Source organism: Lacticaseibacillus chiayiensis, assembly GCF_004123795.1.
In the GTDB taxonomy this organism is placed as follows: domain Bacteria; phylum Bacillota; class Bacilli; order Lactobacillales; family Lactobacillaceae; genus Lacticaseibacillus; species Lacticaseibacillus chiayiensis.
Genome location: NZ_MSSM01000035.1, coordinates 1 through 57,671 on the forward strand (window position 1 = coordinate 1; position 57,671 = coordinate 57,671).

Sequence of the window (57,671 nt, forward strand, 5' to 3'; positions counted from 1 at the left end):
TGGAAAGTTTCTGGAGTCAATTTAAGACTGAGGAGTTGGCGTTCAAACACCCACTATCTGAGATTGAACTTATCGCCATCATCAAGAAGTACATCAATTGGCATAATAAGGAAAGACGCCAATTAGCATTAAACGGCATGACCCCGGAAGAATATCGGAATCATGCCGTTCAAGAAAGTGCATAAGCCTTTAATTATTTGACTGTCTACTTGACGCGGAGCCGCGCCAACCACCCTCTTTTTGAACATACTATTTATTAGATTTGCCCTGCTGATCTTCATCTCCAGCGGTATTTCCCGCTGAGTCTGGTTTGTTGGCAACTGAATTGCCCGATGTTTTCGAACCGGTTTGTTTCTTTTGCTTCGGCGCCGTCTCTTCATCAGGGAAGATCAAGGTAAACGTGGTGCCTGATCCTAATTCAGAATCAACATCAATAGTGCCACCATGCAATCCCATCAGTTGATGGACAATAGCCATTCCCAGACCGGATTCGCCATATTTCGTATTTTTCCGTGACGGATCAGCTTTATAATAGCGTTCCCAGATGTTCTTCATCTGATCCTTGGACATACCAATACCTGTATCGCTCACCCTAAACTCGGTTTGGTGATAGCCTAATTTCCCGTTAATGGTAATCTGACCATTTTGTGTAAACTGCACGGCATTTTGAACAATGTTGAACAGGATCTGGACAAATCGATCGTGGTCAGCATAAGTTGGCAGTTTTTCCGGCGCTTCAATCGTGATCTTGTCACCGGCTTCTTCTGCCTTTTGTGCCAGTTGTTCAGTAATATTATCGAGATCTTTCCGGGCATTGAAAGTGTGTTTGCTCAAAAGAATCTGATTTGTTCGGATTTTTTCATAGTCAAGATTTTCGTTAACCAGCCGGATCAAACGATTGGTCTCATTGCGCATGAGTTCAATACTCTTCCCTTTACTCTCTTCGGGAATCGCATCATAAGCCAAACCCTCCAACAAGCCATTAATGGTTGTCAACGGTGTTCGCATTTCGTGAGCCGCATCCGCCATAAACTGGCGACGCCGATCTTCTTGACGCTGAATTTCCTGCTGACTGGCTTTTAAAGACGTCACCATGTCACGAAAATCATCAGCTAGTTCTGCCACTTCATCATGGCTGCGGCTCTTCATCTTAACGGTCACATCATAGTTACCTTCCGCCACCTGATGCGTTGCTTGGCGCAGTTGATTGATACGCCGCACCTGATAAGACGCAATAAAGTAGCTAATAATAAACGCTGCTAACGTTGATAAAACAAAAGCAATCAACAAGTTGTGCTCGGTCTTGCTGATAGAGCTTTGAATTTGCTCGACCGGTGCAAAAGCCGCAATGACAAATAGTAGCTTTTCACTCAAAAAAACTGGCTGGTAATAAATCGTCATATTTTGGGATCGGCCGCTCACAGGATTTGTCATCAGCTCCGGTACCGCAACGGCCGACCCTTGGTTTAGCTTCTTCCAATAGCTTGATTTAATCGGTGCCATCTGGCTTTTTTGCGATACCGGATATTTGGCCACATTATTCGCATCATAAATCACAAAATGGACGTGTTGATCGCTGAGAATCTCTTCGGAATTCTGAATAAAACGCGCATTGATCACATAAGTATTCTCGTCAACAGCGTTGTTCTTTAAAACATCAGTGTACTGCTCAAGCTGCTTAAACCCATTTTCCCAAACCGTATTGGTTGTCGAACGAATGAACAGAATCGATACAATTACCAAAGTCACCATGATAACTGCGAAAAAACCGAGTAACTGTTGATAGAGCATCTTCATTGATCAAGCCCCGAATCATCAAACTTATACCCGACGCCCCAAACGGTTTGAATGATTTGCGGACCGACTTTTTCGATCTTTTGACGCAGCTTTTTAATATGCGCATCAACTGTACGTTCGTCACCATAATATTCATAATCCCACACCAGCTGAAGCAACTGTTCACGGGAAAAGACCTGCTTGGGGCTCTTGGATAACGTATGCAGCAAGTCAAACTCTTTGGGTGTCAAACCCTCAATTTGTTTACCATTCAAATAAGCTTCACGCGTCTTGGTACTAAGTTTGAAATGGTCGGTCTCGACGTCAAAGCCATCTTTTTTTTCTTCCGGTGCTGCCTGCTCGGCACTGACTTCGGCGCCGACTTCAGCGCGGCGATGCAATGCCTTGATGCGCGCAATAAGCGTAATCGGCGAAAATGGTTTGGTGACATAGTCATCTGCCCCAAGCTCAAGCCCCAGCACTTGATCACTTTCAGTATCGCGGGCCGTCAACATAATCAACGGGACAGTTTCACTGATCTGGCGGATTTCCTTAGCCACTTGCATGCCATCCATTTTAGGAAGATTCAAATCAAGCGTGATGATGTCAAAGCTGTCGGGTGCTTCCTTAAACTTGGCAAGTCCTTCTTCGCCATCGTAGGCATTAACGACTTCCCACTTTTCTTTTTGAAAAAACATCGCCATCATTTCTGCTACGCTTGTATTATCTTCAATCATTAATAGTTTCACTGATAAACCCCTCATTTCACAAATCTTTAAAACCTTTACGGCGTTTAGGTTTCGGAACGTCATCCGGTTCGACATAATCGTAAGGAAGCTGGTGATGGGCTTCAAGGTACCGTTTTAGCCGACTTTCCGTATAAACAAATCCCGGTAAGAATAACAGTACGGCCACAAAAAGCCAAATGATGAAAAAATTATCCCATGAAAGCCGATGAATCAACCAACCGGCAGCGGCTTCGAGGCCACCGGTAACAATCAACGCTTGGCAAAACCACCGTTGCGCTAGGCGAAAACTGTCAGCATTGACGCTGGCAAGATAGGATGTGTAACCCCAGAAATTGGTTTGATGTCGCGGTCGAAAAAGTGCAAGAAGGATGCCCATTAGTAATTGCATGCATCCAGCAACAAGTAAGATCATAGACACGCCTCCATAAAATTAGCTTAAAACTTAAGTTTGCGTCAGTATAGTGCTAAGTGCAAACATTTTGACAACTTTAATTATACCGTGGTAAGATATCGTTTGCACCTTGTCGGGGGTGTAATGGTCTCGACATTGCTTTTCGCGCATGCGGTGCACCTCGGAGGCTCGGCTCCGTCATCAACGGAACAGTTAATATAACTGCAAAGAACGAAAATTCTTACGCTTTAGCTGCTTAATAACCAGCTAGCGTGATCCTTCCGACTTCGCTCAAGGGTCGGGTCTGGGTCTCAAATCATTGAGCTACGGTTGATGTTGCCACCTGAGGCATCAACAAGAGACTAGTAGGTTAGCTGCCTTGTGTTAGCCTTGCTGACTGGCGCGACATCGCGGCGAAATTTAAATCAATCAGCTATGGGTGTAGAGCTGCATGTAGCAGGAGTGATGGACAGGAGTTCGATTCTCCTCACCTCCATTATTAAGCTTTTAGTTACTTTTGGTTAGTCCAGAAATGCCGTTAAATCAGCATTTCGGGACTTTTTGTTTGCGGGTATTTGGGGTTGTTTTAAAAAAATGTGTCCGTTTGGTATCTCCTTACCTCACATTCCGAGTTAAAAGTCAGCTCCGGTTAACAGTGTTTTGGTGAAATAATAAAGCCAATTCAAAAGTTATCAAGCATCCACATTAACGTGTTCGCCATCAGTCTTGGTGTTGTTGCCAGTGGTATGAGCCTTGTCTCCGGCATTCTGCTTTTGGCCAAGCGTCACCAATCCTAGGTCAGTCGAAAAAGAAAAACAAAACGTCCACCGTTGCGACTTGTCCCCTTAATTAAGGAAACAAGTCACGACTGCAAGCGTTTTTAATGTTCAATTGTCTCCACGCACCAATATTATTCAGACATGGCTGACTTTTTCCTTGCCTTCTTCTTCACGCCGGCGGTTAATCGCCTTTATATCGGTGACCCCATCAAACGTTAACAAGGCAGACTGGTAATCACCAATAAGTTGGGCTTGTTCGCGGTTGGCACCATTAAACTGAATTGGCAGGCGCACGCCGACCCGCTGAAGCACATCACCGGAAATTGGCCCAGTATGACCATTCACCCAGTATCGCCGATTGGGCTGCGTTAACGGTATTTTCATATATTGCACCGCTCGACTATCAGCATCGGCAAGGACACGGAAGAAGCCCAGTACCAACCGCTTGCGAGCGTGATCACTCAGCAACCACGCTACTTGATTTTGGCCATTGGATTGACGCGGCAACAATAAGCTGAAGTCGCCATTTAGAACAAGCGGCTGCAAATTGTGATAATAGGAAATCTGCTCTTTGATCGTTGCCAATTCTTTTGGTGACAGCTTGGTTAAGTCGAGTTCATAACCTAAAATGCCAAACGCTGCAACGCAAAAACGGGTTGCCAACGGTGTCGTCCGTCCAACCTGTTCGTTCGGTACAGCCGTCACATGATTACTCATGCAGCTTAATGGATAGGCAAGCGCCGTTCCTGACTGGATGGCCAGCCGTTCAATGGCATCGGAATCGTCACTTGTCCAGATTTGCGGACTGTAAAAGAGAATGCCCAAGTCAAACCGGCCACCGCCACCAGCACAACCTTCAATCAACAATTGCGGAAATGCCGCCAACAATTTCTGGTAAAGCGTATAGACGCCTTGTACATACCGATGGAAAAATTCGCCTTGCGGATGGCCGATTTTAGCCAAATAGGGCGAGTATGCCTCTGTGATACTACGGTTCAAATCCCACTTAACGTAATTCAGATGCGTTTCGGTAATGACTTTTTGCATCTGATTGAAAATATTATTCACGACGGCTGGATTACTGAAATCGAGCACATACTGATTGCGAGTGATCGAGAAACGCCCGCGCTTTGGCCGAACAACCCAATTCGGATGTTTCTGGAAGAACTGCGATCGCGGTGATACCATTTCCGGCTCAAACCACAGTCCAAATTGAAGCCCCAGGTCGTGAATCTCCTGGGCAAAGTGACCAAGGCCGTCTGGAAATTTGTGTTTGTTGGTAAACCAGTCACCAAGCGAACTCAGATCATTATCACGCGTTCCAAACCAGCCATCATCAAGGACAAAACAATCCACCCCGACTTGGCGCCCGAGTTTGGCTAAGCGCAACAACTTTTGTTCATTTAAGTCAAAATAAGTTGCTTCCCAGCTGTTTAATACCACCGGACGCGGTTTTTGGCGCCATTGTGGATCAATAATATGCCGCGCTACAAAACGCTGATTGACCTGTGCCAGTCCGGCAAGCCCGCCGGAACTGAAGCTGAAAACTGCCTCAGGCGTGGTAAAACTCGTCTTCGGATCCAACCGCCAATTAAAAGATGCCGGATGAATACCGATTAGTAGCCGCGTCTGATCCCACTCGTTGACCTCGATGCTATCCAAAAAATTGCTGGAATAAATCAAGTTGGCACCATAAGTATCACCACTGGTAAACGACCGATTGGCAGCATGTAAGGCCACAAAGGGATTCTGCTCATGACTAGAAGCCCCGCGTAACGACTCGACCGAGAACGTGCCTTGTGTTAACGGTTGGGTCTGAATATGCCGCTCTTTTGCCCAATTACCAGACAAGTGCACAACATCAAATCGCCCCTGCGGCAGATTCAAGACCCCACTAAGCATTCGCTGAATCATCACCGGTTCAGATCCTTGATTGGTCAAGGTAGCAGCCCGAACCACCGCCGCACTGTCAGAAAAAATAGTATACTGCAACGTCAGTAACAATTGTGCCGTTTCGTCTTCCAGGTGAATCGTCAGAACATCAGTCAAAGCCGGGTTACCAAAACTATTCGGGTGATGCAGATCACGCACTTTCGTATGAGTGATTCGATAATCTTTGAATACAAAATTTGGATACACTGGTGCATCATCCTGCACCACGCTTAAGCTGCCTTGGCGAAAATCACCGGTGCCGTAGACCGGATATTCCTGCTGGGCATCGCCTAAAGTAAATGACTGATCGTTAGAAAAATTAGCCATCCAGGCATACGGACTGGAACCTTGCGACAAATAATCCAAGTCCTTGTCTGTGAGTGAAAGTCGCGGTCCAAAATAAAGATGCCCGAGCTGCCCATTTGGTAACAACGAACATAGGTAACTAATTTTCTGATTATACAAATGAAAGGCGTGATCGTGAATAACGTCGATCAATTGAGATCCCCCTTTGATTTTGTCCATCATCTTCGTTATAGCATAGAATTTGTGCAGATGCTGTTTCCTGAAAAACGACGATTGTGAATTTTTCGGACGAAGCCCATTCACTTACCTGCGATTGCCTTTCGCTAAATGGAAACACGTTCCCAATCACAGAACGATTCAGTCCGCATTCATCACAAAAGCCGGGAACTGTTTTCAGAATTCTGAAAATGGCTCCCGGCTTCTTTTTATTTTTGCGGATCCCAGCCCGCGATGTCTTGTGTTGAAAAAGTATACGTCAATTTTCGATGATAAGCAGTTTCATAGGCACGGCATTTTTGCTGGTAATCGCGTTGCATCATCTGAAAACTGTTGTCGCGAACCGATAGTTTGGGATCGGGATCAATCGGATCGAGGACGTGGAGAATATAGCGAACTTCCCGCAGTTGTTGATTTTCTCGGGCTGGTAGATCGCGAATTTCCGTGAAACAGGAAATGATCGGTACATTGGCAGCCGCCGCGTAAAAATAAGCGCCGCGCTTTGGTGGTCGTGGTTTGCGATAATTAAACCACATTTCCTGTTCCGGATAAATCAGAACCCAGTGATGTCCTTTGAAAACCGCCGTCAACATTTGCATAAACGGCCCATTCAGAAAACTCGGCCGACCGGATAGCGGAATCGTATCATCGTAGTTCATGATAAAACCCAGCAGCCCCTTCATGGCCAGGTTCGTATCCTGACTGACGATGTACATACGATGACGGCCAGCCAAACGAACCGCCTTGCGTACAGCCATATTTTCAAAAGGGCTGAAATGGTTGCTGGTAATCACGCCGCCGCTTTTAATGGATCGAATCTTGTCGCTGCCAACAACCTCAACATCTTTTGTGACCCGCAGTGCATAAGCATTCACCATAAGGCGGCAAATCAAGGTTTTGAGACGAAACGACCACGCCTGCCGCTGATGCAGGTAACGGTTAATAATCGCCGTTTCCTCAGCTTCGGAAAAAGTCGGATCGTGTTGTTCGACTTTGACGTTGAACGTTTTGGCAACCACTGCTCGCCGAATGTTGTCAATCACCGCCGCGCGATCCGGTCCCACAAACTTCCCGGATTTCATAGTGCCACCTGTTCACCATGTTTAACAGCGTTCAAGATGGTGTTACTGGTATGACATACTTGGACGGCTGTCTTCAGCATACCTGCCATACTGGCACGATCGGCTTGTTGATCAGCTGGGGTAAACGCCGCTAACTGATGCTTCAAATCGTTTTCAAATCCTGAAGCCGGCGCGTAATGCCAGAACCGGTCGCCTAATTTGGCATTTCGATAGTGCCACGGCTTACCAAAAAGATTATAGTGAATCAGCTTGCCACCAGGTTCTGCAGCGGTCGGCACGCCGGTTTGCATGTTCCAGATTTTCGGTAAGTACTTAATGCGATGCTGCGCAATGACATTAATGTAATCCTGATCCGCCGCAATCATCGTGAAATGGTACGTTTTCAACAAATGCAGGAATCGGCTTGAGAAGTGTTCTTTCCGCAACTGAGCCAAATTCATCAATAACACGCCTGAATTAATGTATTCGCCTGGTTGAACGCCAAAATCACGTTGGATGTATTCGATTGTCTCCGGATAAGTCATCATCACCGGATCGGCCACGCCAGCAAATAAATGATCACCCATGTCCGTGGTAAATAAGGTGGTTAGATCCCCATCCGCTACCGTATCCGCATCAATATAAATAGCCTTATCATATTGGGGAAACATATCGGCAATGAATAACCGAAAATAAATTGTCAATGTTACATAATCGCCGCGTAACTTATTTGTATCGCCACTAATTTGCTTTGTCACCGCATCCATCGCAATAAACCGAATCTTAAAGTGCGGTGCTGCCAATGCTGCTAGTCGCTTTTGGTTATCCGCCAATAAGCCGCTATTAAGAATATTGATCTCAAAATCGACTTGAGGATTTTTATTGGCTCGAATCGAGGTCAGCGCAACGGCCAGACAAGGGACATACCCATCATCGACCGAGAAAAAGATTGGAACCGTGGTTACGTTTGGCATTTAAGACACTTCTTTCAATTTAGGAGCTAGCTGCCGATAATCTTTCAACAAATCATCATATTCATGCAATCCTAACTGCTGATGCACCGCCTGAATCTGCCAAGGTTTGACGGTGACAATCCGAAAATATGGCCAGAAACGAAAAAAAGTCGTGAAATGTTGAAAGACGGTATCCGGTTTAAGCTGATGTTGTTCGTTATATTTTCGCGGCAGAATTCGTTTGAATTTAGCCTTTATGTTCAAAGCACTTTGATCCGGCATGAACAGCCAGCGATGGCGAACCAACTGCCGACACCGAACCAACAAACCATCTTCACGAATATGGGCAAGATTCATCAAGAGCACCCCGGAATTAAGATAATCAAACCACGCAAGCCGATGGTGAAACCACCATTTGCCATAATGATCCAAGACGCCGGCAATATCAACGCCTGCCATGGACTGATTGTAGAACGTATCAAACGGGCGTCGGCAAACCACATCCGTATCCAGATACAACACACGGTCAGGTAATTCCGGCACTAAATCGGAAAATAACCGTAACATGCAGTATGGCGTAAACATCGTCTTCATGTTGGCCCGCGGTAGATCAGCCACAAAAAGATCGGTGATATCAATTCGCGTCAATTGGTGTGCCGAATTCTGTGTCTGCATCAACTTGGTCATCCGCTCAGCTGTCCCGGCAGCGAACGGTCGATAATGATGGCCGTTGACAGTTAACGTCGCCGTCAAAATAAAAATATGTAATGGGTGGCGGGTCTGCTTCATTAGCGACAAAGTGGCAATCAAAACGCCATCTGTCATGCTTGCGTCACCGCAAAACAGAATATTGGTGGTCATGGCCGCGCCCTCTCTTCCTGTTGGTATCGAATATACTCGGTATTGCTTAAAGTGGCACGGTTCGTCATGACTTTTTTTACCTGCTGGGCTAACTTTTGTTGCCGCAACTTAATTGGAAGTTGACGATCAGGAAAAAATGGACCGTCAACATACAAAATCCGCCGCGGTTTGCGCCGCCAGTGGCGTTTTTGATACGTCATGGTGGTCACAAAAACCGGCGCATCAAGTTCAGCAGGGTAATGAAACGCACCGGCCTCAAATGGGCGGATGCCGGTATAATACGGCCAGACATGGGCTTCAGGATAAATCATGACCACATGCTTGCCCAGAATAAGCTGACGAATTTCTGCATTGAAATCACGCAACTGATGTAAGCGCCGCGGAACCAAGACACCTCCTCCATAAGGTACCAGACGGCCAAGAACCGGGACACTCAAGTTAGCAGCAGACGCCAATGTAAACACTCGGCGTGATTGATTCACCCGCATCGGCGTGAAAACATCCCCAAACGGCTGAGTATGATTCCCATAAACAAAATAACCGCGACCAGCTGCCTGACGAAAAGCCTGCCGATTGCGAACATGCAGCTTTATGCGACAGTAACCTTGGGCAAACAGCCATGATCCGCCATAAACAAGATCTGCTTTCAGTCGAAATCCACGCGTTGGCTGCCACCGATAATTAGCCGGGATGGCGGAATTTTGATTAGGCGCTGCAACAACATCATCGGTCAACCGCCGATATGTCAAAACTTTTGCCATCAGGATCCCCTTCCTCGTTGTGGTGCTGAGCGTGAATAGATGCGCTTATAGGCCGTCATGTAAGTGGCCTTGAACGACGATGGCTGGTTTTGGCCATTTCTTTACAAGTAGGCTTGTGCGACTGCAAATGCGTTATGGGACCATACGTACATAAGCCATCCCTTATCAAGTCAAGAACCGCATCTGCGCTATTAATAACAGTAATCATTATAATTTCACATTCTCTAAGCCACTAACAGCATAACGCGTTAACAAGGTTAATCAAGCCCAAACGCAAAATATTAAGTGCTTACTCAGACTATAAAAATCAATTTTTAACAACATTCTAGAAGCCTTGAATGGTCGAAAACTAAGTGTGTGCTCAATCGATTCCTGCCATTCTCCAATGTCATTTGCTAAGCTTTTGCAGCCCGCCGTAACCATCGTAAGATAAAGAGTGTTGCAATCCAAACAACCGCAAAAATCAGTGCCGATAACATCGCCCGATTGAACAGCATAATAATAGCGGTCAGAAGAAGAAAACCTAAGACGAGGTAATCTGAAACTGGATAGAACGGCATCCGAAAACCTTCTTTGTGTGGATTTAACTTTTTATACCGCAAATGCGCCAACATGATCATGGCCCAAACGAACAAAAAGCTGATCGTGGCCATACTTGAAACCAACGTGAAAACGGCGCCAGGAAGGAAAAGATTCAAAACAACTGCCACGGCAATCACAGCCGTCGAGATTAAAATCGCGCGGGCGGGTACCTGCCGCCGCGATAATTTAGCCGCCCACTGCGCTGATTGACTTTTACCAGTGACCGTCAATGAGAACAGTAGCCGACCAGTACTGAAAATAGACGAATTGCATGCCGAAGCCGCGGCAGTTAGCACCACAAAATTGATGATGTCCGCAGCAAATGGAATGCCGACATTATTGAAAACCTCAACAAAGGGACTATTAACCGGCGACACATGCCGCCATGGATAAATACACATGATGACAAATAGTGCACCTACGTAAAACAACAAAATACGCATCGGAATTTCGTTAATAGCCTCGGGAATCACTTTATGCGGATTCTTTGTCTCGCTTGCCGTCAATCCGACCATTTCAATTCCGACAAAACTAAACACGACCATTTGCAGTGACATTAAGAAGCCGCCAAAACCTTTTGGAAAAAGTCCACCATCATTGACAAGATTGGCCAAGCTTGCATGGCCGAGCGGTGTTTTGAACCGAACGATCATCATGAAAATGCCCAGAACGATTAAGCCGATAATCGCGACAATCTTAATCAAGGCAAACCAAAACTCTGCTTCGCCGAAGAGTCCGACGCTAACCAAATTCAGTAACAACAGGACGGCTAGCGCGATTAACCCCGGCAGCCACTGCGGAACATCAGGCAACCAAAAACGAATGTATAAGCCGATGGCAGTCACTTCGGCCATTGCCAGCGCGACCCAGCAAATCCAATAAGTCCAGCCAGTTACCCAACCGGCATCTTTGCCCAAATACTTAGTGATAAAGTCAATAAACGTGTGTGTATCCACGTCAGACATCAATAACTCGCCCAGCGCTCGCATTAATAAAAAACAAATTCCACCAGTTAGCAAATAAGCAAACAAAATCGAGGGCCCAGCCAAGTGGATGGATTGTCCGGAGCCCAGAAACAAACCGGTTCCAATGGTGCCACCAATCGCAATCAGTTGAACATGGCGACTTTTCAAATTTCGCGCAAGTTCAGGTTGATCATCTTTTTCGGTTTGCATACGCTTCCCCCTTAATATAAATGACCCGTGTCAGCTAAGGAGACAGTAAAAAAAACCTGACTTCTTCGCCGAATGTTTTCAATTCGACAAATTTAAAAGTTTGGATGTTAAATTCGAATATGACAATACGACCGCTGTTATGCCATCATACACGACCACAAATACTGACATGTACTTTCAACCAGTTCATCACAGCAATATCATGTCATTATCAGGAATGGTACATATCGTTTAACGAATATCCGTATTAGAAAAATTATACACCATTTTCAGAAAACCCCAAACCAATCACTGATCGACAATCTTGATTTGCTCAGGCGCCACTTTATCTGCCAGGAAGCTTTGAAGGGTTTGCGGCGCTTGTCGGAAGTGCAATTTTAAGACCGTCACCTGCCCCATTTGTGCTAATAAAAGTGTCCCAGTGCCTTGCGACTGTAAAATAAGCCCACTCAGATTTTGGTACATGCGAATACTGCCCAGACCGCCAATAATAGCTGGATCCGCCAAGCCTTTTTGCCAACTTGCAAAGCAAAGAAACATGACCACGATAAACCCACCGCTGATTAAATCGTCAAAATGGCGACTTTGCTGCAACGTTAGAACCAGACTAAAAGCGGCAATCGCCAGATAAAGAATGATTCGCCAGACTTTTGGCGTTGCACGGATCCGCACATGTACAATATCAAAAATGGTGACACCGACCGAAACAATAGCAATTAAAACATACGCAATACTTAATAACGACATAAAGACCCTCCTGTTGGTGATAACTCATTCTAACCGATTGCGCGCTAAAAAGCAGGAAACTAATGGCAGATCGTGAACTGGCGCGGTAAGAAGTCGGAGTATAAGTGGCCATGAGCGTGATGGCCCGGGCTTAGGCCATCATGACCATGGTCCTTATACGTAGACTTCTGCGCCAGTGAACGCATTTATGCAGAGCGTGAACTGGCGCGATTAGAAGTCGGAGTATAAGTGGCCATGGGCGTGATGGCCCGGGCTTAGGCCATCATGACCATGGTCCTTATACGTAGACTTCTGCGCCAGCGAACGCGTTTATGCAGAGCGTGAACTGGGCCGGTTAGAAACCGGAGTGTAAGTGGCCTCAGGTGTGATGGTCCGGGCTTGGCCATTGCGCCTGAGGTCCTTACACGCAGGTTTCTGGCCCAGCGAACGCGTTTATGCAGAGCGTGAACTGGGCCGGTTAGAAACCGGAGTGTAAGTGGCCTCAGGTGTGATGGCCCGGGCTTGGCCATTGCGCCTGAGGTCCTTACACTCCGGTTTCTGGCCCAGCGAACGCGTTTATGAGAGCAGCAAAAAACCAAACAGGCACTGGGGACGCGTTGCTGAGTCCCCAGTGCCTATTTGGTTTAATGAAATACTGCGGTGCTCCTTTGTAGCAGCACACGAGCGAAGCAAAAACCGCTGACACTAACACTTCTGATGCAACGTTATTTACAACACAATATTGGCTGCCGCCCAGTCCTTGACCTTAGCAATAAAGGCTGCAAAAGCATCACGATCATTGAGATCCGGAAACTGTCCAAGTAAGACCTGCTTTGCGCGTTTGACGTCAGGACTGGGTTTTTGCAAAATTAATAGGCTCTTTTCCGCCTTCTTATCGGCAAAAAAATCATCCGGTAAGTTTAACAGTCCTTGAAAATACATGGCCTTTGCCAGCCATTTGGTCAAGTCTTCTGCTTCTTTGGAACGAAATACTTGACTAGGCACATAAAACAAGCCTAATCCGCCTGGCTTCAGGACATTCATACTTTGCTCAATTAACAGGTGATGCGCATAAGAATGACCTTTTTTAGTAGCGGTTGCAAACTTTTTTGCGCGTTCATCAACTGGGTAATAACCCACCGGCAGATCTGAAACAACTACGTCAGCATCTTTAAACAAAAGATTGTCCAAAGCATCTTGATGAAATAAATCAACATCTAGGTGTTGAAGACTACTGCTCATCCCTGCTACTGCCAGCAACGCCTCATCATTATCAACGCCAAAGCCTTTGACTTCGACACGCCAAGCCTTGTGAAGCTGATTCATGACCGCAAACAACAAATTTCCGGTGCCAACAGCCAAATCAGCAACCCGCAGTTGATCGGGCTGTTGTTGAATGAAAATGGTGACCATAAACGTTGCAAGACTAGCCATCGCGTCCGGCGTTATTTGCTTGTTCGGCTCAATTCCATCGACTTTAATGGCCTTCACCAAAACCAACTGTAATGCCTGACGAATTTCCTCCGGATCGTAGGTTGCCAGCTTAATTTGATCAAACAACGCCGTTAGCTTCTTTTTTGCCTCATCGTTGGGCAAACCATCTTCCTGTATCACCTCACCTGAAGCAAGATCTTCTCCAGCCTCGGTAATCGCCGCAATAAAAGACGTCTTCAACTGTTGATTCAAGATCGTCGTGCTGTCATCTAAAACATGGTAAAGCTTTTCAAGATGTTCGTTTGCCAAACCAGTGCCTCCTCGTTACTCTGTCAGCCAAGACGCGTACCTACAGAAAATGTTCCACGACCTCTTAGTTGACATCTTGTCTTTTAGTGTACTGATTGGCAAAAACTTATTCAAGCATCTCTGCCTTGGAAGTCTTGATTTCTGAAGGTTGTGACGCTTCGTTTGTTGATGTATTTGATTCGGTGATGTCACTTGACGACACAGTTTTATCGGTGGGCACTTCTTCTGTCGCCTGGCTCGTGGCTTCGGCTTGTTGCCGCCAACGTAAATACGCCGCTTCAAACTGAGCTTTTTCGACTTTTGCGATCACCTGATATCGCTGCTGCCATAGCTTGAAGTGTTCAAACAAGCCAACAGTCAGGGTGAGAAAAAAGCCAAATAAAATTAACGTGTTGACAAACACACTTCCACGCAGCTTCATGGCTCCAAAAACACCCCACCTTCGAATGTTTGCGCTGACTTTAGTCGTAAGGTATACAAGAAGCCCTGTGGAGCAGCTTGAAACTTTGCTGACTTAATCTGCATAAATAAGGGGACGTGACCATCAAAATTTGATCTAGTACGAATCATGCCTTCGCTTCCACGTTTAGCATAAAATTCGAAGGTATATGTCTTGGTTTCGGCACCACTTTGTCCTTGGAGTAACACGCTGCTTTCTTTCACTTTTACGTCTTTCATTTTATGAGAGCGTATGTCCGCTTGTAGATCCTGTTCTGCTCGTAAAGCGTGAATCAAGTATTGATCTTGACGAGTAAACCGTTGAATACCAGTTAAGAGTGGTTGCCAAAGCAACAGGATCACCATCATCAACCCCAATCCGACAACGACTTCAATCAAACTGAAAGCTTTAAGGCGTAAATGAGAAAGTCTTGTTTTTATTGTCAGCATGAACAACGACCTCCTTGGCGTGCACCTCAACTTGCCAAACATCGGGACCCACCTTAACTTCTGTTTTCCCGCCTGGTGATGGCAGTCGGACTAACGCAACCCGAGCCGCATAATAGGCCGTTGTTTCTTGTCGGGCGGGAATGACCATTTTTTGATAGGTTCGGATTAATAATGTAAGCCAACTAGCTGCAATTAAAACCACCCCTAAGGAAGCGAGGTGTTCAACTAGCAAAACGGCACTCAATTTATTTTGACGAATGTTGCTCGCCCCCATCCCAGTTGAAAACTTATCCTCCAACGTTCATTCTTTTTCTCATCCTCAGGATATTTAAACGTTAGCGACCCTGCTTTAGTCATTTTCCCTTTTTCGTTTACAGTCAACGTCGCAGAACCTTCAAATATTAAAGAGGGCGGCAACTTCAACACTTGAATAGTGCCGTTCATTGTTGAAAATCTAACCTGTCTTTCAGAGTCAGTGACGGATATATAACCATAGGCATTTTCACTCCTTGCCTTCATCTTCAACATCTCCCACTCCTCAACGATCCTTTCCATAAACTCTCGCTCCTGCCGATGCGTCAGGGCCCCTCGCCCAACCGGCACCGCCACCAGAGCCAAAGCTGTCAAAAGAAACATCACCGCAACGATCTCAATCATGGTAAAGCCGCTTAACCGTTTCATTTAGTAAATTTTGGCGGTGAACCGGATGTTAGTTTATAACCGCCTTTTTTAAGCGCGTCGGCCTGACTTTGGGAAATCACGTCTTTTTTGACCAATTGATCAGGTGAGCTAAAATCAACGCCACCTTGATCTGGTTCATTGTAAGTCACTTCCAACTGAGTATTGACGGTCGCAACTGTCGCCTTCAGGTTTTGCGTGTCGACTCGTTTCATCTGCCCTTGAATTGTCAGGACCAATGCCAACGTCAACAAAATAATCACCCCTAAGGCCGCTACAACCTCGATGAGCGTGAACGCTCGTAACTTTTTGCGTTGCATCTTCAAACGCCTCCTAATGATTGGTAGAGTGGTAATAAGATCTGCAAATAGACTAGTAAAATCTCGCCGCCGATTAACAAAAACAAAAGCGGTTGGATCAAATTAACTAATTTCTCCAATTGGCGCTGCAAATTAAAAAATAGTTGCTCTCCAAATAGTTTGAGTCCCTCCGCAACCAGATGCTGTGACTGTCCCATCGTTAATAAACGCGCTACTTCAGCCGGGACAAAGGGTTCCTGGAGCGCCTCGGTCAATTCCTGTCCTCGTTGAACTTTTTCTTGAATCCGATTGCCTAAATTTCCCAGTGGTCCTTCCATAGTCGCTAAGTGCCGACAAAAATCAGAAATGTCAGCTCCTGCCAACAAAAATTGAGCCGCTCCGGAGGTAAATTGAAACTGATAATACATTCGCAGAACCTGCCGCATCCCTGGCATTTTTTGTAGAACCAATAGACGCTTAAGCGGTGTTAAGTGACGCCAGACCAAGTAAATCACCGCACCAAGCCCGATCAGCACCGCGACACCGCCTAACTGAACCGCCACCAATTCCGATCTCGGCAAAGACAAAGCTGGCAGCACGCCAAAAACCACCACAACTTGCAAAACCATCAACATCACCAATAACAGACACGGATAAACAAGTAATTGGGCCATTTTCTGTCGATTGCGCACACGTAAGCCAAGATAATCACCGGCTACTGTCAGCGCTTTAGCTAGATCACCATGAATTTGGGCCAACTGTAACTGCTGAAAAAGGATCGGTGCCAGATCTTGATGCGCAATCGCTTCTGAAAATGCAATTCCATTCGCCAGCTCCGCTTCAATGCGTTCCCAAACAATCCGGTATTTCGGCGTACTGACGCGCAAGTAAGCAAAAACGTCCGGCAAACTGAAACCGGCAGTAATTAACGCAGCACTTTGGCGGCAAAAACGCTCCTGCGCAATTAACGGCACCTTCATGAAACCACCTCTTGTGATTGCGCTTGGCTTTGGGATGAGCGTTCAAAAACAACCAGTTCTGCCACCGGGTGAATCACCGGATGATAGCGCAACGTAATTGCTGCGCTTGCGGTCAACGCAGCAGCAACCAGTGCCTCAGACAAGCCGAAACTCGTCAACCTCAGCGGCGTGTCACCGGCCGAGCGTGCATGAACCGTCGCCAAAACAATATGACCACTAATGGCTGCTTCACAGGCACTTTGCGCAGTTTGCCGATCGCGAATTTCTCCAATTAGTAAAACATCCGGACGATGACGCAAAGCTGCCTTTAGCAACTGAGGATAACTCATTTCTGCCTCCGGATTCACCTGAAGTTGAAGAAATTGAGGTTGATTGATTTCAACGGGATCTTCTATCGACAACACCATTCGCGACTCAGCCAACCGCGTGGCTAATTGATAAAGCAAGGTGGTTTTACCCGATCCGGTTGGCCCGGCCAGCGTTAACATCCCGCGTCGCTGCAACAAAACGCCCATCAACCGATCCAATAGTTGCCGAGCACCATCCGCATCTGGAATACCGCTGATTAACCGCACGACCAACGATTCACGGCCGCGATAGTCTGCCACCGAACTCAGTCGTAGAAAGACAGACGGCTCTTTTTGATAGAACGCTCCCAATTGAACACGCCGATGTTCCGCCACGTTCATACCCGCCATGAATTTCAGGTAATTAATTTCCTGCTGCCCCAAGCGCGCCTCTTTCTTTGCCAAGGTCATCAGCCCTGTAGGTAGTCTAAGTCGAACAAGATATCCCTGCGTACTCGGCAAATAATAGATATCACTGGCGCCTTTTGCTAACGCATTCGTCAATAATGCATTCACTGATTGCATGCCTTTTCCCCCCTACACTAAAAGAGTTCGCAATTTATGGAGGGATTCCTTCCGTGCCCAACTTTTGGGCAAAACAAAAAGACAATGCATCTGCATTGCCTTTAAACGTGTTCTAGCAATTTACTTAGTCGTCTGGCCAGTCGCCAGCTGTATAGACTTCCTGAACATCGTCATCGTCTTCCAGCTGGTCAATCATGGCCTGAAACTGTTCAACCTTGTCTTTAGGAATCGGTGTCAGGTTTTGCGGCACCATGGTTAATTCATTTTGAACGAATTTATAACCCTTTTCTTCTAACGCATCGCGAACTTGGGCGAATTCTTTAGGGTCGGTGTAAATTTCATAGGCTTCATCCGACGTCTGCATATCTTCGGCGCCGGCTTCAAGTGCATCTTCCAGCATCTGGTCTTCGTCAACGTCAAAATCTTCGCGGGAAATAACCAGATAACCCTTGCGATCGAACATGTAAGAAACCGCACCGGCCGCTGCCATATTACCGCCGTGACGGGTAATCGCGACCCGCACAGAACTCGACGTCCGGTTACGGTTATCGGTTAAAGCTTCAACTAAAATCGCAACGCCACCCGGACCATAGCCTTCATAAGTCACTTCATCATAATTAGCTGCATCGCGATCGCTCGCTTTATCTAATGCCCGTTTGATGTTGTCTTTGGGCATGTTGGCAGCTTTGGCTTTGTCCATGACCAAACGGAGGGATGGGTTACCACTGGGGTCAGGGCCACCTTGCTTTGCTGCCATATATAATTCACGTGATAATTTCTGGAAAATCTTACCACGCTTAGCATCCTGAGCGTTCTTACGGCCTTGGATGTTATGCCATTTGGAATGTCCTGACATGATAAACCCTCTTTTCATAAGTATAGATGCATACAGATCGTTAAGATTATAGCAAAAAATGAACCGTTATTCAACGTCGCTTCCGCCACAGACATCCCCACATCACGGTCACGGCAATGGCTGCTGCAACGGTATCCAGCATCACATCCTGAAACAAAGGCGTGCGGCCGCCTGTCAACATCTGGTGGAATTCATCAAACGCGGCAATTCCAGTACAACTCAGTGTCACAAGCGGCCAGTGAAGCCACCGATTCTTTTGATACATAAATGTTCCTTGAGTCAAACCCAGTCCCATTAGGAAAAAGATCGTAACGTGTGCGCCTTTGCGAATGAAGAACTCGACAAATTTAAAGTAGCCCACCTTTGCTACTGATTGGGTTTCACCGGCATAATCAAAATGAATCGTGCTCAAAAATGGTTTAAACGGTTCGCTTTGCAATAGCCGTTCCAAGAGCGGCACTGTTGTCTGCTCTTTATAAGTCATACTTGAGCTCACAAATAAAATAAATAAAAGTGCGGCGGTTAACCAGAGTCCCCAATGACGTTTAAAAGAATTCACAAATTTGACCTGCTTTCACTCATAATTTTCTCATCTACTGTATAATGAACGTATTTCGAAAGGAAGTGCTCAAATGTCTTACCCCATTAACTGGAATCTAGATTCAATCTTCCCCGGTGGCATCGACTCACCGCAACTTGCCACCCGAATCCAGCAGGTAGCAGACGAACTGACGCAACTGGAAAACAAAGTGGCTGCTTGGTCGCCTAGCGATGACGCTCCTGAGTTTACCGATTTCAAAACTTTTTGGCAACTGTTTGAAGATATTAGCAAAGGTCTTGGTACCACTGGCAGCTTTGTTGAAATGATCGCCAGTGCCGATACGGCCAATTTAAAAACCGGCCCATTACAAGGTCGGCTCACCACGCTTGAAACGCGTTTTCAAAATATCAATAATCCGCTTGCCAAGAAATTAGCTGTCATGCCGCAAGCCGCGTTCGATCAACTGACGGCGACCGGCACCTTAGCGGAAAGTCGCTTTGGCCTCGCTGAAATGCGTGACCAAGCCAAAGACCTCCTTGATGACCAAACCGAAACCATGATCAATGACCTAGCAGTTGATGGATTCACCGGCTGGAGTGACCATTACACGACTTTAAGTGGCAGTCTGAAGTTTCCGGTTGACCAAAACGGGGAAACAACCGAGCTGAGTGCCGGACAGACGCAGAATAAGTTCGAAGGTGCGCCTGATCCTAAAGTGCGTCGGGATGTTTTCAACGTTTGGGAACACGTTTGGGACGATCACGCCAGTTTATTTGCCGAAACGCTCAATCACCTTGCCGGATTCCGGTTAACCGATTATCGGCTGCATCATTATCCCGATTATCTTTACAAACCGCTCCAATATAACCGCATGCAACGGGCGACATTAGATCAAATGTGGCACACCATCAGCGCCAATAAGGCACCATTTGCCGCCTACCTAACCCGCAAGGCACAGCTAACAGGCCAGCCGACCATGACCTGGCATGACCAGTGGGCACCAGTCATCGTTGGCGATTTCAAACCAAAAACCTATACCTTTGATGAGGCTGCCGAATTCATCGTTAGCAACTTTGCCAAGTTCTCACCCAAAATGGCAGCTTTTGCACAACATGCCTTTGAAAACGGCTGGATTGAAGCCGAAGATCGGCCTGGCAAGCGCGCCGGTGGTTATATGACCGGTGTGCCGGATGCGAAAGAAAGTCGAATCTTTATGACTTTTGACGGCTCAGCATCAGGTGTTTCAACCATTGCTCATGAATTAGGCCATGCCTTTCACAGTGATATTTTGAAAGACATGCCGGTTCTTCGGCAAGATTATGCCATGAACGTTGCCGAAACCGCTTCGACGTTTGCGGAATTAATTGTGGCCGATGCAACTGTCAAAGCCGCCACGGATCCGGCTGAAAAGCTCAACTTGCTTGATGCCAAAATGGCCAATCCACTAGCCATGCTGCTGAATATTCACGCCCGCTTCTTGTTTGAAGACAGTTTCTACCAAGAACGGGAACACGGCATTGTCAGCGTACCGCGTCTGAAGGAACTGATGACGGCGGCTCAGCAAAAAGCGTATGCTGGCGGTTTGAGTTCGTTTGATCCGATGTACTGGGCAGACAAACTGCACTTTTATTTTGACAATCCACCGTTCTATAACTTCCCGTATACGTTTGGCTACCTGTTCTCAAGCGGTATTTACGCTAAAGCACAACAAACTGCAAATTTTGAAGATGATTACATCGCACTGTTGCGGGACACTGCTAACATGTCGACTGAAGCATTGGCTAAAAAGCATCTAGGCGTTGACCTGACGCAACCAGCGTTTTGGCAACAAGGCATTGATCTGGCCGCTAAGGATGCGCAACAGTTTATGCAGTTAAGCGAGGATTACCTGAAATAAATGCTGACCGTTTCTTTTTACCGGTAAGATCATAGTTAGACAAAAAGCCTGTTTGCAAAAATTCTAGCAAACAGGCTTTTCCATGAGGTCAAATCATAATTTTTAGATCAGCATTGACTTTTCCGTCAACACGCGATTTTATTCAACTGTGACCGACTTCGCCAAGTTACGTGGGCGATCAACGTCATAGCCGCGATCGGCACTTGTGAAGTAGGCCAGCAATTGAGCCGGAATGATTGTCACAAGTGGAGCCAGCAATGGATTGATGTCATCTACAATAATCTGGTCACCCTTTTGTGCCTGACTGGCCATCGCAATGTGCAAGACCTTAGCACCACGGGCTTGAACTTCATCGGCGTTACTGCGCGTGCGGGCAGCCGTAACTGGATCGGAAATGATGGCGACAACCGGCGTATCCTTTTCAATCAAGGCAATAGTGCCGTGTTTCAACTCACCAGCAGCAAAACCTTCTGCTTGCACGTAGCTAATTTCCTTGAGCTTCAAAGACGCTTCCAGGCTGGCATAATAATCGCCGCCGCGCCCGATATAAAAGGCGTTGCGTGTGGTTTTGAACATATCTGTCGCCAATTCGTGGATGCGATCTTTTTGATCAATCAAGGCTTGCTGACCGGTCGCTGCCAAACCCAGTTGGTGAATGACGTCAAAGTCCTTAGCTGCTTGCAGACCTTTGGCTTCCCCAACTGCTTTGGCAACTAATGCTTCAACGGCAATTTGGGCGGTGTAGGCTTTGGTCGATGCAACCGCAATTTCCGGACCACCATGTAATAACAAGGTGAATGTTGCTTCGCGAGCAAGGGTTGAACTGCCGACATTTGTAATGGTGAGCGTCTGGTAGCCCTGTTTTGTAACTTCAACCAGCACCTGACGTATATCGGCTGTCTCGCCGCTTTGCGTTAGGAAAATAAACAGCGGATGTTTGGACAATAACGGCTGATGGTATGCAAACTCTGAAGCAACATGAACCTCGGATGGAATGCCTGCCAGTTGTTCGAACAACGGAGCACCAACCAACCCGGCATGGTAACTGGTGCCGGCTGCGACAATATACAAACGATCAGCCTGCTGTAAGGCCTTCATCAGGTCTTCAGGAATCACCACATGATGTTGATCATCGGTATATTTGTCAACAAGACGGCGCATTACAATTGGCTGCTCGTCAATTTCTTTGAGCATGAAGAAGGGATACGTGCCTTTAGAAACTTCACCATCATCGACTTTAACAGTAAATGGTTGACGTTCTTCGACTTTGCCATCAATTGTTTCGATGTGAATCGCATCGGCTGTTAAGGTCACGATTTCCTGATCTTTGAGTTCAACAAATTGATCGGTTTCGCTCAGCATAGCCAGCGCGTCGGAAGCCACAACATTGAAGCCCTTGCCGCGACCAATCAAAAGTGGGCTTTTGTTTTTGGCCACATAGAGCACGGTTGGATCCAACCGATCAACCATCGAAAAAGCGTATGAGCCTTGAATCAGTTTCAAGGTTTTGCGCAAGGCTTCTTTTGCAGACAGGCCTTGACGGGCAAACAAGGCAATCAGCTGTACTACAACTTCAGTGTCCGTGTCACTATGCAGTTCAATGTCTTGGAGGTACTGCTGTTTCAGGTCATTGGCGTTGGTCACAACCCCGTTATGCACCAGATAGAAGCGTTCGTCATTAGAAACCTGCGGATGTGCGTTGGCTTCAGTCGGTCCGCCGTTTGTTGCCCAGCGCGTATGACCAATTCCCATCACGCCCTGAACATCCGCTGTCACAGCTTTTTCCAAATTAGAAATATGGCCAACCCGCTTGATCAGATGATCGTGACCGGCTTGATCGTTTACATAAATGCCAGCTGAATCATACCCCCGATATTCCAGCTTTTCGAGCCCCTTAAGCAAGATTTGGGTTGCATTTTTCTTACCGATAACACCAACGATTCCACACATAGTCAACATCCTTTTCCTAATGTCTACAAATTGGTTTAGACAGATTTTTTTATTGGTATCGCTAAAAACAAAGCTAACTATATGTTTTAAGTGGCCGTATGTCAATACTAATTTTTCAATGGTATACTTTTCGCAAGATAATTGGCCTATATCTATTTCTCGAAAACGTGATCAGAGGTTGATTCATAATTCTTGTGGGATATCTTTGAATCACTGGATTCCGAACAATACAAAAGTCTAGGCAATTAGTTGCGTGCCGTGTCAAACTATACAATCTCCGGCCAGATGGGGCTGGCGACGCGAAGTTAGCGCAGAGACGGCTGAATCCTAGGCCTACGATTACTCCGACTTGGCACTCATATCGAAAAACTCCTTACAAATTATCCATGGCAAAACAAAAGACGAACAGAATACACCGATAATTATGGAATGTTCCTCGTTTTCTTATAGTTGCGAATGATGACTCAGCCTCTCAGATTTCCCTTAAAAACATCAGTAAAAAAAACCACCGAGATTTTCCTCAGTAGCTTTTTTGGTCAAACTATCATGTAACTTATATGAATCTTAATCTTTTTGACTGCCCATTTCGCGTTTAACGACTGCGACAATCTGATCGACATAACGCGATACCAAATCTTCAGTTTTGGCTTCTGCCATGACCCGCAGCAGTGGTTCCGTACCGGAAGGCCGCACAAGCACGCGACCATCACCGGCCATTTCTTTTTCAACCGTATCGATGGCTTCTTGAATTTCCGGATAGGCTTGCCAATTATCCTTGTCTGCGACTTTGACGTTCACCAACTTCTGAGGATAATCCTGAACTGGGGCTGCCAGCTCGGATAACTTCTTGCCTGTCTTCTTCATGACGTTTAGCAAGTGGATGCCCGTCAGCATGCCGTCGCCGGTATTGTGATAGTCAAATAAGATGATGTGGCCGGATTGTTCACCACCGATGTTATAGCCATCTTTACGCATGGCTTCAACGACATGGCGATCGCCAACCGCGGTCTTAACAGACTTCATACCGTTAGCTTCCAGTGCCTTATACAAACCGAGGTTGCTCATGACTGTGGTCACAACCGTATCTTGTTTTAGCCGGCCCTGTGACTTCATATAACTGCCTAGGATGAACATAATCTTATCACCGTCGACAATGTTGCCCTCTTCATCGACAGCAATGCAGCGATCACCATCGCCGTCAAAAGCCAGACCGACATCGGCACCTTTTTCGACAACAAACTTAGCTAACGCCTGCGGATGCGTTGAACCAACGTCAGCGTTGATATTTAAGCCGTCCGGACTGGTTGCCATGGTATCAAAGTCAGTGTCGAGATCAGCAAAAATCCGGCTAACTAAGCCGCTGGTGGCACCGTTAGCCCCGTCCAAACAAACGTGAATGCCACTCAAGTCATCCGATAAAGTCTGCTCCAGAAATTGCGTATACTTGAGTGCTCCTTCAGGATAATCGTCAACGGTCCCCAGTCCCTCTGCGGCCGGACGAGGCAGGTTATCTTCCGGAGCATCTAACAAGGCTTCAATTTCTTCTTCCGTTTCGTCAGAAAGCTTGTAACCATCTGCACCAAAGAACTTGATACCATTGTCGGCAACCGGATTATGTGAAGCCGAAATTTGAATTCCGGCATCGGCGCCTTGAATTTTAATTAGGTAAGCAACTGCAGGCGTCGTGATAACGCCAAGATCCAGTACTTCAATGCCAACCGATAGCAATCCGGCAATCAAAGCATCTGCTAGCATCTGACCGGAAATCCGGGTATCGCGTGCAACCAGAACCAATGGCCGATGACTGGCATCCTCTTTGTGCTGAGTCAGCACATACCCACCTGTGCGACCGAGTCGAAACGCCATTTCGGGACTCAGCTCCTTATTAGCAATGCCACGAACACCATCGGTACCAAAATACTTTGTCATCTTAATTTTTCCTCATTTCTTCCAGTGGTTATTTTTCACTTGTTGATGTGTTTTCGCTTGACGAACTTGATTGAGAACTACTGGCACTGGATGCACTCGAAGCAGCGGTCGACGTGCCGGCGTTAACATTGGTGCCGACATCATCATTACCATGACCAGTTCCCGTGTTGCCAACGCTCACCGTCACCTTAATGGTTTTCGGATCAGCTGCAGAAATACTGTCGTTGAGATCTGTCACGTTGAACGTCCGCGTTGTTGTCGAAGTAATGCCACTGACATCAACAGGAATGGTCAATTTGCTCAACTTATCCAGGCTTTGCTGGTCTGCATATACGGTAACCTGTTTTGTGTCTGACGACAAGGCGTACGTGTACCCATTTGCAGCATTTCCGGTTTGCTTCAATTCAACATTTATTTTTTTACTGGGTCGAGAAATCGGCAAGGTCACATGCACGGTTTGCGGTGACAGCACCACATTCATGGTATTGCCATTGTCATCCAAAGCTTGCAACAGCACTTCCTGATCCACGGTTTTACGAGTATTGTGGGGCAACGAGACATTGGCAACGACCTGGGCAATCGAATCAATCACGGAGCGTGCGCCCGTCACTTCAACGGTTCGCGCCGAAAGCTTAGGATCACCTGCCGCATAACCAGAAGCAATGCTAGCCTTATTATAGCGAACCTGAATCGGCATGGTCTTATTCTCCCGCACCTGAATGTCGACAGTCACTGATTTAGGCGAAATCGAGTAGCTTAAATCTTTGTTCAAACCTTCCGCCTTCAAATGGACGCGATGCTTGCCGACACCCAGATTAGTTAAATCAGCAACTACCCGAAAATTCTGAGTATTGGCGGTCATGGTAACTAAAGAGGCCGTTCCTGTCAGTGCAACCGATACTTTTGACGGGTACCCGGTGATGAAATACTTGTCGGTATTGGCGTTAACCTGCAACGGTACTTTCACAGTCTGAGTCTTGTTTGCTACCAAAGTTGTATCATCGTTAGCATTCTGCCGCGTGTTGTTAATACTCTCAACGTTGACATAAGCAAACAACCCGATCGCAAGAAACAAGGCTAACAAGCGATTAACCCATGGATTATCCCATAAGCGATTCATTGCTTGCCCTCCTTCTTTTTGCGTTGATTAAAAAGCCGCGAAAAGAAACTGACAACCGGATTTGGGTTGCGTGTCTCTTCTTTTGGTACCAACTGCGCTGTCAAGAACTTCATGTAATCCTCGCGTGTCAGGTTGCGTATCAAATTATTGTTGTTCGTAATCGTAACTTCGCCGGTTTCCTCAGACACAACAATCGTCAAAGCATCGGTTACTTCACTGATCCCGACAGCGGCCCGATGACGCGTACCCAGTTCCTTGGGAATCAGGTTACTGTCCGACAACGGCAAATAAGCCGCGGCTACCGCAATTCGATTGTTGCGGATGATGACCGCCCCGTCATGCAACGGCGTGTTAGGAATAAAAATGTTGATTAACAACTCGCCACTAATATCCGCATCCAGTGGAATACCAGTCTCGATATAATCTTCAAGACCGGTATTTTTTTGAATGGTAATTAGAGCACCGATGCGGCGTTTGCTCATGTACTGAATTGCCTTGTCCAGCTCCTTGACCATGCGCGTTTCGGCTTCATGTTGGTTATTGTTTGAACGGAAAATCAACGATCCGCGCCCAAGATGCTCTAGGCCGCGGCGGATCTCCGGTTGAAAAATAATGACCAGCGCCGGCACACTCCAGGTAATTACCAAATCCGTCAGATAGCCAACCGTTTTAAGTTGCAAAAACCAGGAAATAATCTTGATGGCCGCAATAACAAAAACACCTTTAAGCAGTTGCACGGCTTTGGTGCCGCGAACCAGCATGATTAACCGATAAATGACGTACCAGACGACGAGGATGTCAACCAGATTGATAAGGGTGGACCAAGTTAATAGATTTGCGAGATAGGTGCGCATCCGCGTTCCTGCTTTCCATTCTGATTTGAAATCAAACTTCTGAATAATTATACCACGAGATGCCCAAGCGGCGGGCACGGAAACAGGTGAAGCCATTCGCTGCGGCGTACCAGACAGGAAAGCGATCACAATAAGGTTGCTTTTTTGATCAAAAGGATGATAATCGTAAGTGAGTGAGTACTCACTATATTTTTAAAAAGAAAGTGATCAAACGATGACAATCCAACCAGTTGTTCAAGTGACAGGCCTCCAGCAAGGCTACGGTCAAAAAATAGTTCTCAGTGACATTGATCTTACATTAAAACGCGGGCAAATCCTCGCTTTAATCGGTCCAAGCGGTGCCGGCAAAACCACCTTGATTCGAACCATTATGGGCATGATGCGGCCGCGTGCCGGTCAGGTTTTGGTGTTTAACCAGGCTGTTCCGGACCGCCTCCTCTTAGCGCGCATCGGATTCATGGCGCAAACTGATGCCCTGTATGAAAGCTTAACCGGAGCCGAAAACCTAACCTTTTTTGCCAAAATGCAAGGCGTTGGCCACGAGGAAATGACGAAGCAATTAACCTATGCCGCCAATGTGGTTAACTTGCAGTCAGCACTTGACCAACCTGTCAAAAACTATTCTGGTGGAATGAAGCGACGGCTATCTCTCGCCATTGCACTGATTAGTAAACCACCTCTTCTGATTCTGGATGAGCCCACCATTGGCATTGATCCTGAGTTGCGCCGAAAAATCTGGGAAGAACTCCATCGCCTAGCGCATGACCAAGGCACAGCGATTATTTTAACGACCCATGTCATGGCTGATGCCGAAGAAGCCGACATACTTATGATGATTCGCAATGGCACAGCAATTGCTCAGGGCACCCCGACCCAGCTAAAAGCGGATTACCAGACAAATTCGATCGAAGCGGTCTTTTTAGCCGCAGGGAGGCAGCAAGATGCGCATTAATGCTATGATCAGTCGTATTTTTAAAGAAATGATTCGAGATAAACGGACGCTGGCATTGATGTTCATTGCCCCGTTGTTTATCATGACGTTAATCTTTTTTCTTTTCCAATCGAATACAAATACAAAAGTTGACTTAGGTGTACGAGGTGTGGCCACACCAATTGTGAAAGCACTGGACACAGATCGAATTCGAATTCACCATGTCGGTCATGAAAAGCCAACCACTTTAATCAAAAATCGCGATTATGCCGGTGTCCTTACCCAAAAAGGCGACAAATTGACACTACTGCTAGCCAATGCCGATCAAAGCCAAAGTGCCATTGTGAAACAAACACTCCAGGCAGCAACCATCAAACTCAAAATGCAGGCGGCGGCCACCGCTATTAAAACCCAAGCAGCGGCTTTACAAAAGCTGGCTTCAGCGTTAAAACAAGCCTCGCATGGTGCTGCACAGGTGTCACCTCCGCAGCCATCTTCTGCAACTGCAAGTTACCAAATTACCACGCATTATCGCTATGGCTCGGCTAACTCAACGTACTTCGATACCTTATTGCCGATTCTGATTGGCTTCATCGTATTCTTCTTTGTTTTCCTCATCTCGGGTATTGCCTTGTTACGTGAGCGTACCACTGGCACACTTTACCGATTATTGGCAACTCCGGTTCGGCGTGGCGAAATCATTGGCGGTTATTTGCTAGGCTATGGCATTTTTGCGTTAGTGCAAACAATCTTGATCGTCGGCTACACGTTGCTTGTTTTTAAAATCGAGATTCTCGGTAATATTGGTGCCATTTTCTTGATCAACTTATTACTGGCACTAACAGCCTTATCGCTGGGACTCCTCATTTCAACGTTTGCCAATACGGAATTTCAAATGTTACAGTTCATTCCGCTTGTCGTCATCCCGCAAATTTTCTTTACCGGTTTAATTCCGGTGAACCAAATGCTTGGCTGGCTCCAGCCGATTGCCCGTCTCATGCCGCTTTATTATGGTGCTAACGCTTTAACCGGCATCATCACAAAAGGTCAGTCATTAAGTGTTTTATATCCCGATATCATAGCCTTACTAGGTTTCTTCTTATTATTTTTAAGCCTGAACCTTATCACCATGCGCCAATATCGGCAGGTTTAACCAACATCCATTCAGGAAAGAAGTGAGGACCGTGCAGTCGCATAATCTGACGGACCTATTCTCATCATCGCTTGCTGACAGTCATTTGTCGGCTAAGCAACAGTCCGTTTTAAAAGCCAGTTTGCAACTATTTTCGGAAAAAGGGTTTGATCGTACCAGCACCAAAGAAATCGCTCAATTGGCCGGCGTTAGTGAAGGCACCGTTTATAAGCAGTTTAAAACCAAAGAAGGCATTCTTCAGGCGTTGCTCGCTCCGATGATTCAACAGGTCATCCCGAGTGCTTTTAGCGAATTTATTCATGAAATCGGCGAACAGCACCTGCCTGATTTGCATACCTTTCTAACCTTCACCGTACACAATCGTATGTCCTTCGTGATTGCCAATCTGGCACAACTGCGCATCCTGGCCACCACACTTTTGCAAGACACCGTTTTAAGCCAGGCACTGGCGGAAAAATTCCAAGAACAGTTCATGAGCCAAGCCACCAAAGTGCTCGGTGTTTATCAACGTGAAGGCGCTTTAGTTAACTGGCCGCTGGGGCGCATTCTTCGTTATATTTTCGGCACCATTTTAAGTTACCTTTTGCCAGTCGTCCTTGGTGTTCAATCTGATTTTGATCTTGAGACTGCGGTTTCCGAGGCGGTCGCGTTTCTGGAACGCGGGTTACATGCCTAATAAAGCCAGATATACCAGCTGCAAATCGCTAAATTAAATCGCTTAAATTCAACGGTTTTAAGTGTTTTACATCACGCAGAACGTTAGAATGGGGTTAAACGTCTTTATAAAGGAGCCGTGTTTGAGTCATGAAAAGTGAAAAGGAGACGCGGCGCAAGTTTGCAACTGAATCGGTCGCGGATTTACTGACAGACTTGCACACAACGTCAACTGGATTAAGTCAAAAAGAAGCCGCTGCACGTCTTGCGAAATATGGTGAAAATACGATCGCCCGCGAGAAGCAAAAATCCCAGTTACTAGTCTTTCTTAAAAACTTTACCAGTGTGATGGCAATTCTTTTATGGGTGAGCGGGTTCGTTGCAATCCTATCCGGTACCCTGGAGCTTGGCATTGCCATCTGGCTGGTCAACGTTATTAATGGTATTTTTAGTTACTGGCAGGAACACGAAGCCCAGAAGGCAACGGATTCACTCATGAAAATGTTGCCGACTTACACCCAAGTTTATCGAGATGGTAAGTTGCAACAGGTTAATGCCACGCAAATTGTCCCTGGTGACGTATTTAACCTGCAAGCCGGCAATGCGGTGCCGGTTGACGCGCGGCTGATCAAAGCGACCTCCGTTCAAGTTGATCAGAGTGCCCTCACTGGTGAGTCGGTCCCTGAATCCAAAAAAGTTGCATACGATGCCGGTCAAGGTGAATTTGCTGAATCCAATTTGGTTTATGCCGGCACCACAGTAGGCGCTGGAACCGCAACCGCGATTGCTTTTGCGACAGGCATGAAAACCGAATTTGGCCGGATTGCCGCGTTGACCCAGCAGCAAAAGCGCAGTTTGAGTCCGTTACAATTGGAACTCAATCGGCTAACCAAACAGATTTCGCTAATTGCCATCAGTTTAGGGGTTATTTTCTTCGTCGCTGCCATTTTCTTTGTTCATTATCCGGTCGCGCAAAGCTTTATTTTTGCTTTGGGCATGATCGTTGCGTTCATCCCTGAAGGCCTGTTGCCAACCGTAACGCTATCGCTTGCTCAAGGTGTTCAGCGCATGGCCAAAAAACATGCTTTGCTCAAAGATTTAAACAGTGTCGAAACGTTAGGCGAAACCACCGTGATCTGCTCGGATAAAACCGGCACTCTGACTCAAAACCAGATGACGGTCGACCACGTTTGGACCCGATCACATGCTTACAAGGTAACTGGCCAAGGCTATGTCAACAACGGTCATATCGAACTCAACGGCAAGCCGATTCAGTACGGAAACGATCCCGACTTGGACCTCCTCATTCGCCTTGTCGCATTCAACAACGACACCGAAGTCGAACCAGCAAAAGGCAAAGCTCGTCCGAAAATTCTCGGCACGCCGACTGAAGCCTCGCTAGTGATTCTAGCCCAAAAGTCCGGAATCGACGTAAACGCTTATACCAAAAAATATCCGCGACTTAAAGAATTGCCTTTTGATTCAGACCGCAAACGAATGACCACTATTCACCAGCACGATGACCGTACACTTTCCATCTGCACCAAAGGCTCACTCAGCGATTTATTGCCCCACTGCGACACCATTCAGGAAAATGGCAAGGTCCGCCCTTTAACCGCAGCAGACAAAGAAGCGATTGATGCTGCCAACCATAAGTATGCTTCTTTAGGCCTCCGTTCAATCGCTACCGCCTATCGAGAGATTCCGCAAGAAGCCGATAAAAAAAGCCAGCTCGATAATCTCACGATTGAAACTGCCGAAACCAAACTTACCTTTGTCGGTTTGGCCATCATGTCCGATCCGCCTCGTCCAGAAATCTATGATGCCATCGAGAAATGCCACCGCGCCAGCATCAAAATCATCATGGTGACCGGGGATTCCTCGCTAACTGCGAAGTCAATTGCCGTTAAAATTGGCCTGACCTCCGATAAAGCACGCGTCGTCACCGGCACTGAACTCGATACCATGAGTCAAGACGATCTCAAGCAGGCACTGGCAGGCGAAATCATTTTTGCACGGGTTGCACCTGAACAAAAATATAAAATCGTTTCAACCTTACAGGCCATGGGCGAAATCGTCGCATCCACTGGTGACGGCGTGAACGATGCGCCTGCGTTGAAAAAAGCGGACATTGGCGTTGCCATGGGCGTCACCGGAACCGATGTGGCCAAGGATGCTGCCGACATGATTCTCACGGACGATAACTTTGCTTCGATTGTGGCTGCCATTGAAGAAGGTCGCACCGTTTACAGTAACATTCAAAAGTTTCTGGTTTACATTCTGAACTCCAACCTGCCAGAAGCCGCGCCATCTGCTCTCTTCCTATTCTCGCGTGGTGCCATCCCGTTACCATTGACAGTTATGCAAATTCTGACTGTCGACCTCGGAACAGACATGATGCCGGCATTGGGATTAGGATCGGAAAAAGCCGAGCCTGGCATCATGGATAAACCGCCACGCGCCCGGAATGCTCACCTCATGAACCGCACCGTTTTATGGAAGGCGTTTGCCTGGTATGGCTTAATTGCATCCATTATTTCCACTGGCGCTTACTTCTTCGTCAACCATCTAAACGGCTGGCCATTACGCGGCTTGGCAACCAGCGGATCAACCTACGTCATGGCCACAACCATGACCCTTGCGGCAATCATCTTCTGCCAGATTGCCGCAGCCATGAACTGCCGAACCGAAAATGCTTCGGTCTTCAAAGTCGGTCTATTTGCCAATCACCTCGTCTGGTTCGGCATTGCTTTTGAAATCTTCCTATTGGCGTTGCTTAGCTACACGCCGTTCCTGCAAAACCTGTTCCACACCGGCCCGCTGGCACTCACCGACTGGCTTTTCCTGGCAAGTATTCCGATCCCGCTCTTCTTAATTGAAGAAGGTCGCAAGTGGCTCAATCGGCGGCGCTTATCACGTGAAAAAGTCGCGACGACTGCTCGTGGATCAAGTGCTAATAATTGAAAGCTTAGCATGTGTTATTAATTAGCTCAAAAAGGTTCAAAAGGCATATCTATCATGTCTTTTGAACCTTTTCTAGTTGGCCTATGTTTATCATTCTTTAACCAATTAATGTGCCTTGATTACTCCGCTCTTAAACGAAACAAACTGGCTGCAACTCACCATTTTTTAAAAACCGTGACCGTCTCACCGAACGCGCAAAGTCCAAAGGCCAGCGTGATGATGATATAAGGTCGGTTTACTTTAATTGCCAAAGCTGCTAATAACAGACAAGCCACTGCCAACCACAGACTCAGACAACAAATGATATCAAGCCATAAGCCTTCGTCGTGACGACTGTGCTTTCTCATTTGGGTCACCTCATATACAACTATCATACCTGATTGAACTGTCTAGGACTACTGTATACTTTCTATCAAGTCTGTCTGATTAAGCCGATTTGACCATTTTTACAAGCGTAAAGTTTGCGGTCTTTGACGGATTATCTTAACTTGTTAAAGGCATTTTTAGATGATCGAACAAGCCACAACAGTTGGAGAGTCATCCCACTGTTGCGGTTTGTTTGATACTATAAAAATCATCGCGACTTCAAAACAAAAAATCCGCATCAATCAGAGACTTTCTCCAGTTGATGCGGATAGTTTTAACCGTGATCTCTCATCGGCGGTACATCTTAAATTCTAAGAATAAGTCATTGTACAGCCCAACCTTCGCCGGCGGTAGGTCTGAGTAGATCTCAAGATGCTTCATAGTCTCGTCATCTGGATAGAACTGCCGATCATTTTGGACGCTTTTTGGCAGCAGCTTTTTGGCTGCAGCATTTGGTGTCGCATAACCGACATATTCGGCATTTTGAGCGGCGTTTTTGGGTTCCATCATGAAGTTAAGAAAGGCGTAAATGGCTTTGAAATGTTTGGCAGTTTTTGGAATCACCAGGTTGTCAAACCAAAGATTGCTGCCTTCTCGCGGAACAACATAATGCAGGTGTTTGTTGTTGGCCAGCATTTCACTGGCTTCACCTGACCAGTCGACAGCAATTTTGGCTTCGTTTTCGGCCATGTACATTTTGATTTCATCGGCGACAACGGCTTTGACGTTGGGCGACAATTGATCGAGTTTGGCTTTGGCAACGGCCAGCGTCTGTGGATTGGTTTCGTTAACAGACTTTCCCATCGAAATCAACGCTGGCGCAAAAACATCGCGCGCTGAGTCGATGAGCATGATTGAATCTTTAAATTTAGGATTCCACAACTGATTCCAGTGCTGGACTTCGCTGGCTTTGACAAACTTGTCATTATAAATGATGCCCAGTGTCCCCCAGAAATAGGGAATGCTGTATTTATTGCCCGGATCAAATTCTTTATTGATCAAACGCGGATCCATATTCTGCATCCCGTGTAGTTTGCTCTGATCAAGCGGCAAAAGCAGATGGGCTTTTTTCATTTTCTCAATCATATAATCTGACGGGACCGTCAAATCATAGCTAGTGCCGCCTTGCTGGATTTTGGTGAACATCGCCTCGTTGGAATCAAATGTTTCCTGATTCACGTGATAGCCGGTTTGCTTTTCAAACTTACTGATCAATGCAGGATCAATATAATCGCCCCAGTTGAAAAGATTCAGCGTGTTGTCGCCGGTATTACCTTGCGATTTTTGCAGATCTTGACTCCAAACCGCTAATCCCAGGCAGACGGCCAGGATGGCGAGTGCAATACTAATGAGTCGTTTCATTGATCAACGCCTCGCTTTCTCGCTTGTGTTTTGCTCGGCGGCTTTGGCCCGCCCGTTGAAGGAAGTAGTAACCGACGACCAGCAATAAGGCAAAGACGAACATGACTCCGGATAATGCATTGATTTCTAAGCTAATGCCTTGGCGGGCGCGGGCATAAATCTCGACAGCCAACGTTTCAAACCCATTACCGGTCACGAAGAAAGTCACCGCAAAGTCATCCAACGAGTAGGTAAATGCCATGAAGAATCCCGAGAAAATACCTGGCGTGATGTACGGCACAATCACACGCGTCAGCACCTGATAGTTGGAAGCGCCCAAATCACGCGCAGCATCCAGCAACGAATGACTCATTTCCTGCAGACGCGGCAAAATCATCAACACCACAATTGGAATGGAAAAAGCGATATGGCTCATCAGCACTGACCAGAATCCCAGCGGAACCTTTAAGGCCGTGTAGAAAATCAGAAAACTGGCACCGATAATAACATCTGGACTCACCATCAGAATATTGTTGAGTGACAAGATCGTATTTTTCATCACGGGACGGCTGGTTCGATCAATGGCCAGCGCGCCCAATGCGCCGATAATCGTCGCAATTAAACTCGACAGCAACGCCACCAACAATGTATCCAGAACAATCTGAATCATCCGCGTGTCCGCAAATAACTCGGCGTAATGTTTCCAGGTGAAGCCGGAGAAGTTGCTCATCCGATCCCCAGTTGAGAATGAATAAATCACGAGATAAAAAATCGGCACATACAGACAGATGAACACGAAAATCAGATAAAGGTAGGACCATTTGAACTTACGCTTCATGACGGCGCACCCCTTTCTTCTTTCGTTCACCGGTCAGGAACATGATGATAAACATAGCGACAATCAAGACCACACCGATCGTTGAGCCCATGCCCCAGTTCATTGTCGTCAAAAAATGCTCTTCAATGGCGGTACCAAGGGTGATGACTCGATTTCCACCAATTAATCGGGTTAACATGAACAGGCTCAAACTTGGAATAAACACCGCCTGAACCCCAGATTTGACTCCGGAAATCGTCAACGGCCAAACCACTTTGGTAAACGTCTGCCAGCCTTTTGCCCCCAGATCCTGCGAAGCATTCACCAGATTCTCCGGCAATTCTTCAATCGCATTGAAGATCGGCAGAATCATGAACGGAATTTCGATGTACGCAGCGACAAAAATAAAGCTGAAATCAGTAAAAAGAAATTGTTGCGGCGCAATCCCAAACATCCCTAAGAAACTGTTAACCCCGCCGTCCTGACTGAAGATGCCGATGAACGCATATGCTTTTAGTAACAAGTTAATCCATGTCGGTAAGATGATCAGTAACAGCCACAGTTGCTTATGCTTGGCGTAATGCAGCAAATAGGCAGTCGGATAACTGATCAATAACGTGGCAAACGTGATCAAAAAAGCATACCAAACCGAATTAATCGTCATCATAATATAAGTGCCGGACTGAAAATAAGTTTGGTAATTTGCCAAGGTAAAATGGCCGCTAATATCAAAAAAGCTTTGATAAACGATCAACACCATTGGCGCGATGACAAATAGTGCGAGCCACATCACATAAGGTGTATAAAATGCAACATTCGTGGTGGATTTTTTCACGATGACCCTCCTCAGATTCAAAATCTAATGGTGCCCGCCAAGTGGTGGCCTTTCCAGACTATAAACACCGACAAACACCCATCCTCCTACTATGGATCAGTCGCCTTCGTAGGTTTCCAGCCGTGCGTCGAACTCTTCTTCGGATTCGTTCAGTCGCATGACGTGAATATCTTCAGGATCAAAGGTTAATCCGACCGTTTCCCCGTCTTTTGCCGGATTCGTCGAGTGAATCAACCATTCATTTTGCAGTTGGTCGTAAGCGACAATTTCGTAATAATCACCGCGGAATAGTTGGGTATCGACTTCAACATTCACTTTACCGGCGTCTGCTGCCGTAATATCCAAATCTTCCGGCCGTAAAACAACTTCAACGGGTTCATTGGGCCGCATACCGGCATCGGCACATTCAAACTGTTTGCCATTGAATTCAACCAAGAAATCCTTAATCATGTGACCGGGGATGATATTGCTTTCACCAATAAAATCAGCAACAAAATGGTTGACTGGTTCATCGTAAATATCCACCGGCGTGCCACTTTGCTGTACCTGGCCATCGTTCATGACAAAAATTTCATCTGATAATGCAAGCGCTTCTTCTTGGTCATGGGTCACAAACAGGAAGGTGATCCCCAACCTTTCCTGCAATTCACGCAGTTCATACTGCATATCTTTACGCAGCTTAGCGTCAAGCGCCGATAATGGTTCGTCCAAAAGTAACACTTGCGGCTCAAGGACAATCGCCCGGGCAATGGCGACGCGCTGTTGCTGGCCACCTGATAGCTCGGAAATTTCCCGGTCAGCATACCCTTGCAGCCGAACCATTTTAAGCGCATCTGTCACCTTAGTTTGAATCGTTTCTTTGCTCATCCGATGCAACCGCAACCCAAACGCAACATTGTCAAAGACGTTAAGGTGCGGAAATAACGCATAATCCTGGAAAACAGTATTCACTTTGCGCTGGTTAGCCGGAACATCATTTATTTTTTTGCCATCAAAAAGAACTTCGCCTTCCGAGACATCCAAAAATCCGGCAATGGCACGCAAAATCGTAGTTTTACCGGAGCCAGACGGACCAAGCAACGTATAGAATTTTCCTTGTTCGATCTCGATATTGATATCTTTTAATACCTGCGTGTCGCCGTACCGTTTGCCGACATGCTTTAATTCAACAATAATGTTGCTCAATGAACCCAACTCCTTATAGATAAGATGCTGTCGCAACTAGCAGGCACCTGCTGCGACCGGTTGCTGCATTCACCAATTGATGTTGCTTCGTCGCGTGAAAATAGATAGTTTCCCCTTTTTTAGCGACATAAGCCTGATCACCTAACAGCAGTTTCACTTTGCCGCTGACAACGTAAACAAATGTCTCTGCCGGAGATGGTTCAAAAGTTTTGAAAAAGCCATTCGGGGCAAAATCGATCATCACTGGCTCCATCTCATTCTCATTGCTCTCCGGCACCAACCACTTCAATTGATAACCTTTATCCTCATCCAGATAAGTGACCTGATCCTCTTCGTGGTAGACCAGCGAATCGACTGGCTCTTCCCGGAAAAAATCAGCCGGGGACTCGCCTAAAACGCTCAGGATATCAAAAAAAGTCTCTAATGACGGTGAACTTTGGTCATGTTCAACCTGCGAAATATACCCTTTCGATAAATCTGTCCGTTCGCCAAGTTCTTCCTGCGTCAGGTTTTTTCGAATGCGCAGATCACGAATTTTACTGCCAATATCCATGGCACACCGCCTTTTTAGGTTTCGTTAAACTAAACTTCAAGTTTACTGACTCTGCCTATTATACAAATGTCATGCACCAACGCAAGCTTTTATGACTGAGATGTGTAAAAATATTTTTCAAGCGGGACTGCCGGTCCGAAAATTCAACGAATATCGGCGCAAATCGTTAGCGCACAAAAATGGCGGCATCACATTTTCCTTTGAGAAAATATGATGTCGCCATTCATTTATTAACCTAGCATCACGCCAGCCTTGTCAGTCTTCAAAAATCAAACTTCCTCCAAAGACGTCAGAGTCGCTGCGTTTTCGGTGAAATTGACATTTTGGTTCAATCGCTGCGCCATCGTCATGGTGATGTAGCCTTTCTCCATCAAATCATGAATCGCCGTACGCTCTGCAGCAAAGGCAATCGCGCGCAATCGACTTAGCTCATGCTCGTATTGGGTGGATTTATGCGTATTCAACGCCTTGACCGAGGCAATACGATTGCGATACTGGACAATCAATGAATAAATCACCTGGCGATTGTAATGGTGGGCCTTGTTTTCTTTTTGCCGGAGAAACTTCGACAAGTACTTCAAACCGCCTTTTGCTGTTTCTTTTTCAATGAACAATTTCTCGTTAAAGAAGCGATGCGAGCGGTTCTGCTCGCTGGCTACCGTGTACCAGAAGTGTGATAGTCGCAGTGCGGAGCGGTCAAAAAGCATGCGTAATGTCGGACGTCCCGAGCGTTTAGCCATCGAGTCCAAATCATCCATTCGGTGTTTCAATTGCTTGCGGGCTTTGGCATAACTTTTCGACATGATTTTATTTTCCCGCCACAAATCATCCAACGCATATAATTCGCCTTGAACGCCGACTTTGCGCAAGTCGAGTTCATCTTGGACCAGTGGCGGAATTGCCGCACCGGTGTCTTCAGCCAGCTCTAGTCGACGAATCAGATTCTGATATTCCGCGATGAGATCCAACGCGGCTTTTTGATTATTCTCGCGGCGCTCGGATTCAACTCGACGCACGGCCATCTGGTACACAAACATCTGTGCTTGGCTCAACGAAATAATCCGTACATCATTGGCGTGATCCTCATCATCTTCAGTATCATCATCGGTTGTTGCAATGGTGGAACCACGCGTTTGTAAAGGTGCGACTGAGCGTGTCACAATCGGCAAGGCTACAATCGCAACGATCAGGCTCACCACCACAACGCCTGCCGCGATAAATAACATCAGGCTGCGTTCTGGAAACGGATCGCCATTAGCCAGTACGGTTGGTACCGCAAATACCCCAACCAACGTGATGGCACCGCGAACTCCTGAAATGCCGCTTAATAATGCCGCACGCCATGAAGGCTGGTTGCCTTTTGACCGCACCGTCAGTAACATGTAGCCATAAATCCATAAGGTTCGTAAAATCAAAATTCCAAGATAGACCAACACGACAAAGCCGAGTGCCTGTAATGTGCTGACTTCATGATCGGCAATCGTATCGCGCATCGCCACCGGCAGTTCGATGCCTAGAATCAGGAAAATAATCCCGTTAAGCGTGTAAACAATTAAATCCCAAGTTCGCTCTGACACGATTCTTAATTCCGGCAATGCAGCCACATACCGATTGTGCTGCGTATTGCTCAGCAGCCCCGCCACAACCACGGCAATGACGCCGGAAGCGTGCATAAATTCGTCAACAATCAAATAAATAAAAAACGGCGTTAACACCTGTAAGATCGTGTGCAGAATGACATCATTAATGCCTTGTTGCAGTAGCCAGTTTCGACTTAAGTTAATGATTCCGATTAAAACAAGTCCAGCCAATGCGCCAACTAATGACACATACAAGAAGTCCTGGACGGCGTGACCAAAAGCAAATGTTCCCGTCAAGGTTGCGGCAATACCGTATTTGAATCCGATCAAGCCGCTGGCATCATTAATCAGACTTTCCCCGCTTACTAAGTGCAACACGCCACTTGGTAAATGTGCCCGCTTAGCTAGGCTTTGAACCGCAATCGGATCAGTCGGACTGAGAATCGCTGCCAAGGCAAAACTCGCAGGTAGTGGCAGTGGTGGGATCAGGAAATGAATCAAATAACCACCAACCAGCATCGTTGCAAAGACCAGGAAAATCGCATTTCCGATGATCGGACCGCGCAACTCCCACAACTCCCGCCGTGGAAAATGACGTCCATCGTAATACAACAACGGCGCAATGAACAAGAGCATAAACCAATCAGTCGCTAAATTAATTGTTAAATGAAAAAACAAAGCCGCGCCGAGTCCCAGCGCGACTTGAATCAAAGATACCGGGACAGCGACAATGTAGTGGCTGAGCACGTTCGACACGATGACCAGCGCCATCAAGAACAAGACGGCTTCGACTAAATGCATTGTTGGGCCCCTTTCTTTTATTTTGAATGTAAGCTATGACTGCAATGGCTCGCCAATAATGCGAACTTCGGTTTCCAAATCGACACCAAATTTGGCTTTGACCGTTTTCTGGATCAGGTGGATCATATTCAGATAGTCAGTGGCAGTTGCGTCGCCTAAATTGATAATAAAACCTGCATGTTTCATTGAAACCTGCGCACCACCAATAATGTGACCTTGCAAACCGGCTTTTTGAATCATCGGACCCACAAAATGATGTGGCGGTCGCTTAAAAACAGACCCGCATGACGGATATTCTAATGGCTGTTTGGCCGCTCGTCTTGCGTTCAATTCGTCCATTTTAGCCCGAATTGCCGGTTTGTCGCCGCGCTTCAGGGAAAAAGTGACACTTAACACAACATCTCCGGTATCTTGAACGATACTGTGGCGATACCAAAACTTTAATTCGCGATGGTTATAAGTCTTGAGTTCACCTGTGCGCGTCAACACATGGGCACTGCTGATGACATTGCAGACTTCACCACCATAAGCACCGGCATTCATGAAAAGTGCGCCGCCGACACTTCCGGGAATTCCGGCCGCAAACTCAAGACCGGTCAGTCCGGCACGATATGCAGCTTCAGTCGTATCGATAAGACGTGCGCCTGCTTGGGCAGTTACAGTGTTTCCGGTCACCATAATTTCGTTCATGGCCGTCAAAATCAAGACCAGCCCACGGATACCGCCATCGCGCACAATTAAATTACTTGCGTTCCCAATGACGGTCAAAGGCAAATGCTGTTGCCGCGCGGATTCAACCAGAGTCCGAACCTCGGCGACGTTTTTAGGAAAAGCCAGTAAATCAGCTGGCCCACCGGTTTTTGTAAACGTATAATGACTTAACGGCTCATCATGCATGATGGTGATCCCTTCAAGCATCCGTGGTGCATCTACCACAACATCAGGTCCTTTCAAAAAGACTACTTAATATATTTTAGCAGAAATTGACGATTGTGAACACTTGGAGAGCGTGAGCAGGCCCGGTTAGAAACCGGAGCATAAGTGGCCTCGGACTTAAATGGCTGATCTTTGGCCATTTAGTCCGAGGTCCTTATGTGTAGGTTTCTGGGCCTGCGAACGCGTTTACGCGACAGTGTCGGACAACTTATGGCCGGTTTTTGGCCATTGCGACCGAGGTCCTGACACTCTGGTTTCTGAGCCAGTGAGCAGGTTCGTGAGCACTTAGCTCCCCGTGCGTTTGGTAGAAAAGTCTAGTAGAATAAAATGGCAATGTAACGATAGGAGTGAAATTCTTTGAAATTGATTTCGTGGAACGTCAATGGCTTGCGAGCCGTCTTAAAAAAAGACTTTATGACAATCTTTAATGCACTGGATGCTGATTGGTTTTGTCTTCAAGAAACCAAAATGCAGGAAGGCCAAGTGACGCTTGACCTTCCTGGCTACTATCAGTATTTTAACTACGCAGAACGCAAAGGTTATTCAGGCACCGCGATTTTTACGAAACACAAACCGCTCAATGTGACTTACGGAATGGGAATTCCCGAGCATGATAAAGAAGGCCGCATCATTACGCTTGAATATCCCAAGTTTTACTTAATGACGGTTTATACGCCCAACTCTGGCGGTGAACTCAAGCGGCTCGATTATCGGCAACAATGGGATAAGGACTTTCGCGACTATACCACCCGATTGGCAGAAAAGAAGCCATTGGTTTATTGCGGCGATTTAAACGTTGCTCATGAACCGATCGATCTTAAAAATGATAAAACCAATCACCATAACGCTGGGTTCACCGACGAGGAACGTACCGATTTTACCAAGCAGCTTAATAGCGGCTTTATTGACACTTTCCGCCATCTATATCCCGACACGGTCACTTATTCTTGGTGGAGTTATCGATTCCATGCGCGCGCCAATAATGCCGGGTGGCGGATTGACTACTTTGTTGCCAGTTCAAACTTTCAGCCATATGTCAAAGATGCCAAAATTTTAACCGATGTCATGGGCAGTGACCACTGTCCGGTTGAACTCACAACGCAGGATTTACTATAGGAGCGTCAAAAATGGATTTTATTGCCATGGATTTTGAAACCGCCAATCGCAAACGTGCCTCGGCTTGTTCGCTCGCCATTGTGGTCGTGCAGCAAAATCGGGTCGTTGATAGCTTTTATACGCTCATCAACCCACAGATGCACTTTGATCCGCAAAATATTCGGATTCACGGGATCACACCAGATATGGTCCAGAACCAGCCGACTTTTGATCAGGTTTGGCCACATATCCAGATGTTTTATACACCGGGTCGCATCGTCACGGCTCACAATGCCCCATTCGATGTGTCGGTGTTACGCCTGACACTTGACCGTTATGGCATCGCTGCGCCGCGCTATCAGGTGATCGACACTGTTCGGACTTCACGGCAATTTTTACCGAAGTTGCCGAATCATCGGTTGGATACGGTCAGTGCTGCGTTAAAAATTCCGCTGGAACATCACCATAACGCGCTGGCAGATAGTTATGCCTGTGCACGAATTCTCATTGCCGAGAACAAACATTTTGGCGAAGCCCGAACGAAAGCTATGATGAAACTTGCTAAGGCCGGTTAATGACCAAGTAAAGCTTAGTAATCAGTCTTAATGCCGTGCCAAACTTCGCAATCTCCGGTTTGCCACCTCATAATTAAATAACCCAAGAAATTACCTTGGAGAAACAAAAGGTGAACATACTCTGAGTACGTTCACCCTTTTATTATAGCTATGAATTATGACCCAACCTTAACTGATTTAGAAGATAACTTCATCCTGCTATATCAATTTTTAGCGACACTGCGCTCTGATTTCCAGATGCTGAAGGACGTTTTCATCGACTGCCACAAGCCTGAACCAGAGTAAACCAGCACATTGTTCCGGTAGACTTTCACCGTGAACATGGTAAATAGTACGAGGAAGACGAAACTGATGGCAACGCTGATCCACGCCTCACCCATGCTGGCCCGGCCTAGTGACATCTGGGTAGGCATCACGAAGACATTAAGAAATGGGACATAGCTCGTAATTTGTGCCAAAGCCGAGTCACTTGATTGAGCCGCAATCGTAATGAAATACCCGACCAATCCCAACATACTAATCGGCATAGCTGCCTGTTGGACCTGTTCCTGGTTGGAAACCAGCGAACCGGTCAGCGCTGCCAGTACTGAGTAGGTCAAGGTACCGATGATAAAGAAGACGACAATCATCGCTGTGGTGCCAGAAACCAGAATCGAGAAGTCAAACTGCTTCAAAACACCGGATACAAACGACTGATTTTTGATGAATTGCCAACTGATTACCCCCGCAACAACATAAATCGCCAGCTGTGTTAGTAACAGCGCGAAGATTCCGGCCAGTTTCCCGAAGAATTGGGTTGTCGCGCTCACGGAGGACAAAAGGATCTCCATAATGCGCGAGCCTTTTTCCGTGGCAATTTCCTGAGCAAGAATCGAACCGTAAACCATGGTCACCATTAGGATCAAAATCATGGCCACAACCGCCACCCCGTGATTCATCAGTTGCGTTGAGTTTGACTTGGTGACTTGTTTACCATTCTCAATGGCCACTGTTTTGGTGCTGACCATTGGCGGCTGCGTGAGTGCCCTGACTTGCGCTGCCGTAAGATGCAGACTTGCCGCGGTACTGCTAAGTTTCAATCCGCTAAGTGCCGTGACCAAAGTGGTTTTATCAACCTCTTGTCCGTTATCCCGCGCAACGTAGCGCGAGCGGAATTGGTCTTTGGCATCGACAGTTAAAATGCCGTCAACTTTCTCATCGTTTAGCGCCGCATCAGCCTTTTCACTGGACGAGTACACTTTAAAATGCAAGTCATTGCTGTTTTGCTTACTTAATGCCTGACTGACCGCGCTGACATCACTGACAACTGCCACTTGCGAGGGTGCCTGCGTTTTGGCAATGTAAAAAGCAATGCCGACGCCGATGGCCAGAAACAGTAATGGCGAAAGAACCAAGAAGATCCACGAACCGCTTTTGGCGTTCTTTTTGTAAACCTGACTCATGACAACCCAGAATTTATGCATGTGTTTCACCCACTTTCAAGCGGAAAATCTCATCGAGGGTTGGCGGCTGCTGCCGAAATTCCGGTATATAACCATTAGCGACCGCTTTAGCGAAAATCTGGCGGCCCACTGCCGGATCTGCCAGCGTCAACTCAAACTCCTGTCCGTGTTGGCGAATGTTCGTCACACCGTCAAAAGCCTGCAAATCATCGCGGGATAACCCTGACTCAATGAAGAGCTTCGTTCGGCCAAAGCTTTCACGGATGTCACCAACAGCGCCATTCAAGACCATTTTGCCTTGTTTCAGCATCACCAGATGATCCGAGATGGCTTCGACATTGGCCATATCGTGGCTGGAATAAATAATGGCTGCACCATTGTCTTTCAGCATCTCAATCCCAGCCATTAACAAGCTGGCATTGACCGGATCAAGCCCTGAGAACGGCTCATCGAGGATCACCAGTTTAGGCATGTGAATCATGGTCGCAATCACTTGCACTTTTTGCTGGTTACCTTTGCTCAGGTCCTTGATTTTGTCGGTTGCCTTGCCTTTCACCTGAAAACGTTCCAGCCATTCGGGAATCCGGGCTTTCACATCAGCCGTCTTCATCCCGCGCAATCGGGCAAAATAAATAATCTGATCCTGCACGCGCATCTTAGGATATAAACCCCGTTCTTCAGGCAAATAGCCAATGATGTCATAGTCCTTTGCCGTTAACGGATGATCATTCCAGGTAATCGTTCCGGAGTCCGGTGTCAAAAAATTCAAAATCATTCGAAACGTCGTTGTTTTACCGGCACCGTTTTGGCCGATCAGTCCCATAATTTCGCCAGTTTTGACGGTAAAACTCACATCATTGACCGCCGTCATGGTGCCAAAAGTCTTGACGAGATCTTTAACTGCTAACATTGCACACCTACTTTCTTAATCCACGTCACGCTCCACATTGCTAACAGTGTAGCATGTGTACTTTACTTATCAAAGTATAATTTTCAACTATTACAGCTGACGATTAACCTGTTTCACTAAAAATAGCACTGGGTCCACCACCGGTCTCAGTGCTATTTTGGTTGAAATTAAAATAAAAATCAGTGTCTCCGTACTCATTTCAGGCTCTGAAGTAAAGATTCATAGCGCTTACCCTGAGGAACAAACTCGAGATGACGCGTTGTATCCGACTGTTCATCTTTTTGAAAGTGGACCAGCAAATCGGTTTCAGGTTCGCTTGCGCCCAGAAAGTCCGGCCATTCAACGACTGAGACACCGTCACCTTCGAAGTATTCTTCAAGTCCGAGGTCCTCGGCACCACCGTCTTCCAAGCGGTAAAGATCCATATGATACAGTGGCAGCCGACCGTGACGATATTCGCGAATAATCGTAAACGTCGGGCTTTTGACATAATCCGTGATGCCCAGTCCCTTAGCCAAGCCTTTGGTAAAACTGGTTTTACCGGCGCCAAGGTCACCATCCAATAAAAGGACATCTCCTGCCCGCAGATGCGGACTGAGTGAAGCGGCGAATGCCTGCAGTGCGGCCTCGCTGGTAAAATCCTTTGTCAAACTTGTCATAGCAAGGTCTGGGCCGCTGTAATAATGGCCAACTTGTAGACGTCTTCTTCATTAGCGCCGCGGCTTAAGTCGGAAACCGGCTGATTCAAGCCTTGCAGAATCGGGCCGATGGCTTCAAAGCCGCCAAACCGTTGGGCAATTTTGTAGCCAATGTTGCCGGATTGCAGTTCGGGGAAAATAAAGACGTTGGCTTCACCGGCGATTTTGGAATCTGGTGCCTTTTGCTTGGCAACAGTCGGAACGAATGCCGCGTCAAACTGCAGTTCACCATCCAACGCCAAATCCGGTGCCAACTCATGCGCCTTCTGGGTTGCGGCCACCACTTTGTCCACTTGTGGTCCCTTGGCACTTCCTTTAGTCGAAAATGACAACAAGGCAACTCGCGGCGGATCAATGTCGAATAAAGCCGCTGTTTTTGCTGATTCAACCGCGATTTCTGCCAGTTGATCGGCATCCGGGTCGATATTAATCGCATTATCCGCAAATAAGTAACGTTCATCGCGACCACGCTGCATGATAAACGCGCCGCTAACAAGATGCACGCCGGGACGGGTCTTGATGATTTGCAAGGCTGGCCGTACGGTATCCGCTGTTGAATGAACCGCACCGGAAACCATACCGTCTGCTTCCTTCATATAAACAAGCATGGTGCCAAAATAATTGGCATCCTGAACAATCTTTTCCGCCTGCTCAGCGGTTGCCTTGCCTTTTCGTCGCTCAACGAATGCCGTCACCATCTTGGCGTGAAGATCATCATGCTCAGGATCGCGAACCGTCAACTTGCTTAAATCCCAGCTTTTTTTGGTTGCCAGGTTGTGAATTTTATCAGGGTTACCAAGCACAATCGCCTGCACCAATCCATCGGCTGTCAGTCGTACCGCTGCGCCTAAAACACGCGGATCCTCGCCTTCCGGAAATACAATGCGCAAATGCTTGTCATTAATTTTGTCTTTTAAGCTTTCAAATAAATCCAAATCTTATCCCTCCATAAAAGCGCTTTATTCCTTAACATCATACCGTCTTTATCGGGTCATGACCAGCGGAAGACAATGGAAAAACACCTCAGGTCACTTGCACCGTGCATTTGCTTCGAAACAATAAACTGCCGAACAAGCCTCGCATCACGATGCTTATCACTGGAGCAAGCGATCATTGCGCTTGGTTAGCTGGCGGCCGTGACCGTTTCCGGCAGTTGCCAGTTAATCGGCGTTTCACCCATTTTTTTCAACGCTTCATTGGTACGGGAAAACGGTCGGCTGCCGAAAAACCCACGAGATGCCGATAACGGACTTGGATGCGCGGAGGCAATGATCGCATTCTTGCTGGTATCAATCAACGCAGCTTTCTTCTTGGCAGCATTGCCCCACAAAATAAACACAACTCCGCCACGGGCAGACAAAGCCGCAATCGCTGCATCTGTTAGCTCTTCCCATCCATGATTCTGGTGGGAATAAGCCCGACCTGCCTGCACGGTTAAGACCGCATTCAGCAACAAGACCCCTTGATCGGCCCATGCTTTTAGATACCCGTGATGCACCGGTGGATAGCCTAAATCGCTTTGTAATTCCTTATAAATATTTTGCAACGATGGCGGCAATGCCACACCAGGCGCAACCGCAAAGCTTGCCCCGACTGCCTGATGCGGATTATGGTAAGGATCCTGTCCCAAAATGACCACTTTGACGTCATGAAACGGGGTCCATTCGAACGCCTGAAAAATGTGATGCATTTCTGGATAAATCGTTTTGGTTGTGTATTCTTCCTTCAAGAACTCATGCAGCCGGGCATACTCGGGACTTTCGAAAATCGGTTCCAGCACCGTCTGCCAATCATTATGTATTAATGTTTTCAAAAGCTGCACCTCCGCAAATAGTGTACAAGAATCCCTGCGCGTTTGCTACCGGGCAACCGCTTTTCATGCTAAAATTAAGAACGTAATCGCACCATGACAAACCGGAGGGAACAGTAATATGATCAAACTTATTGCATCAGACATGGATGGCACGCTTTTGAATGACAAAATGGAAGTTTCAGACGAAAATGCCAAGGCCATCCGTGAAGCGCAAGCCGCTGGTATCGAGTTCATGGTTGCCACCGGGCGCGGTGTTACTGAAGCCAAGCCGTTATTGGCGGCGCAGCATCTAAAGCCCGCGTTCATCACGTTAAACGGCGCCATGGTTTTTGACGAGGCTGGCAACCCGGTTGTTACAATCCCTATCGCCGACGATTTAAGCCAGTACGTTGTCGATGCGTTACAAGCCAGTGACATCTACTTCGAGATTACGACCAATAAAGGCGTCTTTTCCGATAGCCGGGTTAAGCGCATTCAGAACGTGGCCGACTTGTTAGTCGATCTCAACCCTGATACGACTTACAAACTCGCCGTTGCTTTGGCGGCTGCCCGGTTGGAAATCATGAATATTAACTATGTGGATGATTATCAGAAATTACTGGACGATCCGACGATCCAGATTATGAAAATCATCGCTTACACAGGCGAATCACCTGACATTTTAAAGGCCCCCGCCAAAACATTTAAAGCGACCGGTAAATTAAGTGTCACGTCCAGTTCGGTTAACAACATTGAGATCAATAACATTAAGGCACAGAAGGGTTATGCGGTTGAAGCTTATGCTAAACAACAAGGCATCACAATGGATGAGGTCATGGCCATTGGCGACAATTTAAACGATGCTAGCATGATTAAAATGGCCAAGTACGGCATCGCCATGGGCAACGCGATCCCTGAAATCACCGACCTGGCTTGGGGTACGACTGGCACCAATGGCGAAAATGGCGTTGCTGAGGCGATTCGCAAAGCCATTCGGATCAATAAAGCGGAAGCAACGAACGCACGTTTCTAGGATTGACAGCTGAACTACATCATGCAAGCCTTCAAGGGAGCAGGTTAGCAAATGGCGTTATATCTTGACATCAATGCATTGAGTACCGGCAGTCTTAGTGTGGTCAAAACCGACACTGGCAAGCCTGCCTACATTTTGACCACCCGCCACGGTCTCATTAATGGTGGTTTCGATTTGAATACGCTCAGCGGCAACCCATTAGGCTCGATCCGGCAGAAAACGGTCAGTGTTTTCCCACGTTATGACCTGTACATCGCCAACCGGAATGTTGCCAGCGTCAAAAAAATGTTCGGCGTCTGGCACCAGTTTATTTTTATTTCAAAGCTCAATTGGGTGGCCATGGGGAATCTTCTGAACAACCATTACCAAGTCTTCCACGGCGTTAAAACGATTTTTAGTGCCGGGGAAGTCGCACCGGCGATCGTTAAACTGACCATTCCTAACAATCGTGATATACCGGCTGCCATTTTGCTGGCGGCTATCCTCGACCGCTTCCGCCACGTCGGCGTGGCCGATCCGCTCAAACGTTACGAGTACGGGCTTGACTTTCCGGATTAGCGTCTAGGTTTAAAAGAGTTCCTCAAACAAATAGACATCAGAGAGTCAACGCATCTCTGATGTCTATTTGTTTAGTTCATTGTGTCTCTGCCGCAAATCGCAGCCGTCACTCTCCCACCGGCCGAACCATGTGATCGTATCGATGACTACCGATCATGAGTTCCCCGTTTTTGACGAAACCATTGCGTTCGTATAGTTTCTTGGCCCGCGGATTTTGCTGGTCGACATTCAGACTCACAACGTCGGCTTTGTGTGCACGGGCGACTGGATCAACGGCCTGCAGCAATTTTGTGCCAATACCGTGTCCCTGAGCACTCGGCGCCACTGCCAACGTATCCAGATACCATTCTCCCGGGTAAGTTTCCGTATCCGTAAACAGCGATGATTGCGGGGTTAATCCCAGTTTAGGTAATAATGGCTGCAACGCATCATCGATATGCGCCTCCTGTTCATGCAGATAGCCAACCGCGATGCCTTCGATTTTGCCTTTCTGATCGGCCACGAGTATCTGGGGATAGCCGTATCGATAAGTCGGCAGAAGAAATGCCTGTTGCAGCACCGAATAAAGCGTCTTCTTCGGCACGCGCATCAGTTGCGGAATCTCCATTTCGGTAAAAACAATATCAATCAGCGGTGCCACCTGAGCAGCATCCGCGGGTTTACTTGGACGTATGATCACAACAATCGCTCCTTTTTCTTGTGATTTATTATAGCAAAAAAAGCGAACGTTCGCGTGTTACCGCTTCCGGATCATTAATTTAATGTTTTTAAGCGAATAAGTCCAATTTTCCGCCGTTCTGGGTTAAAATATGTGAAGAGTTGTGTTGGTTTGCTGCCCACTAGATATCGTCAAATGGTGCAGCTACAACGCAATATCTTGTTCCAAATTTTCTTTTTGGCGCGACCCTGTTTAGCAAACTATGCGGGACCGACGAACGGAGGTGAGGAGCAGAAAACTATTTGAAGGAGCGTACTGGGTTGAAAGTTACTTTCAAGGACGTCACGATGTCCTACGATGGCAAGACAGATACCCTGAAGGATCTGAATTTTACCATTCCCGATGGCACGCTGGTTTCCCTGCTGGGTCCTTCCGGCGGCGGTAAAACCACAACGTTGAATTTGATTTCAGGGTTGTTGGCCCCTACTGCTGGGCAAATCTTTTTTGGCGACACCGATATGACCAAAAAAGATGCCTTAGCCCGTAAAGTCGGCATGGTATTTCAGAACTACAGTCTGTATCCGCACTTGTCAGTGTTAGACAATATCGCCTTTCCACTGAAAATGGCTAAAGTCAGCAAGGCAGAGCGCCACGCTAAAGCTAAGGATCTTGCTAAGTTGGTCCATGTCGAAGACCAGCTTGACAAGAAACCGGGTGCCTTGTCTGGCGGTCAACAGCAGCGTGTCGCCATTGCACGAGCGCTGGCCAAATCACCAAGCTTACTGTTGCTGGATGAACCGCTATCCAATCTCGATGCGCGGCTGCGAATTGAGATGCGGGAAGAGATTCGCCGAATTCAGCGCGAAACCGGCGTTACGACCATCTTCGTCACCCATGACCAGGATGAAGCCTTGCATATTTCCGACAATATCATGGTTCTGGCCAATGGGTCGATTCAACAGTTCAGTTCACCGCAGACACTATACGATCAACCTAACAACTTGTTTGTGGCTAAGTTTATCGGCGAACCCGTCATTAACACCATTCCGGCACAGGCCTTAGCTGCTGATCTAGCGGGAATCGTTCCGGAAGATATTTTGAAGCAAGCCGAAACTGCTGGAATTCGCAGTGAGGCACTTATCCCTTACGATGCCGGTGAGAATGTGTTGGCCAAACTTCATGGCAAGATTACCCAAAGTTCTAAGTACGGCCGGGAAGCCACCGCCAATATTACTTACAACGGTGAACATCTCTTGTCGACTGAAATGGCCGGTGTTTCTGGCAGTCAACCAGAGTTGGATTTTTACCTCACCAAATCAGGATTCTTTCTCTTTGATCAGTCTGGCGCCTTGATTTTTGGTGGTGAAAGTCATGCTGAATGAAAAAGCCAGCTTTAAATCGACGGCCAAGGCAGCGTTGTATTTACTGCCGATGCTTGTCATTACTATTACCTTTAACATCTGGCCGATCATCAACTCTTTTTTAATGAGCCTGTATACCAAGTATGACTTTTACACAGATAAGGTAAGCGGCTGGGGATTCGATAATTTCGTCTATCTCTGGAATGATCCTGACTTTCACCTTGCCGTTCGGAATACGTTGGTTTTCGTGGTCGGCGTGGTGCCGATAACGGTTATTTTGTCTTTGATCATTGCGTTGTTGCTGAATCAGGTCAAGTTCATTTCCGGGTTTTTCCGAACTGTCTACTTCTTGCCGTTTGTTACCAGTACTGTCGCTATTGCCATGGTCTGGAATTGGATGTTTCATAGTAATTACGGCTTGGTCAATTATTTTCTGAGCTGGTTTGGCGTTCATCCGATCAACTGGCTGACCGATCCACATTATGCCTTGCTGGCTTTGATTATCATGAGTATCTGGAAAAGCCTGGGCTTTAACATTATTCTTTTCCTGGTTGGTTTAAACAACATCGATCATGGTTATTACGAAGCGGCGGAAATTGACGGGGCCAATGCTCGTCAGCGTTTCTGGAACATCACCATTCCGATGCTTTCGCCGATTACCTTCCTGGTGTCGGTCAATGGCATTATCGGTAGCTTCAAAGTCTTCGATGAAATCTTTGCCTTGTTCCAAGGAACACCGGGACCGGGCAAAGCTGATTTGACGATTGTGTATTACCTGTATCAGAAGTTTTACACCGAGTACAAGTATCCGATTGCCGCGGCATCAGGCGTTGTGCTTTTCTTCCTCATCTTGCTCGTGACACTCGTGCAGTTGTGGTATTCGCGCAAGCACGTTCATTATTAAGGGGGGAAGCAGAAAATGGCTAAAAAGCTCAGTAAGGTTTTACTTTATCTGATCGTTATTTTAGGGGCCATCACCATGCTGATCCCCTTCTTATGGATGATTTCGACGTCATTGAAAACGGCACCGGAAACGATCGCGGTGCCACCGATCTGGATTCCAAAGTCCTTGCAGTGGGGCAACTACATCAAGGCGTGGAATGAAGCACCGTTTGGCCAATACTTCATTAACAGTATTATCGTCACGGTTGTCACCACGGTCGGTCAGCTTTTCACCAGTATTCTTGCCGCATTCGCCTTTGCGCGTCTGAAGTTCTACGGCAAAAATATTTTGTTCGTTATCTTTTTGGGGACCATGATGATCCCCGGTGAAATGCTGATCATCCCTAACTTTGTGACACTGTCGCACTTAGGGCTAATCGACCACTATGGCGCGTTGATTCTGCCGTGGCTGGCCAGTTTCTTTACGGTTTTCACGTTACGTCAAACATTCCAATCCACCCCGGACCAGATTTATTACGCTGCCAAAATCGACGGCGCTTCGGATTGGAAGTATCTATGGCAGGTGCTCGTTCCGATGAGCAAGTCCACCATCACGGCGGTGACTGTCCTTCAAGTCATCGGTTCATGGAACGCCTTCATGTGGCCGTTGATTGTCACCAACTCCGATAAGATGCGCACCCTGCCAGTCGGCTTACAGGCCTTCACGACCGATGCTGGCACACAATATCAACTTTTGATGGCGGCTTCTACTTTCGTCATCATTCCAATGGTCATTTTGTATATCTTCTTGCAGAAGTACATTATTGCTGGGATTTCTAAAGCTGGATTGAAAGGATAATCTATCAAAATGAAAAAGCAAACTTGGGTAAAAAAAATCTTACTTGCAATGCTTACCGTCACACTGGTTGCCGTCTTGACCGCCTGTGGCAGCAATAGCAGCAGCAAATCCAGTTCCACGACTAAGAGCGATTCAGGAAAACGGGTCACGATTACTTTCTGGCATGGGATGAACGGTCCTTACCAAAAGGCGATCAACCAGATCATCACCGACTTCAACAAGAGTCAAAAGCAATACAAGGTCGTCGGTACAGCACAAGGTAATTACACGGCGTTGCAACAAAAGATTATGGCGGCAGCCAAGTCCCATAACCTGCCAACAATTGCCCAGACGACTTACACGACGGTTCCTGACTATGTTAAAAATGGTTTTATCATGCCACTCGATCAGTATATGCTGAAAGGTGACAACAAGATGAGTTCTAGTGATTTAAAGGATATCTATCCAGCCTTCCTGTCAAGCTCGAAGTATCAAGGCAAGTACTACAGTGTACCTTTCTCCAAATCAACCCGAATCCTTTTTTATAATGAAGCCCTGATGAAGAAGTACAACATCGACAAGCCTAAGAGTTGGGAAGACATCAAGAAAGATGCCCCTAAGTTAAAAGCTGACGGCATTGCCGCAATTGGTTTTGATAAGAGCTTCGACATGGAATTTGAAGGTTTGGCGCGTCAAGCCGGCAACCCGCTTGTTTCGGCCAAACCGTTGAAAGCCAACCTCGACACCAAAAAGACCATCACCGCAGCTAACTTCATCATGGACATGGTTAACAGCGGTGAAGCCAAAACTGCCGGCGAAGACATTTACGGTGACAAGAACTTCACTTCCGGCAAGACTCTCTTCTACGCCGGTTCAAGCGCAGGGATCACGAACATGAAGCAAAATGCACCTAAAGACTTCAAATGGGGTACTATGCCACTGCCAAGTTACAAAGGCAAGAAAGCGACCGAACTGGCCGGTAACGACATCGTCCTCTTCAAGTCTGCAACCCCTGACAAGCAAAAGGGTGCCTGGGCATTCATGAAGTTCTTACTGTCTGAAAAGGAAACTTCGAAGTGGGCCGAGCTGACCGGTTATGTGCCACTGCGTAAATCTGCGGTTCAATCTGCTGACTTCAAGAAGTATCTAAACGACAACGAAACCAGCAAGGCTGCGGTTGATTCCCTCGGCTTTGGCTTCCAGTCAACAGCATTCATCGGTTTCTCGGAATATCGTAACGATCTTCTGAATGCGGTTGATGCGATGCTGACCAAACATGAAAAGCCGGAACAGGCATTGAAGACTCTGCAAGGGCAAGCGGAAACGATTATCAAGACGAATAAGTAACTGTTTAGCTTAATAACAACGTTTCATGCAACTAAGTCATCATTACTATGCTCGAATGAAACGTGATCGGTCTCAGAGATGTCGTGCATCTCAGGGACCGATTTTTTTGCAGCATTTACTTCCTAGGAGTGAAAGTTCCCCAGTTACAAAAACCTGCATGTAAGCGCTTGTGTTCACCCGCTCTTTTGTTGTTTTTCAAGCTTCCTCGGAGTACGCTTTAATGTTCTCAAAAAACTTAACGAGACATTGGAGGAAATAACGTGACGACCATTCGCTTTTTAAACGGGTTAAATACCATCGGGGGTAATATTGTCGAATTTGCTACCAAAACCAGCCGCGTCATCATGGACTTTGGGGTTGCGGCAGATTTGAGCCAGGAAACCGTTACTTCGGCCATTGATCAAGGAAAACTGCCGAATGTGCCAGAACTCTTTCTCGATCAACCCGATCCATTTACTGATGAGGCCATTTTCATCTCCCATCTGCATATTGACCACATGGGCGCTTTGCAGTACTTACAAAAGGATATCCCGATTTATCTTTCGGAACCGTCCTACCGCTTGTATCGGCTGCTCATTCAGTTGGGTATCGAAAAACCGGTCGCGAACCTGCATCCCCTCGCTTTTGAAACGCCACTTGCCATTGGCGATCTCACCGTCACCGGGTTTCACAGTGATCACGATGAACCTGGCGTGATGGCGTTACTTGTCGATGATGGTTCCCGCCGCTATGCGCATTCAGGCGATGTTCGCCTCAACGGTCCACATGCCGAACGGGTTCATGCATGGGCAAAACGCTTTAAGCCGAAAAAACTGAGCCTGTTCATGCTGGAAGGCACCAGCTTTTCGTTCGACACACCGATTCCGGTTGAAGATCAGGATCATCCTAGCGCGCCATTGACAGAAATGAGCCTGCAGAGCAAGTTTCAGCAACTACTGACGGACAGTTCCCAACTGGTGGCCATCAACCCCTATAACCGCAATTATGAGCGTTTAGCGGCGTTCCAGGCCTCAGCACATGCCAGTGATCGGAAAATGGTTTGGGAGCCAGATGAAGCAGCCATTTTAGCCACCATGACCGACGAACAGCCCGATGCTATCCTTGGCCAGACGATCCAGCTGGCTGACATCGCCAAACAGCCGGAACGCTATGTCCTTCAAAACAGCTTCACAAATCTGGCTTCACTAACCGACTTGCCGATCAGCGCGTACGTCCACAGCAACGGCGAGCCGCTGGGCGACTATGATCCGCGTTTTGCGCAGTTAAAAGATTGGCTAGCTGACCACCAGATTCCATTGGTGTTCATGAACGCATCGGGCCATGCTGCTCGGGAAGACCTAATTGAACTGGTCAAAGAAGTCAATCCTCGTGTCGTCGTGCCATGGCACAGCTTCCATCCTGAACGCGAAGCCGCAGCGGTTGATGAACAGACGAATGCGGATATTCTATTGCCGGAAAAAGATTTGTATTACGATTTTGATCCTTTAACGGAAGAAGAATAGTGAACAAAAAACAGGTCGCAAATTGATACTTTTGCAACCTGTTTTTTTAATGCTGGAATAGATTATCAACCGTTGTCTGTAGCTGTTTGGCTAAAGCAAAGGCCAAGGAAAGCGTTGGATCATACTTATTATTTTCGATGGCGTTAATCGTTTGGCGCGTGACGTTAACGGCATCAGCCAGTTCTTGCTGAGTCAGATTTTGCCGGGTGCGGAGGGTACGAATTTTATTTTCCATGGAACATCAGGCAACCAAGCCAAAAATGAACAAGATCGCTGTTAACACAATAGTAATATATAAAATTTGACCTGGTTCTTTATCAGTCTGGTCAGCCTTGTGCTTGAACCATTCGTAACCGCCCCACTGGATTGCTACCGAGGTAATGAGTACAAAAGAGGTAAATGATACGTCACGATTGTTGGACAATTGAATAAGATTGTAGATCGACAAAACAATCAAAAGGAACACATAGGCGTATCCAGTCGATCTCCCCAAAAATTTGTGCTCCATTTCATCCATTTTTCTCAAGGAAGCCACCCCCTTAATGTCAAACACTTTTTACATCTTAATTATAAGCCGACCGAGTCAAATGTCAAAAGTTTTTGACTTTTTGCAACCTTGCTGTGGACATAAACTAACCAGCAAACTTTCAAAGATTTTGATTATACCTGATCCAAATAATCACCAATTCAAGACAAAAAAGCTGAGAACATCGGATTCCTTCGCACGATGACGAGCTTAACTCCCCTTAAAACATCAGGGCAATTAAGCCAATGGTAAATATAATTGACACTATCGCAATTGTTATATATAAAAATCGACTCGGTTCTTTATCGGTTCGATCCACCCGATACTTGAACCACTGATAACAGGCAGACTGAACAACGCTCACAACGACTACAACAAAAAAATCAAAATTCCATTGGCCAGTTTTGATTCGTTGAAAGATCGCGCTTGTGAACAACATCAGAAACATCATTGTATAACCAATTTTGACCGTTTGATCAGTGAATTTACGTTCCATTTCATCCATTTTTCTCAAGGAAGCCACCCCCCTTAATATCAAATTCTTTTTTCATTTTAATTATAAACTGACCCACTCAAGTGTCAAAAGTTTTTGACTTTAAATAGAAAGCAATTAATGATCCCGCAGTCTTTAAACCAGTCCCCTCACCAACGCCAAATTAAAAAAAAGAACCAGTCACTGACCGATCCTTTCTATAAAGCCGCTTATTACGCTAATTACCGCCGTTCAAACGCCGCCACAATACGATCATAATCCAGCTGATCCGTTTTTGACACCAGGTAATCAGCAGCTGCCAACTTCTCCGCATCCCCAATACCCACTGCAAATTGGCCGGCTGCCTTGATCGCCGCAATCCCGATCGGTGCGTCTTCAAAACTGATAATCTCATCGGCTTGCAACTGCAACAACTGCTGGGCTTTCATATAAATCTCCGGATCAGGCTTGCCATGATGAAGCCTGCTAGGATCAACAACGGCATCGAACTGCGAAGCCAAACCCAATCGCTGCAAAATCATCGGGGCGTTTTTAGATGCCGAAGCAATTGCCATTTTCAAGCGGTGTTGCTTGGCCTTTTCCAGAAGCAACGGAATCCCCGGTAAGATATCCGAGGAAGTAATGGACGCAACTAACGCTCGGTAGCGCCGGTTTTTCTCCTCCGCCAGCGCCACCTTCTGCGCCTCATCATAATTCTGTTCTTGATGACCGTATTGCAATATCAGTTCCAGCGAATCCATCCGGGCGCGGCCGCGTAACGCCGCATCGGCCTCAGGCGGTAAATGAATACCCAGCCGTTCAGCCAACTCATGCCACGCTGCCAGATGATACTTCGCCGTGTCGGTTAACACGCCGTCTAAATCAAAAATAAACCCTTTAAGCATGCGTCTCCCCCACTTCCAAGTGCAACGGTTTGTCATCCACGACAATATCCAGCGCCGGGCCTGCCAGTATTGAAATCTTGGCTTGT

Annotated in this window: 57 protein-coding genes and 1 other RNA gene (1 of these 58 running past the window's edge); 16 read left to right on the top strand and 42 right to left on the bottom strand. The window is 46.8% G+C overall.

Going from position 1 to position 57,671, the window contains the following annotated elements:
• A partial coding sequence (locus BVJ53_RS12300; RefSeq protein WP_158280569.1) for an IS3 family transposase occupies nucleotides 1–185 on the top strand: 185 nt, incomplete at its 5' end.
• Nucleotides 186–249: 64 nt separating this feature from the next.
• On the opposite strand, the gene BVJ53_RS12305 is transcribed toward BVJ53_RS12300, so the two are convergent.
• Genes BVJ53_RS12305 through BVJ53_RS12315 form a run of 3 tightly spaced genes read right to left on the bottom strand, consistent with a single transcriptional unit; the run spans nucleotide 250 to nucleotide 2,937 of the window.
• Complete coding sequence (locus BVJ53_RS12305) at nucleotides 250–1,797, bottom strand: sensor histidine kinase (RefSeq protein WP_129302656.1); 1,548 nt, start codon at nucleotides 1,795–1,797, stop codon at nucleotides 250–252.
• Complete coding sequence (locus BVJ53_RS12310; RefSeq protein ID WP_129302657.1) at nucleotides 1,794–2,525, bottom strand: response regulator transcription factor; 732 nt, start codon at nucleotides 2,523–2,525, stop codon at nucleotides 1,794–1,796. The genes BVJ53_RS12305 and BVJ53_RS12310 overlap by 4 nt, the downstream gene beginning before the upstream one ends.
• A gap of 16 nt (nucleotides 2,526–2,541) precedes the next feature.
• The gene (locus BVJ53_RS12315; RefSeq protein ID WP_129302658.1) at nucleotides 2,542–2,937 is read right to left on the bottom strand and encodes an SdpI family protein; all 396 of its coding nucleotides are present in this window, start codon (nucleotides 2,935–2,937) and stop codon (nucleotides 2,542–2,544) included.
• A gap of 114 nt (nucleotides 2,938–3,051) precedes the next feature.
• On the opposite strand from BVJ53_RS12315, the gene ssrA reads away from it, so the two are divergent.
• Nucleotides 3,052–3,415: a transfer-messenger RNA gene (gene ssrA, locus BVJ53_RS12320) on the top strand.
• A gap of 415 nt (nucleotides 3,416–3,830) precedes the next feature.
• On the opposite strand, the gene BVJ53_RS12325 is transcribed toward ssrA, so the two are convergent.
• The 17 genes from BVJ53_RS12325 to BVJ53_RS12420 form a co-directional block, all read right to left on the bottom strand.
• Entirely contained in the window at nucleotides 3,831–6,125 is a 2,295-nt protein-coding gene (locus BVJ53_RS12325) for an alpha-galactosidase (protein WP_129302659.1), read from the bottom strand.
• A gap of 233 nt (nucleotides 6,126–6,358) precedes the next feature.
• Nucleotides 6,359–7,231, bottom strand: coding sequence for a lysophospholipid acyltransferase family protein (locus BVJ53_RS12330; RefSeq protein ID WP_129302660.1), 873 nt, complete (start codon nucleotides 7,229–7,231; stop codon nucleotides 6,359–6,361).
• Nucleotides 7,228–8,184 (bottom strand): glycosyltransferase family 8 protein, encoded by a 957-nt coding sequence (locus BVJ53_RS12335; protein ID WP_129302661.1) that lies wholly within the window; start codon nucleotides 8,182–8,184, stop codon nucleotides 7,228–7,230. The genes BVJ53_RS12330 and BVJ53_RS12335 overlap by 4 nt, the downstream gene beginning before the upstream one ends.
• The gene (locus tag BVJ53_RS12340) at nucleotides 8,185–9,024 is read right to left on the bottom strand and encodes a glycosyltransferase (protein ID WP_129302662.1); all 840 of its coding nucleotides are present in this window, start codon (nucleotides 9,022–9,024) and stop codon (nucleotides 8,185–8,187) included. It abuts the gene before it with no gap.
• Complete coding sequence (locus tag BVJ53_RS12345; protein ID WP_129302663.1) at nucleotides 9,021–9,785, bottom strand: 1-acyl-sn-glycerol-3-phosphate acyltransferase; 765 nt, start codon at nucleotides 9,783–9,785, stop codon at nucleotides 9,021–9,023. Before BVJ53_RS12345 ends, BVJ53_RS12340 begins: the two co-directional genes overlap by 4 nt.
• A 395-nt stretch (nucleotides 9,786–10,180) precedes the next feature.
• A complete protein-coding gene (locus tag BVJ53_RS12350) occupies nucleotides 10,181–11,542 on the bottom strand; it encodes an amino acid permease (protein ID WP_129302664.1) in 1,362 nt (453 codons plus the stop codon).
• A 288-nt stretch (nucleotides 11,543–11,830) separates the two neighbouring features.
• Nucleotides 11,831–12,289: a hypothetical protein gene (locus BVJ53_RS12355; RefSeq protein ID WP_129302665.1), complete on the bottom strand. Its 459-nt coding sequence runs from the start codon at nucleotides 12,287–12,289 to the stop codon at nucleotides 11,831–11,833.
• Nucleotides 12,290–12,997: 708 nt separating this feature from the next.
• Complete coding sequence (locus BVJ53_RS12375; RefSeq protein WP_129302666.1) at nucleotides 12,998–14,011, bottom strand: class I SAM-dependent methyltransferase; 1,014 nt, start codon at nucleotides 14,009–14,011, stop codon at nucleotides 12,998–13,000.
• 106 nt (nucleotides 14,012–14,117) lie between these two features.
• Nucleotides 14,118–14,432: a hypothetical protein gene (locus BVJ53_RS12380; protein ID WP_129302667.1), complete on the bottom strand. Its 315-nt coding sequence runs from the start codon at nucleotides 14,430–14,432 to the stop codon at nucleotides 14,118–14,120.
• Nucleotides 14,429–14,899 carry a competence protein ComGC gene (locus BVJ53_RS12385; protein WP_129302668.1) on the bottom strand — a complete coding sequence of 157 codons (471 nt, stop codon included), beginning with the start codon at nucleotides 14,897–14,899 and terminating at the stop codon, nucleotides 14,429–14,431. Before BVJ53_RS12385 ends, BVJ53_RS12380 begins: the two co-directional genes overlap by 4 nt.
• Nucleotides 14,859–15,101, bottom strand: a complete 243-nt coding sequence (locus BVJ53_RS12390; RefSeq protein ID WP_337589698.1) for a hypothetical protein — start codon at nucleotides 15,099–15,101, stop codon at nucleotides 14,859–14,861. The genes BVJ53_RS12385 and BVJ53_RS12390 overlap by 41 nt, the downstream gene beginning before the upstream one ends.
• A 38-nt stretch (nucleotides 15,102–15,139) precedes the next feature.
• Nucleotides 15,140–15,556: a type II secretion system protein gene (locus BVJ53_RS12395; protein ID WP_238150176.1), complete on the bottom strand. Its 417-nt coding sequence runs from the start codon at nucleotides 15,554–15,556 to the stop codon at nucleotides 15,140–15,142.
• Between the two features lie 20 nt (nucleotides 15,557–15,576).
• On the bottom strand, nucleotides 15,577–15,897 hold the full coding sequence (locus BVJ53_RS12400) for a type II secretion system protein (RefSeq protein ID WP_129302670.1): 321 nt from the start codon (nucleotides 15,895–15,897) through the stop codon (nucleotides 15,577–15,579).
• A 2-nt stretch (nucleotides 15,898–15,899) separates the two neighbouring features.
• On the bottom strand, nucleotides 15,900–16,856 hold the full coding sequence (locus tag BVJ53_RS12405) for a type II secretion system F family protein (protein WP_129302671.1): 957 nt from the start codon (nucleotides 16,854–16,856) through the stop codon (nucleotides 15,900–15,902).
• Nucleotides 16,853–17,728 (bottom strand): ATPase, T2SS/T4P/T4SS family, encoded by an 876-nt coding sequence (locus BVJ53_RS12410; protein ID WP_129302672.1) that lies wholly within the window; start codon nucleotides 17,726–17,728, stop codon nucleotides 16,853–16,855. The genes BVJ53_RS12405 and BVJ53_RS12410 overlap by 4 nt, the downstream gene beginning before the upstream one ends.
• A gap of 124 nt (nucleotides 17,729–17,852) precedes the next feature.
• On the bottom strand, nucleotides 17,853–18,584 hold the full coding sequence (locus BVJ53_RS12415) for a YebC/PmpR family DNA-binding transcriptional regulator (protein WP_010489256.1): 732 nt from the start codon (nucleotides 18,582–18,584) through the stop codon (nucleotides 17,853–17,855).
• A 70-nt stretch (nucleotides 18,585–18,654) separates the two neighbouring features.
• Entirely contained in the window at nucleotides 18,655–19,143 is a 489-nt protein-coding gene (locus tag BVJ53_RS12420) for a VanZ family protein (protein WP_129302673.1), read from the bottom strand.
• Between the two features lie 73 nt (nucleotides 19,144–19,216).
• On the opposite strand from BVJ53_RS12420, the gene BVJ53_RS12425 reads away from it, so the two are divergent.
• Complete coding sequence (locus tag BVJ53_RS12425; protein WP_129302674.1) at nucleotides 19,217–21,022, top strand: M3 family oligoendopeptidase; 1,806 nt, start codon at nucleotides 19,217–19,219, stop codon at nucleotides 21,020–21,022.
• Nucleotides 21,023–21,160: 138 nt separating this feature from the next.
• On the opposite strand, the gene glmS is transcribed toward BVJ53_RS12425, so the two are convergent.
• The 4 genes from glmS to cdaA all read right to left on the bottom strand — a co-directional run bounded on the left by glmS (nucleotide 21,161) and on the right by cdaA (nucleotide 26,875).
• On the bottom strand, nucleotides 21,161–22,972 hold the full coding sequence (glmS, locus tag BVJ53_RS12430) for a glutamine--fructose-6-phosphate transaminase (isomerizing) (RefSeq protein ID WP_129302675.1): 1,812 nt from the start codon (nucleotides 22,970–22,972) through the stop codon (nucleotides 21,161–21,163).
• Nucleotides 22,973–23,536: 564 nt separating this feature from the next.
• The gene (glmM, locus tag BVJ53_RS12435) at nucleotides 23,537–24,901 is read right to left on the bottom strand and encodes a phosphoglucosamine mutase (protein ID WP_129302676.1); all 1,365 of its coding nucleotides are present in this window, start codon (nucleotides 24,899–24,901) and stop codon (nucleotides 23,537–23,539) included.
• Between the two features lie 28 nt (nucleotides 24,902–24,929).
• Nucleotides 24,930–26,021, bottom strand: coding sequence for a CdaR family protein (locus BVJ53_RS12440; protein WP_129302677.1), 1,092 nt, complete (start codon nucleotides 26,019–26,021; stop codon nucleotides 24,930–24,932).
• A complete protein-coding gene (gene cdaA, locus BVJ53_RS12445) occupies nucleotides 26,018–26,875 on the bottom strand; it encodes a diadenylate cyclase CdaA (RefSeq protein ID WP_129302678.1) in 858 nt (285 codons plus the stop codon). The genes BVJ53_RS12440 and cdaA overlap by 4 nt, the downstream gene beginning before the upstream one ends.
• 214 nt (nucleotides 26,876–27,089) lie before the next feature.
• Here cdaA and BVJ53_RS12450 point away from each other — a divergent pair, with 214 nt between their 5' ends.
• From BVJ53_RS12450 to BVJ53_RS12465, 4 genes are all read left to right on the top strand, one after another.
• Nucleotides 27,090–27,827: an ABC transporter ATP-binding protein gene (locus BVJ53_RS12450; RefSeq protein WP_129302679.1), complete on the top strand. Its 738-nt coding sequence runs from the start codon at nucleotides 27,090–27,092 to the stop codon at nucleotides 27,825–27,827.
• Nucleotides 27,817–28,959 (top strand): ABC transporter permease, encoded by a 1,143-nt coding sequence (locus BVJ53_RS12455; RefSeq protein ID WP_129302680.1) that lies wholly within the window; start codon nucleotides 27,817–27,819, stop codon nucleotides 28,957–28,959. The genes BVJ53_RS12450 and BVJ53_RS12455 overlap by 11 nt, the downstream gene beginning before the upstream one ends.
• Before the next feature lie 31 nt (nucleotides 28,960–28,990).
• Nucleotides 28,991–29,635, top strand: coding sequence for a TetR/AcrR family transcriptional regulator (locus tag BVJ53_RS12460; RefSeq protein ID WP_129302681.1), 645 nt, complete (start codon nucleotides 28,991–28,993; stop codon nucleotides 29,633–29,635).
• Between the two features lie 128 nt (nucleotides 29,636–29,763).
• Nucleotides 29,764–32,577 (top strand): cation-translocating P-type ATPase, encoded by a 2,814-nt coding sequence (locus tag BVJ53_RS12465; RefSeq protein ID WP_129302682.1) that lies wholly within the window; start codon nucleotides 29,764–29,766, stop codon nucleotides 32,575–32,577.
• Nucleotides 32,578–33,231: 654 nt separating this feature from the next.
• On the opposite strand, the gene BVJ53_RS12475 is transcribed toward BVJ53_RS12465, so the two are convergent.
• The 7 genes from BVJ53_RS12475 to murB all read right to left on the bottom strand — a co-directional run bounded on the left by BVJ53_RS12475 (nucleotide 33,232) and on the right by murB (nucleotide 40,991).
• Nucleotides 33,232–34,305, bottom strand: coding sequence for an ABC transporter substrate-binding protein (locus tag BVJ53_RS12475; protein WP_129302684.1), 1,074 nt, complete (start codon nucleotides 34,303–34,305; stop codon nucleotides 33,232–33,234).
• The gene (locus tag BVJ53_RS12480; RefSeq protein WP_129302685.1) at nucleotides 34,289–35,122 is read right to left on the bottom strand and encodes an ABC transporter permease; all 834 of its coding nucleotides are present in this window, start codon (nucleotides 35,120–35,122) and stop codon (nucleotides 34,289–34,291) included. Before BVJ53_RS12480 ends, BVJ53_RS12475 begins: the two co-directional genes overlap by 17 nt.
• Nucleotides 35,112–35,936: an ABC transporter permease gene (locus BVJ53_RS12485; RefSeq protein WP_129302686.1), complete on the bottom strand. Its 825-nt coding sequence runs from the start codon at nucleotides 35,934–35,936 to the stop codon at nucleotides 35,112–35,114. The genes BVJ53_RS12480 and BVJ53_RS12485 overlap by 11 nt, the downstream gene beginning before the upstream one ends.
• Before the next feature lie 96 nt (nucleotides 35,937–36,032).
• On the bottom strand, nucleotides 36,033–37,121 hold the full coding sequence (locus BVJ53_RS12490) for an ABC transporter ATP-binding protein (RefSeq protein ID WP_129302687.1): 1,089 nt from the start codon (nucleotides 37,119–37,121) through the stop codon (nucleotides 36,033–36,035).
• Nucleotides 37,122–37,134: 13 nt separating this feature from the next.
• Nucleotides 37,135–37,674, bottom strand: a complete 540-nt coding sequence (locus BVJ53_RS12495; RefSeq protein ID WP_129302688.1) for a helix-turn-helix domain-containing protein — start codon at nucleotides 37,672–37,674, stop codon at nucleotides 37,135–37,137.
• 269 nt (nucleotides 37,675–37,943) lie between these two features.
• Nucleotides 37,944–40,055, bottom strand: coding sequence for a cation:proton antiporter (locus tag BVJ53_RS12500; RefSeq protein ID WP_129302689.1), 2,112 nt, complete (start codon nucleotides 40,053–40,055; stop codon nucleotides 37,944–37,946).
• Between the two features lie 33 nt (nucleotides 40,056–40,088).
• Nucleotides 40,089–40,991 (bottom strand): UDP-N-acetylmuramate dehydrogenase, encoded by a 903-nt coding sequence (gene murB / locus BVJ53_RS12505; protein ID WP_191983449.1) that lies wholly within the window; start codon nucleotides 40,989–40,991, stop codon nucleotides 40,089–40,091.
• A 357-nt stretch (nucleotides 40,992–41,348) separates the two neighbouring features.
• Between murB and BVJ53_RS12515 the strand changes: the two genes are divergently transcribed.
• Entirely contained in the window at nucleotides 41,349–42,107 is a 759-nt protein-coding gene (locus BVJ53_RS12515; RefSeq protein WP_129302690.1) for an exodeoxyribonuclease III, read from the top strand.
• Between the two features lie 11 nt (nucleotides 42,108–42,118).
• Complete coding sequence (locus BVJ53_RS12520) at nucleotides 42,119–42,661, top strand: 3'-5' exonuclease (RefSeq protein WP_129302691.1); 543 nt, start codon at nucleotides 42,119–42,121, stop codon at nucleotides 42,659–42,661.
• 203 nt (nucleotides 42,662–42,864) lie between these two features.
• Here the strand turns inward: BVJ53_RS12520 and BVJ53_RS12525 are convergent, their stop codons facing one another.
• The 5 genes from BVJ53_RS12525 to BVJ53_RS12545 form a co-directional block, all read right to left on the bottom strand.
• Nucleotides 42,865–44,124 (bottom strand): ABC transporter permease, encoded by a 1,260-nt coding sequence (locus tag BVJ53_RS12525; protein WP_129302692.1) that lies wholly within the window; start codon nucleotides 44,122–44,124, stop codon nucleotides 42,865–42,867.
• A complete protein-coding gene (locus tag BVJ53_RS12530; protein ID WP_129302693.1) occupies nucleotides 44,117–45,013 on the bottom strand; it encodes an ABC transporter ATP-binding protein in 897 nt (298 codons plus the stop codon). The genes BVJ53_RS12525 and BVJ53_RS12530 overlap by 8 nt, the downstream gene beginning before the upstream one ends.
• Before the next feature lie 194 nt (nucleotides 45,014–45,207).
• Nucleotides 45,208–45,672, bottom strand: coding sequence for a tRNA (adenosine(37)-N6)-threonylcarbamoyltransferase complex ATPase subunit type 1 TsaE (gene tsaE, locus BVJ53_RS12535; protein WP_129302694.1), 465 nt, complete (start codon nucleotides 45,670–45,672; stop codon nucleotides 45,208–45,210).
• On the bottom strand, nucleotides 45,669–46,646 hold the full coding sequence (pta, locus tag BVJ53_RS12540) for a phosphate acetyltransferase (protein ID WP_129302695.1): 978 nt from the start codon (nucleotides 46,644–46,646) through the stop codon (nucleotides 45,669–45,671). The genes tsaE and pta overlap by 4 nt, the downstream gene beginning before the upstream one ends.
• Nucleotides 46,647–46,834: 188 nt before the next feature.
• Nucleotides 46,835–47,524, bottom strand: a complete 690-nt coding sequence (locus tag BVJ53_RS12545; protein ID WP_010489295.1) for a uracil-DNA glycosylase — start codon at nucleotides 47,522–47,524, stop codon at nucleotides 46,835–46,837.
• 118 nt (nucleotides 47,525–47,642) lie between these two features.
• On the opposite strand from BVJ53_RS12545, the gene BVJ53_RS12550 reads away from it, so the two are divergent.
• Nucleotides 47,643–48,536: a Cof-type HAD-IIB family hydrolase gene (locus BVJ53_RS12550; protein ID WP_129302696.1), complete on the top strand. Its 894-nt coding sequence runs from the start codon at nucleotides 47,643–47,645 to the stop codon at nucleotides 48,534–48,536.
• A 51-nt stretch (nucleotides 48,537–48,587) separates the two neighbouring features.
• Nucleotides 48,588–49,094, top strand: coding sequence for an LURP-one-related/scramblase family protein (locus tag BVJ53_RS12555; protein ID WP_129302697.1), 507 nt, complete (start codon nucleotides 48,588–48,590; stop codon nucleotides 49,092–49,094).
• Nucleotides 49,095–49,200: 106 nt separating this feature from the next.
• Here BVJ53_RS12555 and BVJ53_RS12560 read toward each other — a convergent pair whose 3' ends face one another.
• The gene (locus BVJ53_RS12560) at nucleotides 49,201–49,773 is read right to left on the bottom strand and encodes a GNAT family N-acetyltransferase (protein WP_129302698.1); all 573 of its coding nucleotides are present in this window, start codon (nucleotides 49,771–49,773) and stop codon (nucleotides 49,201–49,203) included.
• Nucleotides 49,774–50,072: 299 nt separating this feature from the next.
• Here BVJ53_RS12560 and BVJ53_RS12565 point away from each other — a divergent pair, with 299 nt between their 5' ends.
• The 5 genes from BVJ53_RS12565 (at nucleotide 50,073) to BVJ53_RS12585 (ending at nucleotide 55,682) form a co-directional block, all read left to right on the top strand.
• A complete protein-coding gene (locus BVJ53_RS12565) occupies nucleotides 50,073–51,134 on the top strand; it encodes an ABC transporter ATP-binding protein (RefSeq protein ID WP_129302721.1) in 1,062 nt (353 codons plus the stop codon).
• Nucleotides 51,124–52,017, top strand: a complete 894-nt coding sequence (locus BVJ53_RS12570; protein WP_129302699.1) for a carbohydrate ABC transporter permease — start codon at nucleotides 51,124–51,126, stop codon at nucleotides 52,015–52,017. The genes BVJ53_RS12565 and BVJ53_RS12570 overlap by 11 nt, the downstream gene beginning before the upstream one ends.
• Before the next feature lie 15 nt (nucleotides 52,018–52,032).
• A complete protein-coding gene (locus BVJ53_RS12575) occupies nucleotides 52,033–52,854 on the top strand; it encodes a carbohydrate ABC transporter permease (RefSeq protein ID WP_129302700.1) in 822 nt (273 codons plus the stop codon).
• A 9-nt stretch (nucleotides 52,855–52,863) separates the two neighbouring features.
• Nucleotides 52,864–54,180, top strand: a complete 1,317-nt coding sequence (locus tag BVJ53_RS12580) for an ABC transporter substrate-binding protein (RefSeq protein WP_129302701.1) — start codon at nucleotides 52,864–52,866, stop codon at nucleotides 54,178–54,180.
• 260 nt (nucleotides 54,181–54,440) lie between these two features.
• Entirely contained in the window at nucleotides 54,441–55,682 is a 1,242-nt protein-coding gene (locus tag BVJ53_RS12585; RefSeq protein WP_129302702.1) for an MBL fold metallo-hydrolase, read from the top strand.
• A gap of 46 nt (nucleotides 55,683–55,728) precedes the next feature.
• Here the strand turns inward: BVJ53_RS12585 and BVJ53_RS12590 are convergent, their stop codons facing one another.
• The 5 genes from BVJ53_RS12590 to BVJ53_RS12610 form a co-directional block, all read right to left on the bottom strand.
• Nucleotides 55,729–55,917 (bottom strand): helix-turn-helix transcriptional regulator, encoded by a 189-nt coding sequence (locus BVJ53_RS12590; RefSeq protein WP_129302703.1) that lies wholly within the window; start codon nucleotides 55,915–55,917, stop codon nucleotides 55,729–55,731.
• Between the two features lie 6 nt (nucleotides 55,918–55,923).
• Nucleotides 55,924–56,208: a hypothetical protein gene (locus BVJ53_RS12595; protein WP_414467460.1), complete on the bottom strand. Its 285-nt coding sequence runs from the start codon at nucleotides 56,206–56,208 to the stop codon at nucleotides 55,924–55,926.
• A gap of 220 nt (nucleotides 56,209–56,428) precedes the next feature.
• Nucleotides 56,429–56,746 (bottom strand): DUF6442 family protein, encoded by a 318-nt coding sequence (locus BVJ53_RS12600; RefSeq protein WP_331250568.1) that lies wholly within the window; start codon nucleotides 56,744–56,746, stop codon nucleotides 56,429–56,431.
• A 176-nt stretch (nucleotides 56,747–56,922) separates the two neighbouring features.
• The gene (pgmB, locus tag BVJ53_RS12605) at nucleotides 56,923–57,585 is read right to left on the bottom strand and encodes a beta-phosphoglucomutase (protein ID WP_129302705.1); all 663 of its coding nucleotides are present in this window, start codon (nucleotides 57,583–57,585) and stop codon (nucleotides 56,923–56,925) included.
• Nucleotides 57,578–57,671, bottom strand: partial view of a glycoside hydrolase family 65 protein gene (locus tag BVJ53_RS12610; RefSeq protein WP_129302706.1) — the final stretch only. 2,168 nt of this gene lie beyond the right edge of the window; only the last 94 of its 2,262 coding nucleotides appear in the window; its start codon lies off the right edge, out of view; it ends in the stop codon at nucleotides 57,578–57,580. The genes pgmB and BVJ53_RS12610 overlap by 8 nt, the downstream gene beginning before the upstream one ends.

What these genes read in the sequence shown, in the direction of transcription:
- BVJ53_RS12425 (WP_129302674.1), top strand. Translation starts at nt 19,217, where the DNA reads ATGTCTTACCCCATTAACTGGAATCTAGATTCAATCTTCCCCGGTGGC.
- BVJ53_RS12580 (WP_129302701.1), top strand. Translation starts at nt 52,864, where the DNA reads ATGAAAAAGCAAACTTGGGTAAAAAAAATCTTACTTGCAATGCTTACC.
- BVJ53_RS12570 (WP_129302699.1), top strand. Translation starts at nt 51,124, where the DNA reads ATGCTGAATGAAAAAGCCAGCTTTAAATCGACGGCCAAGGCAGCGTTG.
- BVJ53_RS12440 (WP_129302677.1), bottom strand. Translation starts at nt 26,021, where the DNA reads ATGAATCGCTTATGGGATAATCCATGGGTTAATCGCTTGTTAGCCTTG.
- BVJ53_RS12355 (WP_129302665.1), bottom strand. Translation starts at nt 12,289, where the DNA reads ATGTCGTTATTAAGTATTGCGTATGTTTTAATTGCTATTGTTTCGGTC.
- BVJ53_RS12385 (WP_129302668.1), bottom strand. Translation starts at nt 14,899, where the DNA reads ATGCTGACAATAAAAACAAGACTTTCTCATTTACGCCTTAAAGCTTTC.
- BVJ53_RS12340 (WP_129302662.1), bottom strand. Translation starts at nt 9,024, where the DNA reads ATGACCACCAATATTCTGTTTTGCGGTGACGCAAGCATGACAGATGGC.
- glmM (WP_129302676.1), bottom strand. Translation starts at nt 24,901, where the DNA reads ATGACAAAGTATTTTGGTACCGATGGTGTTCGTGGCATTGCTAATAAG.
- BVJ53_RS12405 (WP_129302671.1), bottom strand. Translation starts at nt 16,856, where the DNA reads ATGAAGGTGCCGTTAATTGCGCAGGAGCGTTTTTGCCGCCAAAGTGCT.
- BVJ53_RS12480 (WP_129302685.1), bottom strand. Translation starts at nt 35,122, where the DNA reads ATGAAGCGTAAGTTCAAATGGTCCTACCTTTATCTGATTTTCGTGTTC.
- BVJ53_RS12400 (WP_129302670.1), bottom strand. Translation starts at nt 15,897, where the DNA reads ATGCAACGCAAAAAGTTACGAGCGTTCACGCTCATCGAGGTTGTAGCG.
- BVJ53_RS12395 (WP_238150176.1), bottom strand. Translation starts at nt 15,556, where the DNA reads ATGATTGAGATCGTTGCGGTGATGTTTCTTTTGACAGCTTTGGCTCTG.
- BVJ53_RS12520 (WP_129302691.1), top strand. Translation starts at nt 42,119, where the DNA reads ATGGATTTTATTGCCATGGATTTTGAAACCGCCAATCGCAAACGTGCC.
- BVJ53_RS12475 (WP_129302684.1), bottom strand. Translation starts at nt 34,305, where the DNA reads ATGAAACGACTCATTAGTATTGCACTCGCCATCCTGGCCGTCTGCCTG.
- BVJ53_RS12450 (WP_129302679.1), top strand. Translation starts at nt 27,090, where the DNA reads ATGACAATCCAACCAGTTGTTCAAGTGACAGGCCTCCAGCAAGGCTAC.
- pgmB (WP_129302705.1), bottom strand. Translation starts at nt 57,585, where the DNA reads ATGCTTAAAGGGTTTATTTTTGATTTAGACGGCGTGTTAACCGACACG.
- BVJ53_RS12410 (WP_129302672.1), bottom strand. Translation starts at nt 17,728, where the DNA reads ATGCAATCAGTGAATGCATTATTGACGAATGCGTTAGCAAAAGGCGCC.
- BVJ53_RS12315 (WP_129302658.1), bottom strand. Translation starts at nt 2,937, where the DNA reads ATGATCTTACTTGTTGCTGGATGCATGCAATTACTAATGGGCATCCTT.
- BVJ53_RS12495 (WP_129302688.1), bottom strand. Translation starts at nt 37,674, where the DNA reads ATGGATATTGGCAGTAAAATTCGTGATCTGCGCATTCGAAAAAACCTG.
- glmS (WP_129302675.1), bottom strand. Translation starts at nt 22,972, where the DNA reads ATGTGTGGAATCGTTGGTGTTATCGGTAAGAAAAATGCAACCCAAATC.
- BVJ53_RS12305 (WP_129302656.1), bottom strand. Translation starts at nt 1,797, where the DNA reads ATGAAGATGCTCTATCAACAGTTACTCGGTTTTTTCGCAGTTATCATG.
- BVJ53_RS12335 (WP_129302661.1), bottom strand. Translation starts at nt 8,184, where the DNA reads ATGCCAAACGTAACCACGGTTCCAATCTTTTTCTCGGTCGATGATGGG.
- tsaE (WP_129302694.1), bottom strand. Translation starts at nt 45,672, where the DNA reads ATGACAAGTTTGACAAAGGATTTTACCAGCGAGGCCGCACTGCAGGCA.
- BVJ53_RS12455 (WP_129302680.1), top strand. Translation starts at nt 27,817, where the DNA reads ATGCGCATTAATGCTATGATCAGTCGTATTTTTAAAGAAATGATTCGA.
- BVJ53_RS12380 (WP_129302667.1), bottom strand. Translation starts at nt 14,432, where the DNA reads ATGAAGCTGCGTGGAAGTGTGTTTGTCAACACGTTAATTTTATTTGGC.
- BVJ53_RS12465 (WP_129302682.1), top strand. Translation starts at nt 29,764, where the DNA reads ATGAAAAGTGAAAAGGAGACGCGGCGCAAGTTTGCAACTGAATCGGTC.
- BVJ53_RS12345 (WP_129302663.1), bottom strand. Translation starts at nt 9,785, where the DNA reads ATGGCAAAAGTTTTGACATATCGGCGGTTGACCGATGATGTTGTTGCA.
- BVJ53_RS12330 (WP_129302660.1), bottom strand. Translation starts at nt 7,231, where the DNA reads ATGAAATCCGGGAAGTTTGTGGGACCGGATCGCGCGGCGGTGATTGAC.
- BVJ53_RS12550 (WP_129302696.1), top strand. Translation starts at nt 47,643, where the DNA reads ATGATCAAACTTATTGCATCAGACATGGATGGCACGCTTTTGAATGAC.
- BVJ53_RS12590 (WP_129302703.1), bottom strand. Translation starts at nt 55,917, where the DNA reads ATGGAAAATAAAATTCGTACCCTCCGCACCCGGCAAAATCTGACTCAG.
- cdaA (WP_129302678.1), bottom strand. Translation starts at nt 26,875, where the DNA reads ATGCGCACCTATCTCGCAAATCTATTAACTTGGTCCACCCTTATCAAT.
- BVJ53_RS12530 (WP_129302693.1), bottom strand. Translation starts at nt 45,013, where the DNA reads ATGTTAGCAGTTAAAGATCTCGTCAAGACTTTTGGCACCATGACGGCG.
- BVJ53_RS12575 (WP_129302700.1), top strand. Translation starts at nt 52,033, where the DNA reads ATGGCTAAAAAGCTCAGTAAGGTTTTACTTTATCTGATCGTTATTTTA.
- BVJ53_RS12500 (WP_129302689.1), bottom strand. Translation starts at nt 40,055, where the DNA reads ATGCATTTAGTCGAAGCCGTCTTGTTCTTGATGGCGCTGGTCATCGTG.
- BVJ53_RS12350 (WP_129302664.1), bottom strand. Translation starts at nt 11,542, where the DNA reads ATGCAAACCGAAAAAGATGATCAACCTGAACTTGCGCGAAATTTGAAA.
- BVJ53_RS12415 (WP_010489256.1), bottom strand. Translation starts at nt 18,584, where the DNA reads ATGTCAGGACATTCCAAATGGCATAACATCCAAGGCCGTAAGAACGCT.
- BVJ53_RS12525 (WP_129302692.1), bottom strand. Translation starts at nt 44,124, where the DNA reads ATGCATAAATTCTGGGTTGTCATGAGTCAGGTTTACAAAAAGAACGCC.
- BVJ53_RS12555 (WP_129302697.1), top strand. Translation starts at nt 48,588, where the DNA reads ATGGCGTTATATCTTGACATCAATGCATTGAGTACCGGCAGTCTTAGT.